This is a genomic window from Saccharopolyspora hirsuta (assembly GCF_008630535.1).
Classification (GTDB): domain Bacteria; phylum Actinomycetota; class Actinomycetes; order Mycobacteriales; family Pseudonocardiaceae; genus Saccharopolyspora; species Saccharopolyspora hirsuta.
In genome coordinates this window covers 283,089-324,107 of sequence record NZ_VWPH01000011.1, presented here as the reverse complement: position 1 = coordinate 324,107, position 41,019 = coordinate 283,089, and the positions used below count along the sequence as shown (strand labels likewise).

Here is a 41,019-nt window from a genome sequence, read left to right as displayed (position 1 = left end):
CACCAGTTCAAGCGTCTACGGATCCGCTGGGAACGCCGAGCCGACATCCACCTTGGCCTCATGCACCTGGCCTGCGTCCTCGTCTGCTACCGCAAGCTGCCGACTTCATTATGAAACCAGCTGTAAGGAGATCGCGGCGAGCTGCGCGTAGATCGGGTGCCCGGAATCGATGGCCCGCTGGTGCATCGCGCGGGCCTGCGCGTGGTCGCCGCGCTCGTCGAGCAGCCCACCCAGCAGGCAGGCGGCGTGCGCAGCGGCGTCGAAGTCGCCGTCGGCGAGGACGGTGCGCAGCTCCTCCTCCGCGGCGTCGAGGTCACCGTTGCCCCACAACCGCCGAGCAGTGGTGACCCGCTGTTCCCACAGTGACACGCCGCGCCTCCGATCAGGTGATCATCGATCGCGGCGAGGATATCGGTCCGCACCCCCCGGTACGGGCCGCTCCCCTGGATCGAAACACCGGGCGAACATCACCCGTCCAACGGGCAACCGAACCGCCACGCCACGCGTCCAACGGGGTCCCGCGGAACGAGATGTCCACAAAGGACGAAAGAGCGGGCCGCCCGCTCTCGCGGACGGCCCGCTCCCGTCGAAATTCCGCGGCGCGAACGCCGAGGTCAGCGTGCCAGCTTCTCCAGGCGCGCCATGCCCTCCTGGAACACGTTCAGGTCGGTGTTGCCGCTGATACCGGCGACACTGCCCTGGTCGGTGTACTGCCAGAAGTGCCAGTTGCTGAAGCCGTTGGGCACGGACGGGCTGTCCACGCCGTACGAAGCCAGCCACAGCGGGTGGCCGTCGAAGCTGTTGGTGCTGCCCATGCACTCCCGCCAGAAGGACGGGTTGGCGTAGATGATCGGTTCCTTGCCGGTGCGCTCCTTGACGCGGTCGTTGAACGCCTGGGTCCACTGGTGCATCTGGTCGACCGACATCCCGTAGCAGCCGCCCGAGTTCGGGTCGACCTCCAGGTCCAGCACCGGCGGCAGGGTCTTGCCGTCGGACTGGTAGTCGGCGACGTCCAGGAACCGGTCGGCCTGCGCCTCGCCGGACGAGGAGCTCGGCCGCGCGAAGTGGTAGGCACCGGCGATCAGCCCGGCGCCCTTGGCGCCGTGGTACTGCTCGCCGTACCGGGGGTTGGTGAAGCTGGTGCCGTCGGTGGCCAGCACGAAGGTGAACTTCTTGCCGTCGGCGGCGACCTGGCCCCAGTCGATGTCGCCGTTGTGGTTGGACACGTCGATGCCCTCGACCGGCGGGCCGAGCGGGGCCTCCGGCTCGGGGGCCGGCGCGGCCTGCGGCTCCGCCTGCTGCGGGGGCGGCTGCTGCTGCAGCGTGGCGTGCTGCTCCAGAGCCGCCTGCTGCTGCGGGGCGGGCTGGATCGGGGCGGCCATCGCGGCGTCCTCGATCTCGGGCTGGGTCGGCCCAGCGGCGGCGGCGCCGATCGCCAGGCCCACCACGCCGACGGCGGCGACCGCGGCACCGGCCTGCATCGAACGGGTCCGCGAAGCCCGCACGACGGGCTCGGGGAGCTTCTCCTGAACCGCGGCCACGTGCGGCGCAACCCTCTCCCGGAAGCGCCGCACCACCGGTGCGTCCTGGACCCGCCGCAGCAGCGGCGCCAGCCACTGCATCACGCGCTCGACCAGCGGCGCGAGCCACGCGCGGACGCGGTCCGCGGCGACGCGGAGCGCCTGGTCAGCACGCTGGGCCGGGGACGCCTGCTTCGGGGCGGAAGCGTTGTCGTGGTTTTCGGGGGATCTCGGTTGGTCGGGGGTTTCGGGGTTCACGAGACCCCACACTCCAGCACGGAGCGTGTACCTGCATCGCGGTTTGTACGTGCCCGAGTACCTAGATTAACCCCTTCGAGCTACCGCGCCCGCTCAATCCGTCACGGTTAGTGACTACAGCGGGTCGTGCCACCGAACCCTAGCGGCTCACGTCACAACCCGGCCCGGCCACCCCGGACACGCCGAGCACCCGCTCGACCGCGCTCCGCAACCCCGCGCCGGGGCATTCGCAGTTTCAATTGAAACTGCGGCGGGGGCACCGTGCGATCCGCAGTTTCAGTTGAAACTGCGTGCAGGTGACCTGCCGCTGATCGACGTCCCGACACGCCGACGCGAGTCGCGACGTAGCCTGCGGGCGCGGTCCGGCAGAATGTCCGGTCGGATCTGGCGAAGATCGCAGAGAAGGCGGAATCAACATCGTGACGACTGTTCATCAGAAGATCGCCGAGGAGCTCGGCGTCCGCGAGAGCCAGGTGCAGTCCGCCGTCGAGCTGCTCGACGGCGGGTCGACTGTGCCGTTCATCGCCCGCTACCGGAAGGAAGCGACCGGCGCCCTCGACGACGCCCAGCTGCGCACGCTCGAAGAGCGGCTGCGCTACCTGCGCGAACTCGAAGAGCGGCGTGCCACGGTGTTGGACTCCATCCGCTCCCAGGGCAAGCTGACCGACGAGCTGGAAGCGCAGATCAACGCGGCCGACTCCAAGGCCCGGCTGGAGGACATCTACCTCCCCTACAAGCCCAAGCGCCGCACCAAGGCCCAGATCGCGATCGAGGCGGGCCTGGAGCCGCTGGCCGACCAGCTGCTCAGCGACCCCACCCACGACCCGCAGCAGACCGCGGCCGGTTTCGTCGACGCGGAGAAGGGCGTCGCCGACGTGCAGGCCGCGCTGGACGGCGCGCGGTCGATCCTGGTGGAGCGGTTCTCCGAGGACGCCGACCTGATCGGCGAGCTGCGCGAGCAGGTCTGGACCCGCGGCCGGATGGTCTCCAAGGTCCGCGAGGGCAAGGAGGAGGACGGTGCGAAGTTCGCCGACTACTTCGAGTTCTCCGAGGCCTTCACCGACCTGCCCTCGCACCGCATCCTGGCGCTGTTCCGCGGTGAGAACGAGGAGGTGCTGGAGCTGTCCCTGGAGCCCGACAACGGCTCCGAGCAGGTCGGCCCGACCGACTACGAGCTGCGCATCGCCCAGCAGTTCGGCATCGCCGACCAGGGCCGCCCGGCGGACAAGTGGTTGTCGGACGTGGTCCGCTGGGCGTGGCGGACCCGCATCCTGACCCGCCTGAGCGTGGACCTGCGGCTGCGGATGCGGCAGAACGCCGAGGACGAGGCGGTCCGGGTGTTCGCGGCCAACCTGCGCGACCTGCTGCTGGCCGCGCCCGCGGGCTCGCGCGCCACGATGGGCCTGGACCCGGGCTACCGGACCGGTGTGAAGGTCGCGGTGGTGGACGGCACCGGCAAGGTGGTGGCCACCGACACGATCTACCCGCACCAGCCGCAGCGGCAGTGGGACCAGGCGCTGGCCAAGCTCGCGGCGCTGGCCAAGGAGCACAGCGTCGACCTGATCGCGATCGGCAACGGCACGGCCTCCCGCGAGACCGACAAGCTGGCCGGTGAGCTGATCAGCCAGAACCCGGACCTGAAGCTGACCAAGATCTCGGTGTCCGAGGCGGGCGCGTCGGTCTACTCGGCCTCGGCCTACGCCTCCCGCGAGCTGCCGGACCTGGACGTCTCGCTGCGCGGCGCGGTGTCGATCGCCCGCCGCCTGCAGGACCCGCTGGCGGAGCTGGTGAAGATCGACCCGAAGTCGATCGGCGTGGGCCAGTACCAGCACGACGTGTCGGAGACGAAGCTGTCCCGCTCGCTGGACGCGGTGGTCGAGGACTGCGTGAACGCGGTCGGCGTGGACGTCAACACGGCCTCGGCCCCGCTGCTGACCCGCGTGTCGGGCATCAGCGAGACGCTGGCGGCCAACATCGTCCAGCACCGCGACACCAACGGCCCGTTCCGCACCCGCCAGAAGCTCAAGGACGTCGCGCGCCTGGGCCCGAAGGCGTTCGAGCAGTGCGCGGGCTTCCTGCGCATCCCGGACGGCGACGACCCGCTGGACTCCTCGGCGGTGCACCCGGAGGCCTACCCGGTGGTGCAGCGCATCATCGGCAGCACCGGCACCGGGATCCGCGAGCTGATCGGCAACACGCGGGTGCTGAAGTCGTTGCAGCCCAAGGACTTCGTGGACGACAACTTCGGCCTGCCGACGGTCACCGACATCCTCGCCGAGCTGGACAAGCCGGGCCGCGACCCCCGCCCGGAGTTCAAGACGGCGTCCTTCGCCGAAGGCGTGGAGAAGATCGCGGACCTCAAGCCGGGCATGACCCTGGAGGGCGTGGTCACCAACGTGGCGGCCTTCGGCGCCTTCGTGGACGTGGGAGTCCACCAGGACGGCCTGGTCCACGTCTCGGCGATGTCGAAGAACTTCGTCAACGACCCCCACGACGTGGTCAAGTCGGGAGACATCGTCCGAGTCAAGGTCCTCGACGTGGACATCCCCCGCAAGCGGATCTCCCTGACGTTGCGCCTCGACGACGAACCAGGAGCGGACGGCAAGCCGAACCGGGACTCGGGCCGAGGCAACGGCCGCCCCCAGAACAACCGCAACGGCAACGGCCGAGGCAACGGAGGCCGCAACGGAGGCAAGGGCCGAGGAGGCCAGCGCCACCGCGACAACGCCCCGTCCGGCTCAATGGCCGACGCCCTCCGCCGAGCGGGCTTCGGCAACTGACCTGACACCGAAGGGCGCCTTGACCACCACACGGTCAAGGCGCCCTTCTGCTTCATCCGCACCTAACGGCAACCCCTGTCACGACACAGGTCGCCCTCCTGCAACGGCCCGAAGTGGTCCCGTACCTCCCCGAGCACGTGCCCCATGCCCGGAACTCGCCCGGCGACTCAACACGCGGAGCCTCGGCGCCCACACGCCTCACAAACGCCCCAGGTGATGGAGAAACCGGGCCCAAACCGATCATCCGCTCGGGACGAAACGCCGGACGAGCGAACCCCTTCCGCCGTGAAAGATCAGTCCGGCTGAATTCGATCCCAGTCGTTGAGGATCTTCGCAACCCTGGGGGCCAGCTCGGGCCACCTGTCCGCAGCCGCTCCCAGCTCTGCTTCCAGGTCCTCGCGGGTGTTGAAGAGGAACACCTCGGACAGACTCAATGCCGCATCAGCGCGGCGCAGATCGCTACCCCGAATCCACTCGCGGCAGACCTGGAGCAAGTCGCTGCCGTTGTCATCGGTCAGGTAGATCAGCTGGTCGAGCACGTCACCGAGCGCCGATCCGGGCAGACCTGGGTGCAATCGGTCCACCAAGCCGTTCATGATGATCCGCATCGATTCGACAGACATGCAGCCCTAGAGCTTCCGGTAGATGTGCGTCCGGTGGTTTTCGGTGGTCCGCAGGGGCTCCCCATTGCTCAGCCGCTGCGTGCCGAACTGGTGCTCGGGGATCATGGGGATGCCTTCCTTCGGGGTTTCCCGGACGAGCCCGAAGGATTCCGGGTCATCCGGCGGCTTGATCCACTTGTTCTTGGGGCTCCCCGTGACGTAGAGCTTCCCGTCGGTGTCCAGCACCCTCGCCGTTTCCGCGGACACCGGCTGGTATCCGAACGGGTTAACAGCGTGGACTTCCTTAAAACTACCATCCCGGAACGGGAGTTGGTCTGCCGAGGCGACGACGTCGACGCCCGTGTCCGGCTCCTTGTTGAGGTTGACCGCGCCATCCATCGGGTTCTGTCCCGAACCCAGGTTCAGCTTGTACGGCGCGAGGCCCAGCGGGTCCACGAACTCCGTCGGATTCGAGACGTAGCGGTGCGGATCCGGTCCTGCCACCAGCCCCAGCGGGTCCACGCTCGCGTAGTAGCCGGAGCTGGGGTCGTAGTGACGGTGGAAGTTGTAGTTGAGCCCTGTTTCCTGGTCGTAGTACTGCCCCGGGAACCGCAACGGGGTATAGCCACCGGCACTGCTCTGAGCTGTGGGCTTACCCCACAGGGTGGTGCGCTGGAACCAGGCGATGCCACCGCGATCGTTGATCAGTTCGGTGGGGGTGCCGACGAGATCCGTGATGATGGAGTAGAACTGCTCGTCGATCCACTGCTGGGGCGCGTTGCGCAGCGGTGCCCGTTCGGTTTGCGTCAGCGGGCGGAAGGTGCCGGGTTCGTATTCCCATACGGTGACTCGGGTCGTGCTGGGGCCGGAAACGTCGGCGAAGCCGTCCGTGTGCGCTTGCTCGGCGAGAACCGTGCCGTCCCAGGTGAATTCGACCTGCTCCAAGACCTGTGAGCCGTCAGGTGACAGGCGCTGTTTCGCGACGCGCCGCCCCAGAGCGTCGTAGCGGTAGCGCCAGCGGGAGCCGTCCGGCGTGAGGACTTCAACCAGGCGGTCGTCGTCGTCCCAGTAGTAGCGCCAGGTGTCGGGCTTGCGCGAAAGCCGCTTCCGCTGCCGCAGCACGACGCGCCCTTGGGCGTCGTGCTCGTACCTGACGTTGCCCGCGCGGCGAATCAGGGTGCCCTGGTACTCCCGGTCACCGAGCTCGTCGGCATCCGCCGAGCCGGGCAACACCGGCCAGGTGGCACGGCTCGGGTTTCCAGCTTCGTCATAGGCATAACGCTCGTCCCAACCTGATCCGGTGATCGCGGTGACCCGCCCCGCGAGGTCCAGTTCGAACGTGCGCGGTCCGGTGAGCTGGTCGTCGATCCCGGCCAGGTAGCCGTCCGCTCGGTACGTGTACGAGCGCTCTTGCATCCGCCGACCGGATGCACCGATGACGGATTGCGAGAGCAACCGGTGGTTCACGTCCCACGCCTGCGTCAGGACGGTGTCGACACCGATCTGACGCTGGACCTCCCTACCCGCGGCGTCGTACCCGAAGGTCAGCGTCTGACCAGCCGTGTGCAGCGCAACGAGATTGCTGTTCGGGTCGTACTCCCACGTGCTCTCGGCCCCGGACGGCGTGCGTCGGCGGACCCGACGACCTAGCTGGTCGTAAACCGAGTGGACGGTCCGCCCGTTGACGGACTCGGAGATCACGCGACCGGCCGCGTCCCGCCGGTAGGAGACCCGGGTGTCGCCATCAGTCGCCTCGACGAGACGCCCCAGCGGGTCGTAGGCGAATGTCGAGACCGAGGTCCGACCGCGACGCTCGATCACGTTGCCGAGCAGATCTCGGACGAACCGAGCGGATTCGCCAGCGCCGTTGATGCGCTCCACCAGCTGTCCGGCCGGATCGTAGCTATACGTGACCACTCGATCGTTGAAGTCGATCTCGCGCACCAGGTTCCCGGCGGCGTCGTACTCATAACGCCACACCAGGCCTTGTTCGTTGGTGACGCTGACCAAGCGGAGCTCAGAGTCGTAGCCGAACTGCAGGCGCGTCCCGTCCGGCCGGACGACCGCTGACGGCAGGTCGAAGTGGGTTACTTCAGTACCGGTGACCTGCCCCAGCGCGTCGATTCGCGCTCGAAGGTTGCTTTCCCCGTCGTAGATCCAGCGTTCTGTCGAACCATCGGGCAGCGTTCGGTGAGCTGGCTTGCCGTCCACGGTCCAGCCGAACCGCGTCGTCCCGCCGAGTGGATCGGCAACGGCGGCGAGACGGCCAAACCCATCGCGCTCATAACGAGTTTCATGACCGAGCGGGTTCGTGATCGCAACCGTCAGACCTGCTTCATCGGTCTCGAACTGCTGCACGTTGCCCAGCGCGTCCGTGATGCTCGTCAGATGGCCGCGCTCGTCGTAGGCGTAGCTGGTGACCGCTCCGACCGGATCGACCACCCGCACCAGGTTTCCGCGCTCGTCGTACTCACGCCGTGACACCGTGCCGTCCGGCGCGATGACCGTGATCGGGAGCCGGAGGTCGTTGTACTCGAAGCGAGCCTGACTCCCGTCCGGTCGGGTGACCGCGGTCAGGTTGCCGTCATCGTCGTACTCGTAACGGGTCGTGCGTCCGATCGGGTCGGTCCGGGAGAGCAGGCGGTCGTAATCGTCCCACTCGGACCGGGTCTCGCCACCGAGCGGATCGACCTCGCGAATCGTCTGACCTGCTTCGTTCAGGTGGTAAGCGGTGCGGGCTCCCTGCGAATTGGTCCAGTAGGTGATCCGGTTCTCGCGGTCGTACTCAACGGTGCCGCTGAGGAAGCGGCCGGAACCTTCCACAGCCACGACCCGACCTTCTGCGTCGTAGGTGTAGCGGTACCACTTGTCGTTTCGGTCGGTCCAGCTCGTGATGCGGCCTGCTCGGTCGTACGTGAAGCGCATCGGCAGGCCCGAGGCGTTGATCACCTCGGTGAGCCGCTCGTCCTCGTAGACGTAGCGCATCAGCAGGACATCGTCACCGTTGTCCGCTCCGCAGAGGTACAGCGCAGTGACCAGCCCGTCCTCGGACTCCACGCGGATGCGGTAGCCGCCGGAGTGCCGCACTTCGACGGGAGTTCCAGCGGCGTCGTAGTCGAAATCGATGCGGTGACCGTTGCGGTCCACGACCGCGATCAACGGCAGGACGTCCTTGCCCCGCGCGAACAACAGCTTCCGGCCAGTACCGAACTCAGCGAGGGTGAAACCGCCGTCTTCGTCGCGGGTGAGTTCGTGGAAAGAGCCAGCGAACCGCGAGGTGGCACCGACGGCTGGCGTCGGGGCGAGCAGCAGCTTGCCGTCCTCCGCAGCGAACGACACGCCTGCGCTGCTGAGCTCCAGCCGTTGATCCAGCGTGGACGTCCAGGACGCCCCGAAGCGCATGCCCACCCGATACGAGGACAGGTGCGTCCGCCGAATCACCAGGGGCAGGACCGACTGCAACTGCACATCGGTTTGCGGCAGGATCATCTCGCCAGTGGCGATGTCAATGGGATCGCCCTCGGTGTTCCGCTTCTCCCCGTCCGTCGTCGGGTTCTGCGGGTCGTCGGACTTGTCCTGCAGCGGGGTGTCCTGGTCGCCGGGCTTTGACGGGTCCTGCGGCGGTGGGTCGGACTTCGGTGGCGGCGTGGTCCCTGCTGGTGTTGTGGGGTTTTGGCCGTTTCCGCCGGCTCTGCCGCTTTGGGCTGCTTGGTGGGTTGCGTCTTGGGCCTTGGAGACGCTGGTGCTCGCGTCTATGCCGCCTACCGTTTGCGGGGGCTTGTTCTTCTGGGGGGTTCCCCCTTCTCCGCCTCCGTCGCCTCCTCTGGGCTTTCGCGGTGCCACGGATTCCCCCTCATCCGTTCATGAGCTTGCTCAGGTTCGTCAGGCTGTCGATCAGGCTCGTGACGTAGGTGAAGATGCGGCCGACCCACTTGACCACCGCCGACACGATCTGGGCCGCGATCACCGGGATCGTGACCACGAAGATCGCTTCGACCGCCCAGACGATCACGCGCGCTACCAGGTCCGCGATCAGGTCGCGGACGATCTCGCGGGTCATCTCGACCAGGCCGCCCGCGCCTTCGGTGGCCGAGGCCATCGCCGCCGAGATCGCGGCCAGGCCGCCGATGGCCTCCACGTTGTTGGCCATCATCGACTGGTAGGCGTCCGCCGCCGCGCCCTGCCAGTCGGGCAGGTCGGACTCGAGGCTCGACTTGAGGTCTTGGGCCATGGAGCCGAGCTCTTCGGCCATGTTGTTCCAGGTCGCCGCGTGGGACCTGACCACGTCCGGCATGCCGGTCAGCTCGTCGAGGATCTGCCGCAGCGGTTCGAAGTACTCCATGGCCCAGCCGATGCCGTTGGACAGCAGGGCGCTGAACGGGTCGAGCACGGCGGAGGCGACTTCGAGGCCCAGACCCATCCCGGCCAGCGCGCCGGAGACCCAGTCCTCGTTCTGGATCGAGGTGACCAGGCCCTCCACGCCGTCGGCCAGCCCGGAGCCGGTCCACGGCTTGCGGGTCGACTCGACCGGTGCGACCAGCGAATTGTCGCTCATGGCATCTCACCGCCGGACGACTGGATCAGGTCCGCGTGCTGCTCGTCGAGGCTCTGGTAGTCGTCCGCGGTGGCGCGCAACGACTCCGCGGCCATCGAGAGGTTCTCCGACACGAAGTCGATCAGCTCGTCCTGGCGGGTGTGCCGACCTTCGAGGACCCCGGCGATCCAGCCGCAGAGCAGCCCGTAGGCCTGGTCGTCCTGCTGGATCTGCGAGCTGGCCGACTTCACCGCGTCGAAGCGGGCCTGGATCTCCTCGATCCGGCCCGCGTGGGCGCGGATCTGCTCGGCGCTGACGTTGAAGCCGTCGCCCATGGTCACCACTTCTCCATGAACGACTTGTTCTCGTTGTCGTCCTCGACGTCGGCTTCGGGGGCGGCGGTGCTCTCCTCGGCGGGACTGGTGCGCAGGTGGTTGCCGACGGACTCGGAGATCGCCCGCGCCGCGGCGGACTCGGTGCCCACCGTGTCGGCGATGATCTCCTGGGAGCGGTCGGCCAGCTGGTTCTTCGCCTCGGCGAGGGTCGCCATGATCGTCCGGGAGACCTCGTCCGGGGCGGTGCGCTCCATCCGGTTGGTGAGCTTGATGTCGACCAGCGCGCCCGTCGAGTCGATGGTGAGCTCGACCAGGCCCTTCGGGTCGGTCGCGGTGACCCGGACCTCCTGCAGCCGTTCGCTCATCGTCTTGGTGTCGGCGGCGAGCTTTTCGATCTGGTCCTTCCACGCGGCCAGCCGCTCGCGGGCACCGTCGGGATCGAGGATGTTCCCGTCCATGTCCTCCCCCAGGTTCACGTTGGGACACGACTCGTCGCAGCCGCGAGAGTAGCCAGGCCCTGTTCACCCGTGGGAGAGAAATCGATCAAATGGCCCAATCAGCCGCAGGCCTTACCTCCATCGCACCACCGCGATCAGATCCAGCAGCACCAACGGTTTCCGCTGCTCAGGGGTCGTGAGCGCGAAACGGTGCTAGAACACTGTTACGCACTCACGACCCCAGCGCGGTCAGCTCTCGAAGCGGCCCGCCTTGACAGCGGTGACGAATAACCGCCACTGGTGAGCGGTCGTCGTGAAGTACCCGGCCGCCCGGTCCTTCGAGTCCCGCACCGCCGCACCGGAGGCGGTGGGCGCGATCTCGACGCACGCCGTCTCCTGTTGAGATCGCGAAGACTTTCGCCAGCCTGTCGGCTCAGTTGAGAACATCAGTCGAGCTCACTCTCGATCGCTTCTGCTCGTCGGACGATGAGCTCCCTCGACTCCTCGGGACTCATCGCACTTCGCCGAAGGCTATCCGCTGCATCGCAGTAGTCCCTAACATCCTTCACGTTCCGCAGGAAGGCAGACGTACGGTAGTGCTCCAAGTGCACGATCGGCTGCTGATCATCGAACTCGAACAAGATGAACGGTCCCGCGTGCGCTGGGTGCCAGGTCGTCGCACCAGCGGGAAGAACCTGAATCGTCACATTGCTCCGCTTGGATACCTTCGCCAGGTAACGAAGCTGGTCAGCCATCACCCGCGCACCGCCGATGCGTTCCCACAGCGCAGCTTCAGCAACGAGAGAAACCAGGTGTGGCCCATCCTCTCTGTCGAGGATCTCGCGTCGGCTAAGCCGGAACGCTATTCGAGTCTCCACCCGATCAGCGGGAAGACTGTCCATGACGGCACGCATGTATTCGCGCGTCTGCAACAGCCCGGAGAACACGAGGATTCCGACCTCCGTGATTTGCCTGGCCGTGCGCTCGAACTCCATCAGCGCGGCGAGCTCTTCGCGGATTCCAGGAACGCCGGACGTGAGCCAGTTCGGGTCACGGACGGTTCGCGCCATCTTGACGATGCGATCCTTCTCCGCACCAGTCACGCCCAGCGCCGTGAGAACGCTGGCAGTGTCCTCAGGAGACGGTGGCTTCACGCCGGACTCGTACCGCCAGACCGTCGTGTGGCCAACTCCGAGACGGCGTCCCAACTCGCGAACACCCAACCCCGCTGCTTCCCGTAGTTGTCGCAGTTCAGCGCCCAGAACACGAGCGCGGGGATTCGTCTTGGCGGTTCGAGCCATGAACCGATCCTAACGAGCAAAGATCCAGGTAAGAACCCTCGTCCAGGTGATTGCCAAGGCGGTTCAACATCGGGAGAGTGGTTCCAGGAACCACTAGCAAGTTCTCGGAACCATTTTCAGATTGACTGGGGTCGCCGATGTATCCGTTTCACTGGGTGCCTGCTGCTGGGCAGCGGCATGCGAGCTTGGCCGAGAAGCCCGTCGGGTGCGCTTATCCGACCGGGACGCAGGTGGAAACGCTGTGCCAGCAGGAGGTTTCCGCGGACAACAGCGAGGTGGCGTGGCTCTGGGGGACCTGCGCCGAGTGCAATCGGGAGGCTCGGCGGCTCGCCGGTGTCGAGCCGTGAGCGCGAGAGCCGACCGATCCGTGCTCGACCGACGAGGAGGAACCACCTGATGTCCCCGTTCTGGACCGCCACCGCCTGCCTGCTGTCCCTGCTCATCGGCATGACGCTCATGTACGTCCACCACCGGCGCCTCCCCCAGCACGCGGGCGCGGGCGAGGGCGCGACGAACGTCTGGCAGCTCATCGAGCACGTCGAGGCCGAATCCCGGCGCGACCAACCCACCGGCAGGCACCGCCTCCGCGAACCGGACACCCCGGAACCACCGCAGTGGCCGCTGACCCCGCCCGAAGCTCCGCCGCTGGAGCTCCAGCACCGCGTCCTGGAATCCCTGCGGCGCCTCTGAAACCCGGCTCGATGCGCTCCCCCGACCTCCGAGCATCGAGCCGCGCGGCCGGGCGGGTTCGCCCCCTCCCCGACACCGTCCGGCCGCACCCCCGATAGCGACGGGCGTCCTCCGCGGAGGGCGCCCGTCGCTTCACCTCGTGGTGCCGGAGGTCGTGTTGAGCGGCACCGGGTTTCCGGTGAGCCATTCCGCCCAGTCCGCCGTTTCGCGGAGCGAGCCCGTGCCCACCCGTTCCGCCGCGGCCAGGTTCGGCGGGCGGAGGCCCATCCGGCGCAGGTCCGCCCACTGGGCCGCGTTGAGGACCAGCACGCGCAGACCCGGCAGGTCCGCGATCGGCGCGACGTCCTCGACCTCGACCTCCGACAGGTCCAGCCTGGTCAGCACCGGCAGGGTGCGCAGCACTGCGACGTCGAGCCGCTCGGCCGCTCCGGTGAGCTTCAGGTCCCAGATCGTCGGCTGGTCCGCCAGGGTGTGGAGGTCGATCCGCTCCGCTTCGATCGACACTGACTCCAGGGCGGGCAGACCGCTCAGCGCCGGTACGACGAGCTTCGCGCGGTTGATCCGGAGCTCGCGCAGGTTGCGCAGCGGGGTCAGCGCGGCCAGGTCCAGGTCCACCGCGTCGTTGATGGAGATCAGCTGGGCGTCGCCGTCGAGTTCCGCGATCTCGGCCGGGTCGCGGTTGCCGAAGTCGTGGTGGACCCGCTCGTCGAAGCCCGCGCCGCCGAGACCGGTGCAGGTCTGCAGGTAGTCCGATTCCGGGTCCTCGTCCTCGTAGTCGCCTTCGCGCAGGGCTTCCACGACGCCGGTCAGCACCTCGGTGACGGATTCCGCGTAGTAGTCCGGCGGGCCGTGGACGTCGCGGCCGTACTCGAAGATCTGGCCGGGCCTGCCGCGCTCGGCCGGGTCGAGGTCGACCGCGAGGTTGTTCATCGCGAAGTCCGTGGCGAAGGTGATCCACCAGTCGTTGCGCGACAGGCGCTTGATGGTGTCCGGCGGTTCCGATTCGAAGACCACGGCGTCGTCGAACGGCCCGTCGTTCCAGCCCAGCGAACCCGGCTGGTGGTACTCCACGACGTGGTCCAGCGGGTACGGCGAGTACCGGCCGAGCAATCCGGTCTCGGCCGCGTCGTCCCGGGTCATCCGGTACAGCGCGCGCAGGTCCTCCGGGAGTCGGGCGCCCAGTTCGGCTTCGGCCGCGGCGATCTCCCGCTCGGAGTAGCCGGGGCGCAACGCCGGTGGCCGCCCCTTGATCTCCTGGTACCGCGCGACGAACTCCTGGAACAGCGCGGAGATCTCGGCCAGCACCGCCGGATCGGTCGGCTCACCGGTGTGCCGCGCCGCGGCCGGGAGCGCCATGCCGGGCAGCGGATGTCCGGGGAGCCGGAACTCGTCGTCGAGCACCACGCGGGACTCCGACTCCAGGGCCGAGCTGAAGGCCAGCTCGAAGCGGCCGGACTCGTGGACCACCAGCTCCACGACCAGCGGGCGCCCCGCGGACGGTACCGGGAGCAGGTCCAGGAGCGCCGACTTCGCGTCGAAGAAGTCCGGTTCGAGGTCGACCTCGACGCCGACCGGGTGCGTGATCCGAACGGCGTCCACCTCGACGCGCATCCACACGATCGCAGGTCCGGTGCGCCCGCCCCCGGCGCGCACCCCCAGCGCCAGCCGCCGCGCTGCCGCCTGAAGTCCCGTCGTCATGGCGGAATTCTCCACGCCCCGGCCCACCGCACCGACCCCACCCCGGCGGCGCGCGAAAGACTCCCGGTGGAGACGCAAGGAGCATCCGCGCCACCAGTCGGAAAGTCGTTGCAGGGCAAGGTTTTCCGGATGCTGCCTAAGCTGATCGCGGACCTGGCCGAGGGCGAAGCCGAGCAGGTTGAGGCCCTTCCACCGCTCCGGGTTCGCAGTGGACCGCACCCGAATTCTGCGGCCCGGGAGCCGAGTGGTCTCCAACACAGCGGGTGATCGCCCGGCGCGCCGGCGACGGCGCTCACCTCGGGTCCGCGAGGACTTGGGTGCCAGGCAGGACGCGGTATGCACGCCACGCCGCGCCCTGTCTGGCACACCCCCAGCACTCCGATTCCACGATCGTGGAATCTCGACAGACGGTAATCTTAGATGCGAGAATCCGTCAATCGGCGAAACGGTCCAAGCCGCGTGATTTCGGAGAGTGTGATGAACGACCCTGGTGCTGCCCTGGCCGAACGGCTGGCGTGGCTGCGGGAGTCCTTCCCCAACCCCGAGACCGGGAAGCCGTACGAGGTCAAGGCGATCGCCGCGGCCACCGGGATCTCGCTCTCGCAGCTCTACAAGATCCTCTCCGGCGAGTCGCCGAACCCCGGCTGGCAGCACCTGAAGGCGCTGGCCGGTTTCTTCGGCGTACCGCTGGACACCTTCGACGACGGCGAGCACGGCGACAAGATCCGGACCCAGCTGGCCGCGCTGGTGGAGCTGCGCAGCCTCAAGGAAGGCGGTGTGGAGTCGGTGAGCCTGCGCGGGCTGACCCCGGCCCAGGCCGACCGCATCCGCGGCGTGGTCGAGGACCTGCGCCGCTCCAACACCACCTCCGATCACGATGAAGCATGAGCCTGATCACGAGTCGTTCCGCTGCGCGCGCCTGGTCCTGGTCATGAGCGAGGATCGCCGGGTGACCCCGTCCCAGCAGCGCGACCTCGCGGCCCGGTGCCAGGAGCTGGCCGCCGCCCTGCCCCTGCCCTCGCCGTGGGACCTGGAGACCTTCATCGCCGAGCTGTCCGAGCTCCGCGGGCGGCCGATCGAGCTGCGCCGGGTGTCCGCGGTGGAGTCCGACAGCCCGTGCGGGGCGCTGATCTCGCTGGCCGACCGGGACGTGATCGGCTACCTGCCGAGCACCCCGCTGCACGAGGAGCACATCATCCTGCACGAGGTCGGGCACCTGGTGTGCGGGCACTCCGACACCAAGCTCGCCGACTCCCCGCTGGTGGCGGCGCTGGTGCCGGACCTGCCGCGGGACCTGGTGCAGAGCGTGCTCGGCCGCTCCGCCTTCGACGCCACCACCGAGCAGGAGGCCGAGCTGGTGGCCAGCCTCTACCTGTACCGCGCGGGGCGCGCCCCGGCGCCGCTGCGCCGCGTGCGCAAGCTCGACGCCAAGTCCGGCCGCACGCTGCGCGAGATCCAGGCGACGTTCGACAGCGCCCGCCGCGGTCCCGAGAAGCGCCGATGACCAGCATCGTCCTGCAGGGCGCTGGCCTCATCGCGGTGCTGGCGGCGGTCGCCAAGCTCGTCCAGTCGCGGCGCTCGACGACGCCGAGCGTGCGCTACCTGTGCGGCGCGATCGGGTCGGTCGGCCTGTCCGCCGCCCTGGTCGCCACCGATTCGCTGACCTGGGTCGCGACCTGGGAGCCGGTGCCGAACTCCGGTCGGCTCGCGGCGAACCTGCTGGCCATCCTGGCGGCGGTGTGCGTCCACGGGCTGCTGGCGCACCTGCTCCACGAGGACGCGAAGGCGCACCGCGTGATGCGGCTCCAGTTCCTGGTGGCCGCGCTCGCGGCGGTGGTCATGGCGGTGCTGCTGATGTCCGCGGGCATCCCGTTCGACCCCGACTTCCTGGCCGCGTTCGCCGACCGCCCCGCCGTGGCGGCCTACCTCGTCGTGTTCTCGCTCTACATCGGGTGGGCCACGCTGGCGTTCGGCTGGTTCCTGCGCCGCTACATCTCCCAGACCAGCCGCCGCTGGCTGCGCGCCGGGCTCCGCACCATCCAGGCCGGTTGCGTGGCGTCGGGGTTCTGGGCGGCGAGCAAGATCGCGGCCGCCGTCGTGTCGGTGGCCGGGCACCAGCCCGGGGTCCTGGACCCGATCGGCGGTGCGTGCGCGGCGGCGTGCGTGGCGCTGGTGGCGCTCGGGGCCACCATGCCGGTGTGGGGGCCGCGGGTGGTGCTGCCGTTCGCCTGGTTGCGCGCCAAGCGCCAGCTCCGGCAGCTGCGTCCACTGTGGAGCCGACTGGCCGAGGAGCTCCCGCAGATCACCCTGCCCACCGGGATGGTCGCGCCGAACGCGCAGTTCGCGCTGTACCGCCGGGTGGTGGAGATCCGCGACGCCCAGCTGGTCCTCCGCCCCTACGTGCACCCCTCGGTCAGCGCCTGGGCCCACCGGGCCGCGGCGGAAGCGGGCCTCGACGAACGAGCGGCCCACCAGACCGCGGAGGCGGCCTGCCTGGTCACGGCCCTGGACGCGCACGCCGCGGGCCACCGCCACCAACCGGAACCGGACGAATCCAGCGCCCCGTACCGAGGAGTCGCCTCGGACACCACCACCGAAGCCCGCTGGCTGATCGAGGTCGGCCGAGCGGCCGAGCGCTCCCCCATCGTCGCGCAGGTCCGCGACCGAGCCCGAGCCGACGGTGTCTGATCTGGTCGTGAGTGCGTAACAGTGTTCCAGCCCTGATTCGCACTCACGACCAGATGAGGGCCATGAACAGTCCGCCGCCGACGACCGCGCCCACGATCGCGCCGATGGTGACCTGGGCCGTCGTGTGGTCGCCGAGCCGGACGCGGGACCAGGAGATCGCCGCGACCACCAGCAGCAGGACCCAGCACACCGGGTGGAAGAGCACGGCGAGGATCACCACCGCGCCCGCGGCCACCGCCGAGTGCATCGAGACCTTCCACCAGACCGTGATGCCGCCGGTGACGAACAGCGACACGATCATGGCGATGTCCAGGGCGATCAGCAGCCACGGCGCCCCCAGCAGCATCAGCAGCCCCAGCCCGACCAGGCTCATCGCGATCAGCGCGACGAACGGCACGAAGCGGCCCGCGCGGTCGCGCACGTGATGGCTGTCCCAGCGCCCGGTGCGCGCGCCCCACACGATGACGCCCATCGGCAGGATGCTGCTGGTCGCCGAGACCAGCAGCCCCCAGCCCAGCGCCGGGCCGATGCTCGCGGTCGCCCGCCAAGCCACCGCGAGCGGGAGCAGCACCACGATCACCCACGGCGCGAAGACCTCGGTGAGCGCGCGCGCCACGCGGTCCGCGGCCGTGCGGGAGGTGCTGGTCTCGGGTGCTGCGTTGGTCATGGGGTCCTCTGGAGCTTGAGCCGGGTCGAAAAGGAGTGTCACACACCGGCTCCACGGCCCGTGCGCGCGAGTGCCCGAGCACCGCAGCGGCGGTTCTCAGGGAGCACGCCGACGACTGGCCCGCGCTGCCGATCAGCAGCTCCCACCGGCTCGACGACCTGGCGAGCACCGCGGCCTCGGCGTACCAGGGACTTGTGGACGGGCGATCCGGGCGCCGCAGCGCACCCGGAGGGTACCCCGGTGCTGGGAGGTGCCCTCCGCCCGGGGTCAGGAGGCGTGCGCCAGGTCGGCGAACTGGTTGGCCGGGCGCGGCAGGCCGTAGTGCTCCCGCAGCGTTCGGCCCGCGTAGGTGGTGCGGAAGAGGTTGCGGGAACGCAGGATCGGCACCACGTGGTCCACGAAGGACTCCAGACCGCTCGGCAGCACCGGGGGCATCACGTTGAAGCCGTCCGCCGCGCCGCTGGTGAACCAGTGCTCGATGGTGTCGGCGATCTGCTCCGGGGTGCCGGTGAACGTGCGGTGGCCGCGTCCGCCGCCCAGGCGGTGGATGATCTCGCGGACCGTCAGGTTCTCCCGCAGGGCCAGGTCGGCCACCAGCGTGTAGCGGCTCTTGGCCGCCTCGATGCGGTCCTCGCCGGGCAGCTCCGCCGGGTCGAGCCGACGGTCCAGATCCGCCTCGGTCAGCTCGACGCCCAGCAGGGTGGACAGCCGGTGCAGGGCGTAGCTGTGCACGATGTGGTCGCTGAGCTCGGCTTCCAGCTTCCGGGCCTCGGCCTCGGTGGCGCCGATTACCGGCACGATGCCCGGCAGGATCTTGATCGACTCCGGTGCGCGGCCGTGCTGCTGCGCGCGTTCCTTGAGGTCGGCGTAGAACGCCTTGCCCTCGTCGAGGGTCTGCTGCGCGGTGAACACCGCCTCGGCGAACTGCCCGGCCAGCGCCTTGCCGTCCTCCGACGACCCCGCCTGCACCAGCAGCGGGTGGCCCTGCGGCGGGCGGGGCACGTTCAGCGGACCGCGGACGCTGAAGTGCTCGCCGCGGTGGTCGATGGCGTGCACCTTCCGCTCGTCCGCCCAGACCCCGGACTTGTCGTGCACCTCGGCGTCGTCCTCCCAGCTGTCCCAGAGCTTCTGGGCCACCGACACGAACTCCGCCGCGCGGCGGTAGCGGGCGCGGTGCGACGGCAGCTCGTCCAGGTTGAAGTTCCGCGCCGCCTCCACCACCGCGTTGGTGACGATGTTCCAGCCCGCCCGGCCGCCGCTGACGTGGTCCAGGGAGGCGAACCGGCGGGCCAGGTTGTAGGGCTCGTCGTAGGTGGTGGAGGCGGTCGCGATCAGGCCGATCCGGTCGGTGGCCGCCGCGAGCGCGGTCAGCAGAACGGTCGGCTCCAGCGCGACCGCCGGGCGCTGGCCGACGTCGGCGCGCAGCGCCGGGGTGTCGGCCAGGAACACCGAGTCGAAGGTGCCGCGCTCGGCGATGCGCGCCAGGTTCACGTAGTGCGCGATGCTGGTCGCCGCGGCCGGGTCGCTGCCCGGCAGCCGCCACGCCGCCTCGTGGTGGCCGACGTTCATCAGGAACGCGTTGAGGTGCAGTGTCCGTTCAGCCATGGTTGTCCTCCGTCACCCCGAGCGCCGCGAGCAGGGCGTCCCGGTGGTCGATGAACCCCGGATCGCGGTGCGAACGCGGGGCGGGCAGGTCGATCTCCCGGTTGACGGCGATGGTGCCGCGATCGAGCACCAGCACCCGGTCGGCGAGCGTGATCGCCTCGTCGACGTCGTGGGTCACCAGCAGCACCGCGGGCCGGTGCCGGGCGCACAGCTCGCGCAGCAGCCGGTGCATCCGGATCCGGGTCAGCGCGTCGAGCGCGCCGAACGGTTCGTCGGCGAGCAGGAGTTCGGGTTCGCGCACCAGCGAGCGGGCGAGCGCCGCGCGTTGCTGCTCACCGCCGGAGAGCGCGTTCGGCCAGGAGCGTTCGCGCCCGGCGAGCCCGACCTCCGCGAGCATCGCGCGCCCCCGCTCGGCCGCACCGGACAGGCCGAGCGTGACGTTGTCGAGCACCCGCGCCCACGGCAGCAGCCGCGAATCCTGGAAGACGACGGCGCGGTTGTCCGGCACGCTCGCCTCCCCGCTGCCGCTGACGTCGTGGTCGAGATCGGCGAGCGCGCGCAGCAACGTGCTCTTGCCCGAGCCGCTGCGCCCCAGCAGCGCGACGAACTCGCCCGCCGCGATGTCGAGGTCGATGCCGTCGAGCACCACCCGGTCGCCGAAACCGCGCACCAGACCGCGCACCCGCACGGCTCGTCCACTCCGGACCTTCAGCTGTCCAACGTCCGCCGCCACGACAGCACCCGCCCTTCCGCGAATCGCACGACGCTGTCCGACAGCAGCCCGAACAAGGCGTAGATGACCAGGCCGACCACGATGACATCGGTCTGCGCGTAGTTGCGGGCCTGCGTCATCAGCGAGCCGATCCCGCTGGTCGCGTTGATCTGCTCCACCACCACCAGCGCCAGCCACGAGATGGTCACCGCCATCCGCAGCCCGGTGAAGAACCCCGGCAGCGAACCGGGAATCGCGATCCGCCGCACGAACTGCCGACGGCTCAGCCGCACGGTCTCGGCCAGCTCCACGAACCGGTGGTCGACGCCGCGCAGCGCGGCGTGCGTGTTGAGGTAGACCGGCACCAGCACGGCCAGCGTCACCACCGTGATCTTCATGCCCTCGCCGATGCCGAACCAGATGATCGCCAGCGGGATCAGCGCCAGCGTCGGGATCGCCCGCTTGATCTGCACCGGACCGTCGATGAGGGCCTCGCCGACGCGGCTCAGCCCGGCCACCAGCGCCAGCGCCAGCCCGATCGCGACGCCCAGCACCAGCGACACCGAAGCCCGCCCCAGCGAGGTGAGCAGGTGTTCCTGCAGCCGCCCGTCGGCGAGCAGTTCCCCGGCCGTGGCCAGCACCTGCGCGGGCGGCGTCAGCGTGTGCGGATCGAGCAGACCGGTGCTGGCGGACAGCTGCCAGGCCAGCAGCAGCACGACCGGGCCGACCAACCGGAGGAACGGGATCTTGCGGCCCGGGCCGAGCCGCCGCTGACCGGGCGCTCCCGGCGATTTCGCACGAGCGCGGCGCTCCGCGAGCGAGCCGGTGGGCGATTCCGCGCGCAATCCCCACCGCTGCGACACCTGCTCAGCCACCGCTGCCCTCCCGGATGCCGCCGCTGCGCCGGACCGACTCGTCGAGCACCGCGTCGAAGCGCAGGTCGAAGTGGTCGTGGGCGTTCAACGGCTTCGGCAGGCCACCGGCCGCGGCGAGCAGGTCGATGGTGTGCTGCTGCGTGCTGATGAGCGACGCCAGCCGGGGGAACTCGACGGTGCCCTCGGAAGCCACGATCCGCTCGCCGTCGGCGCGGGTCACGCCCTGGCTCCGGACGTAGTAGGCGTCGATCCACTCGGCGGGATGCGTCGCCGCCCACTGGCGAGCCGCCGCGAAGTGCTCGACGAACGCCCTGATCGCCGCGGCCTTCGCGGGATCCTCCAGCGCCGCGCGCCGGGTGTAGAGGTAGCTGACGCCCGTGGAGGTCCCGTCGGTCTCCGCGACCGGGATGGTGGTGCCGCGGCCCCCGGTCTGGGCGAGGAAGCGGGTCAGCCGGGGCTCGTTGAGCGGCGCGACATCCACCGCGCCCGTGCGCACCGCGTCGTTGAACTCGGCCAGCTGCAAGCGGACCAGCTGCACGTCCTCCGTGCGCAGACCGGCCTTCTCCAGCGCCCGCAGCACCGCCGTCTGCTGCGCGGTGCCCTCGGCGTAGGCGATCTTCTTGCCGCGCAGCTCCGGCAGGGTGCGCACCTGCACGCCGGGGGCCACCGCGAAACGGGTCGAGTTCGGGTCGATGCGGAACGCCGCGACGATCGGCACGTCCTCGCCGGAGGCCTGCGCGTGGATCGGCGGGGTGTCGCCGACGATGGCGACATCGGTGGCTTCGGCGCGGAACGACTCCAGCACCTCGGGGCCGCCGACGAAGTTGGCGAACTCGACCCGGGCCGGGATCTTGTCGAGCTCACCGGAGGCGCGGAACAAGGTCTGCACCCGTTCCTGCTGGTCGGCGACGACGAGTTCGGTGCCGGGCGGCACCTCGGTGGGCAGCGGGGCGTCCGCGGGCAGCTCAGCGGACGCCCCGCCAGCGGCGCAACCGGTGAACGCCAGCAGTGCGGCGAACCCGGCGACGAACCGGATCAGGGGGGCCGGGCGAATCCGCCCGGCGCGGGTCGACGAGGACATGCGTCACCTACTTCTCGGTGCTTCTCCGGCGCAGGGGAACGACCCCGCCGAACGCGGGGTGCGGGAATGGGGATGCCGTGCGGGAACGGCAGCGGATCGACGCGGTCGTCAGATCAACGACACGAGCAACACGTGACGCGCATCAGATCGATGGCGCGCCGTTCGACGAACGTGTTGGGCGAGAGCACGCGCCGAGAATAGGACGGAACGGCCTTCGCGGAAACGACTTCCCAGCCGATGAGAACGCAGACGAACGTCCACATCGGACACCGTTGCGCGGTTGTGAAGACCCCGTGAGCACCGGATTGCGGTCCGGCACCTCGCCGCGCACGAGGCGTGTTCGGCGGCGGAGGTCCACCGGGGACCGGCTGCGCCCCCGACACGCGGCGCAGCCGCTCCCGGGCAGCACCGGTTGCGCCCCGGCGGTGTCAGGCCCGCTTGGCCTGCCCCTCGGACTTGGCGAGCATCTCGATCAGGCGGTCGCCGAGCACCTCCGGGATGACCCGCGCCGCCGAGCGGGCCGCCGCCGCGTTGAGGGCCGACATCACCAGCGGGCGGAGGCGCTGGAGGACGTCGCTGTAGTACGGGACCTCTTCCTCGGTCGGGACCGGGCGGGTCAGGACGTGCTTGCGGACCATCTCCACCAGGTGACCCGCGACGTGGTCGATGTCCTGCTGGAGCTGCTCGGCCAGGTCCAGCACCTCGCCGAGCGGGACGCCGAGGCTCACCAGCTCGGCACCGGCGTCGAGCAGCTGCGGGCTCGGGGAGATGAACCCGCGCCCGCGCCGCTCCAGCAGGCCGAGCTCCATGGCGCGCTTGACGTTGCCGGGGCTGAACTGCTTGCCGAACATCCGGCGCAGCTCGGTGGCGGTGACCGCGCGGGGGGCTTCCTCCGCCCAGGACTCGCCGACGACCTCCTCCAGGCCGAGCACGTCGCCGAGGCTGCGGCCCGACTCCCAGGCCGAGATCATCTCCTTGATCTGGGCGAACGCGTAGCCGCGCTCCAGCATGTTGATGATCAGCCGCAGCCGGACCAGGTGCGCGTCGGAGTAGATCGCCGTCCGCCCCTGCCGCCGCGGTGGCGGCAGCAGCTCCCGGTCCTGGTAGACGCGCACGTTGCGCACCGTCGTCCCGGCTGCCCGAGCAAGATCGTCGATCCGGTATTCCGCCACCCGACGAAGTCTAGTTCCCGTGTTCGAACCGCGCCGAAGCCCGTGGCGCGCCGATCACCCGTGGTCGCCGTCGACGTAGAACCAGGCCCCGCCCTCCTTGACGAAGCGGCTGTGCTCGGTCAACGTCCCCTTCTCCCCCGGCAGCCGGTAGTGCGCCCGGAACCGCACGGAGCCCTCGGAGTCGAACGGCCCGCCACCGCTGCGCTCCAGGACCTCCAGGTGCACCCAGCGCTGCTCGGGATCGAGCTCCAGCTCCCCCGGCCGGGTCGACGGGTGCCAGGAGGCCAGCAGGTACGCGACATCGCCGACCGCGAACGCGCTGAACCTCGACCGCATCAACTGCTCGGCCGTGCTCGCGCGCCCCGCACCGGCGTGCAGGCGACCGCAGCACTCGGCGAACGGCTCACCGAGCCCGCAGGGACATCGTTCGACAGTGCTCACCGCACCAGCTTCTCACCGGCGCCCCGCCACCCCGCCCCGACCTAGGTCGTGAGTGCGTAACAGTGTTCGAACACTGTTACGCACTCACGACCACCTCATCCCGGGCATCGCGGGCAGGAGCGAGGTGAGCCCTGCCAGCCTTCACGGCGCAACACGGTGACGACCTCCCGCGCCACACCGCACGGATCGGTGCGGACGTCGTGCCAGCCGTAGGTCAGCCGCGCCCGCTCCGCCAGCTCGGCAGCGTTGTCGCGGCGCCGATCCCGAAAGGCGATGCGACGCGTCTCGTGAAACTCCCGCCCGTCCAGGCGCACGGTCAGACGCACACCCGAATCGTCGTAGACCACGTCCTCCCAGAGGACGATCTCGTCCACCACGAACGGAGCCTGCCGCCTGGCCGTCGGCAAACCGTGCGCCTGCTCCACGTTCCGCAAATACTCCGCCTCCAGAACGGAAAGCGCACCACCGGTCAGCAGCTGCAGTGCGTCCTTCAACGCTTTGCGGTAGCGATACGGGGGTCTGAACTCGAGCTGCGCCTGCACTCGCCAGACCGGGAGCCGGTTGGCCCCGACCAGTTGCACCAAGCGATCGCGCGCTGCGGCGGCCGTCGGCTCGGAGACCGCCACGTCGATCACCGTGTCCTCGCGGTTCGTCCGCGGCGGTTCCGACTGAGCCACGATGTGGTGGAACGCGCGAGAGCGGTGCACGTGGACGATCGGCAGCTGGGAGACAGCGGACTTCTTGTACGGCACGGTGATGTGCACCGGCTCGCCTTCTGCGATCGGCAGCATCCCCCACTCCTCGGCAGCGGTGCGGTGGCTCAGCACCGCCCACGGACCGCCGTAGCACAATGCCGCGCTGATCAACGACGATCTCGGCAGCGGGCCGGTGAAGACCGCGTACACGTCCGGTACCACTAGCTGCCATCGCCGTGCTTCGATCTGCGCGTTCGCGAAGTCGTGGGACAGGCCGAACTCGCGAAGCTGCGCATTGGAGATCGCTCCGTGTTGAGCGTCGAGAGTCTTCCGCCAACGCTCCAGCTCGGCCGAGGGCAACGACACATGACGGGACCACTTCGAATTCGTCGACATGCAGTCGAAGATCGGCAGCCAATACCGCCACCCCGAGTCCACGGCCGAAATCTGTGGATCAACCCGTCACTTGTGGAGAACTGACAACCATCCAACGGGCCTCTAGCACGCCTACGCAGTCACGATCCGCACATGTTTGTCGTGAGTGCGTAACAGTGTTCGAACACTGTTACGCACTCACGACTGGTGTCAGCCCTCGCAGCAGTGGGAGGTGGTGTTGGGGTTGGGTGGGACGTCGAGGGTGGGGTTGCGGTCGAAGAAGCCCACCGGTTTCAGGGTGAAGCCGCAGTAGTCCACCGGCATGATCGGCCAGTCCTCGGTGCGGGGGAAGTGGGTCAGGCCGAAGGTGTGCCACAGCACGATGTCCTCGCCGTCGATGCTGCGGTCCGCCGCGGTGAACGCCGGGATGCCCGCACCGCCGTGGCTCTGGTTCACCCACTCGCCCGCCGGGTAGCGCTCGTCCTCGGCGTGCTGGGTGACCCACAGGTGCTTGGTCGCGAACGCGGCGCGCTTGGCGATCGAGGACTCCGGGTCGGCCAGCAGGACCGGGTAGCCCTGCGGGTGCAGGGCGTAGCCGACCGGCTGCCCGAGCCGGTTGGTGCGCTCGGTGTTGACCACGTGCCACACGCGGCCCGCGGCCGGGTCCGCTTCGCGCCCTCCCTCGCTCTCCCGCGACAGCCGGGTGACGCGGCGGGTGAAGGCGTTGCCGTGCGGGTTGTCCGCGCTGATCGGCACCCGCTGGGCCTCCACCTCGTCCACCGCGTTGCGGGTGCCGTCCACCATCATGTCCAGCCGCGCGCCGAACAGGTGCTGGTGGTACGGGCCGCCGAGGCCGGGCGCGAGCTCGCTCGCCCAGCGCGAGCCCTCCTCCGGGTAGGCCGAGGTGAACACGATGCCGGTCGCCTTGGTCTCCAGCTGGATGGTGCCGTCCAGGTAGAGGTACCAGTAGAAGCCGTAGTCGTAGTTGCCGACGGAGACGAAGAAGGACACCACCAGCCGCCGCTGCCGCCGGGTCTCGGCGGTTCCGGTGAACACGTCGGTGTGCTTCCACAGCACCCCGAAGTCCTCCTCGTGCATGCACACCGCGTTGCGCAGGGTGCGCGGCGTGCCGTCCTCCTGCGCCACCACCGCGTCGAAGTAGCGGATCTCGCCGAGGCAGTCGCAGCCCAGCACCAGCTCGTTGGCGAGCTTGCCCAGCGAGTACTCGCCGGAGTCGAAGTAGTTCTGCCAGAACCGGACCGGCGACGGGTCGCCGTAGTTGACCACCATCTCGCCGATCGACGCCCGGTAGACCACCGGCCGCTCGCGGTCGCCGTCGCGGAACGACAGCTGGTGCAGCACCAGGCCTTCGCGCGGGTCGAAGCCGATGCGGAACCGCCAGTTCTCCCACCGCACCTCGTGCCCGTCGACCTGGAAGCTCGGCCCCTCGGGCTGGGTGATCTCGATCGGGCGCAGGGTGTCGCGCAGCGGGCCGGTCACCTGCTCGTCGGTGTAGTCGCCGCTCTCGGCCGGGACCGGGAACTTCCGGTCGTCGACCACCTCCAGCACGCGCTGCTCGATCACGTCGACGTAGGCCACCAGCCCGTCGATCGGGTGCGCCCAGGGCAGCTCGTCCGGGCTGTCCTGGGCGAACGCCAGCGCCCGCAGCATGCGGCGGCCGCTCTCCTCGGCGACGCCGAACCACCCCGCCGACAGCGGGCAGACCCGGACCTTGGAGATGTCGTCGAAGCCGCGGTCGCGGATGGCGCGCTGCCAGGTCTCGTCGGCGCGCACGATGCGCTCGACCAGCTCGTACTCGTCCAGCATCACCGGCGGCTGGCCCTGCTCGACAGGGTTCACCGCGGCCTTGTCCACCACTTCGCCGCTGGTCAGCGAGACCACGGTGGTGGTCAGCTCCCCGGTCTTGACGTCCAGCAGCACCGAGCGCGCCCGGCGCTCCACCGGGTCGCCGTCGCGGTGCGCGAGCACGGTGGCCTTGTCCGGTTCCGCCAGCTGCACCAGGGGGAAACGGGTCGACTCGCGCAGCAGGCCCGCCTGCTGCAGGACGTCGCGGTTGCGCAGGATCTCCGCCGCGCTCAGCGGTTCCAGCGGGTGCATCGTCATCGCGCCCAACCTCTCGAACGTTCGGTCTGAACAGCTCAACCCAGGCCCACCCAGACTCCCTTGGTCTCGGTGAACTCGTCCAGTGCGTGGCTGCCCATCTCCCTCCCCCAGCCGCTGGCGCCGAACCCGCCCCACGGCGCGGCGGGGTCCAGCAGCGGGAGCATGTTGACGAACACGTTGCCCGCCCGGATCGCCGCCGCGGTGCGGTGCGCGGTGGCCAGGTCCTTGGTCCACACGCACGCGGCCAGGCCGTACTCGGTGTCGTTGGCCCGCGCGGGCAGTTCCTCGGGGTCGTCGTAGGGCAGCACCGACAGCACCGGTCCGAAGATCTCCTCCCGCGCGATCGTCATCGCATCGGTGACACCGGAGAACACGGTCGGGTGGAAGAAGTGGCCCGGTCCGTCGCCGCGGCTGCCGCCGGTGACCAGCTGCGCGCCCTCGGCCAGACCGGTCTCGACGTATCCGGCGACGTGGTCGAGGTGCTCGGCCGAGACCAGCGGGCCGAGCTCGGTGTCCGGGTCGAGCCCGGCGCCCAGCCGCAGGCCCTCGGCCGCCTCGGCGATCTTGGTGGCGAACTCGTCGACGCGCTTGCTGTCCACGTAGAAGCGGGTGTAGGCGGCGCAGACCTGTCCGGAGTTGAGCAGCGCGCCCTGCAGGTTGCCCGCCACGGCGGCGTCGATGTCGGCGTCGCGGGCGATGATGCTGGGCGCCTTGCCGCCCAGTTCGAGGCTGACCCGCTTGAGGTTGCCCGCCGCGGCCACCACGATCTTCTTGCCGACCTCGGTGGACCCGGTGAACGACACCTTGTCCACCGCCGGGTGCTCGGCCAGCGCCCGGCCCGCGTCCGGACCGCCGGTCAGGCAGTTCACCACCCCGGCGGGCACCCCGGCCTCCGCGCACAACCGCGCGAGCTCCACAGTGGACAGCGGGGTCTGCTCCGCGGGCTTGAGGATCGCGGTGTTCCCGCACGCCAGCGCGGGGGCGAGCTTCCAGGCGGCGATCATCAGCGGGAAGTTCCACGGCGTGATCAGGGCGCACACCCCGACCGGTTCGCGACGGGTGTAGTGCAGCGCGTTGGGCACCGACACCGGGGAGGTGGCCCCCTCCAGCTTGGTGCACCAACCGGCGTAGTAGCGGAACACCTCGGCGGCCATCGACACGCTGACGCCGCGCGCCACGCCGATCGGCTGGCCCTGGTCGCGGGTCTCCAACCGGGCGAGCTCGTCGGCGGAGCCCTCGATGAGGTCGGCGATCCGCCACAGCAGCCGCGCCCGCTCGGCGGGCGGCATCTCCCGCCAGCCGGGGTCGGCGAAGGCCTCGCGCGCGCTGGCGACCGCGCGGTCGACGTCGGCCGCACCGGCGTCGGCGCAGCGGCCCAGCAGTTCGCCGGTGGCCGGGTCGTGGGTGAGCAGCTCGGCCCCGTCGGCGGCGGGCACCCAGCTTCCGCCGATGAGCAGTTGTCGGCGCACGTTCTCCTCCTGGTGGCTGGCGACGCCGACCACTCTGCTGGCCCTCCGGCCCGCGCTTCTTGCCCGCGCGCGAACTCCTCTTGTCCGCCCGCGCACGGTCTCGTGAGTGCTTTGCGGGGTTATGGCCCCAGAAAACACTCACGAGCCCTGAGCAGCGGAAACGGAGCCCCTGACGGTGCCTCGCGGGAGGTTCAGCCGCCGAGGTGCTCCGAGCGGTACTCGCGCGGGGAGACGCCGAAGGTCGCCTTGAACAGCTTGGAGAAGTGCGCGGCGTTGGGCAGGCCCCAGCGGCCCGCGATGGCGCTGACCGGCAGCTCCACCAGCTCCGGGTCCGCCAGGTCGCGGCGGCAGCGCTCCAGGCGGCGGGCCCGGATCCAGCCGCTGACCGGAACCCCGTCGGCGGAGAACAGCTTGTGCAGGTAGCGCACGGAGATGTGGTTCTCCGCCGCGATCGCCTCCGGCCCCAGCTCGGGATCGGCGAGGTGCTCCTCGATGAACGACCGCAGCCGCCCCAGCAGGTCGCCGCGCGCCGCGGCGGGCTCGGCGCTGTCCTCCACCGCCGCGGCCAGCACGTCCAGCACCGCGTCGCAGATCAGCAGGCCGGAGCGCGACCCGGCTGCGTCCTCGCGCACGCACAGCTCCTGCACCAGCGAGCGCACCAGCCGCCCGGTGCCGCGGCGGCCGTCGAACCGCCGGGCGCGCAGTCCGGCGAGGTCGTTCGGGCGCAGCCGCAGCAGCTCGCGGGGGAACATCAGCACGATCGAGCGGAACGACTCGTCGAAGTTCAGCGTGTAGGGGCGGCTGGTGTCGTAGAGCGTGAAATCTCCCGGCGCGAGCAGGGTTTCGCGGCCGTCCTGGCAGACCACCGCGTTGCCGCGCACCTGCAGGCTGACCTTGAGCTGGCCCGAGTCGCCGCCGCGGATCAGCTTCGGGGTGCGCGAAACCCGGTGCGGCGAGGCGGAGATCTCCGACAGGTGCATCGCGCCGACGTGGTGGGACCGGATCCGGGCGCGGAACCGGGCCTGCCGCGGACCGCTGGCCTGCAGCGGCACGAACGCGCCCGAGATGACCTGCTGCCAGGCGTCGAAGTGGTTCGCCTGCACCGCCGCATCGGCGCTGAGCACAGCCGACATCGAGACCTCCACTGGTCGATGCCGAGCACGGTACAAAGCCAGCCGGGAAAACACCACGGTTACCGCCCAGTCGCAACCCGGCCGGAACTCACCGCTCGTCGAAGCGGCGCCGGTGCCTCGACCGCCCACTTCCCCCAGCTCGACCGCCGATGCCAGCAGCGACCGGCCGATCTCGGTGAGCCCGTGGCCCACCCGCGTCGGCACGGTCGCGTGCACGTGGCGACTGACCAGGCCGTCCCGCTCCAGCGCGCACCGTCACGGTGAGCATCCGCTGGGGGATGCCGGGCGCGGCGCGCTGCAGCTCGCCGAACCGGCGGCGACCGCCGCCCAGCTGCCCGAGGGCCGACAGCTCCACTTGCCGCCCACCAGCGCCACGATCTGCAGCACCTCCCGGAAGACCACGTCCTCGTCCTGCGCGCTGCTGGACAGTTACCCCCGTGCGTGCCGCGCACCGAAATGTGCCGTCTTGCAACGACTTCGGCGGGAACCCGACGATGGTCCGGGCACGAACAGTAACCGCTGGAGGATCAGGTGCACCGAACGTCGGTGGTGGCCGGGCTCGGCGTGGGGGCGCGCGCTTTCGGCAGGCGCGGGTAACGGGTCGGGTTGATCTCCCGCGATGCCGAGCGCCTGGCGGGCTCGGTCCGCGAGCTGGCCGGGCTCGGCGTGACCGCCGCCGACCGCGCGGCGCTGGCGAACGAGCTGGCCGACCGCGCGGAGGAGGCCATCCGCGACGTCGCCTTCGAAGCCCTCGTCCGGAACCGGCGGGCCGTGGTCGGTGGCCCGGTCGCCGGGGGATGTGCGACCGGGCCGCCTCACGGGACGGGCAGCCGGGGGTGACGGCACCCGTCGCTCGCGCGGTTCCGCGGCCTGCGCCTGAGCGCCGCGGAATCACGCGGGCACCAGCGGAAGTCCGCTGGATCGCACCACCGCTCGCGATGGCCGGGACGTGATGCAGGCCATGCTGCCCGGGCGCATCGGCGATGTCGCGCTTTTGCAGCTATCGGCACTTCTGTCACTTGTGTAACCGGCCCGGCGGCCGCGTTTTCCGCCCCGGACCGGGCACGGGTTAACGTTCCCGCACCCGGTCGAGGCGGAGGTGAACATCGTGCTGCGGGTGCAGGCGTCGCTGTCCCGGCAGCTGCTCAGCTGGCAGCTGCTGATCATCTTCGCGCTGCTCGCCTCGGTCGCGGTGTTCTCCGTGGCGCAGACCGACATCGCGTTCCGGGCCACCGAAGGCCGCCGCATGCTCTCGGTCGCCGAGGACCTGGCCGCCACCGACGGCGTGCGGGTCAGCCTGCAGAACACCTTCCGGCGCGACGCGCTGCCGATCTTCGCCGAGAGCGCCCGCAGCCTCTCCGGCGCGGACGACGTGATCATCGCCGACAGCCGCGGCACCGTGCTCACCTCGCCCGACCCCGCCCAGCGCGGGAAACCGCTGCCGCTGGGCGAGAGCACGGTGCTGCAGGGCCGCTCGTGGGTCGGCGTGGTCCACACCGACGGCGTGGAATCGCTGGTGGCGCACGTGCCGGTGATCTCCAACGACGCGCGCATCATCGGCGTGGTCGCGGCCGGGCGCAACACCCCCGACGTGCTCCAGGGTCTGCGCCAGGCGCCCGAGAACCCGCTGGTGCTGCTCGCCTTCGCCACGTTCCTCGGGGTGGCCGGGTCGGTGCTGCTGGCGCGGCGGGTCAAGCGGCAGACGCTGGGGCTGGAGCCGCGCGAGATCACGCGGCTGGTCGAGCACCGCGAGGCGCTGCTGCACGGCGTGCGGGAGGGCGTGCTCGGCGTCGACGAGCAGAACCGGATCACGCTGGTCAACGACCAGGCGCGGCAGCTGCTGTCGCTACCCGACGACTGCGTGGGCCGCGACATCGACTCGCTGGACCTCAACGACCGCGCCCGCGACGTGCTCACCGGCCGCACCGACGGGGTGGACCAGATCGTGCTGCGGCGCGGCAAGGTCGTGGTGCTCAACCGGATGCCGATCTCCTCGGTCGGCGCGGTGGTCACCATGCGCGACCGCACCGAACTCGTCGACCTGCAGCGGGAGCTCGCCGTGCACCGCGACACCACCGACACGCTGCGCGCCCAGGCCCACGAGTTCAGCAACCGGCTGCACACCATCTCCGGGCTCATCGAGCTCGGCGAGTACGACGAGGTGCAGCGCTACGTCATGCGCATCAGCCACCGCCACGAGCAGTGGCACGCCGAGGTCACCGCGCGCATCCACGACCCGGCGACCGCGGCGCTGCTGATCGCCAAGGCCAGCCTGGCCGCCGAGCGCGGCGTCGGGCTGCGGCTGCACGAGGGCAGCTACCTGCCCGAGATCGACGAAGGCCTGTCCGCCGACCTGGTCACGGTGCTGGGCAACCTCGTCGACAACGCCCTGGACGCGCTGGAGGGGTCGGCCGGTGCCGACCGCTGGATCGAGATCGACCTGCGCAGCACCGACGAGGTCGTGGTGGTGGTGCGCGATTCCGGGCCCGGGGTGGCCGCCGAGATCGTCGAGGAGGTCTTCCGGCACGGCTTCACCACCAAGGCCGCGCGCGGCGGTGATCGCGGGTTGGGGCTGGCCTTGACCAGGCAGATCTGTCATCGTCGCGGCGGCTCGGTGCAGGTGCACAACGCACACGGCGCGGTGTTCACCGCGCGGCTGCCGCTGGGAGGACCGCAGGCATGATCAAGGTGTTGGTGGTGGACGACGACTTCATGGTCGCCAAGGTCCACAGCGGGTACGTGGCGCGAGTGCCCGGGTTCGAGGTCGTCGCGGCCGCGCACACCGGCGCCGAGGCGATCCACGCGGTGGACGAGCTGCGCCCGGACCTGGTCCTGCTCGACATCTACCTGCCCGACCTCGACGGGCTGTCGGTGCTGCGGCAGCTGCGCGCGCACCTGACGGCCGACCCCGACGTCATCGTGATCACCGCGGCCCGCGACCTGGACACGGTGCGCGGCGCGATCCGCGGCGGCGCGCTGCACTACCTGATCAAGCCGTTCAGCTTCGAGGCGCTGCGCGACCAGCTGGAGGAGTTCCGGGCGCTGCACACCAAGCTCAGCGAACTGCCCGGCGACGCCCCCGCCGAGCAGCAGGACGTCGACCGCCTCTTCGGCGCCCGCACCCGCCGCGCGACCCCGCCGAAGGGGCTGACCAACGAGACGGCGGACATCGTCGAGCGGATCCTGCGCGAGGCGACGGCGGCGGGCGGTGACCTGTCGGCGACCGAGTGCGCCGAGGCCAGCGAGCTCTCCCGGGTCAGCGCCCGCAAGTACCTGGAGCACTTCACCGACACCGGCCGCGCCGAGGTCCGCCTCCGCTACGGCGGCACCGGCCGCCCGGAACGCCGCTACCGCTGGTCGGGCTGACCCCGAAGACGCGATTTCATTGAGGTTTTTCCAGCCTCGTTCTGAGTGGCGGTGCCGGTAGCGGAACCTCAGCGCCCGCCTGGCTGTGGGTGCCCTGACCGATACACGGCGTCAGGGCCGCCCTCGCCAGGCGAACGCTGAGAACCCGCAGCGGTGCAAGCTGACAGCGTGGGCTATGCGCCTGGCGGCGCATGCGACACCTGCCGACCGGTGCCGGACGCCCTTCGCAGCTGCGGTCCACGGACAGGATGAACAAGTTCAATGGAAATCGGAGGTCCGATTTCCATTGAAATCGCGTTCACCAGAACCCGAGTTCCACGTCCCGGATCCCGTTCCGGGGTCCGCCCGGCACCTGGTGGTTGCAGTTTCAATTGAAACTGTGATCCCCCGTGGGTGCCGGGCGCAGTTTCAATTGAAACTGTGGTCCGCCCTGGGGCCGGGTGCAATTTCAGTTGAAACCGCGGTCAGGCCGTGGGGAGTCGCAGGCCGTTGTAGCCCGCGCGGGCGTCGGCGAAGCGCTTGCCGACCTCGTCCCAGTTGACCACGTTCCACAGGTGCTTGACGTAGTCCGCCTTCACGTTGCGGTACTGCAGGTAGTAGGCGTGCTCCCAGATGTCGAACACCAGCAGCGGCGTGGTGGCGATCGACAGGTTCGAGTGGTGGTCCCGCAGCTGCTGGGTGATCAACCGCTTCCCCACCGGGTCCCAGGCCAGCACGCCCCAGCCGTTGCCCTGGATCGTGGTGGACACCGCCTCCATCTGCGCCCGGAACGCATCGAAGGACCCGAAGTCCTCGTCGATCGCCGCGGCCAGCTCACCGGTCGGCTTGTCCCCGCCGTTCGGCGACAGGATCTTCCACCACACCAGGTGCAGCGAGTGCCCCGCCAGGTTGAACGCCAACGTGGTCTCCAGCCCCACGATCGACGAGAAATCACCCTTGTCCCGCGCCTCGGCGATCTTCTCGACCGTGTCGTTGGCGCCCTTGACGTAGGCCGCGTGGTGCTTGCTGTGGTGCAACTCGTTGATCTCACCGGCGATCGCCGGTTCCAACGCCGCGTAGTCGTAGTCCAACTCCGGCAACACGTACTGCGCCATCGATCTCTTCCCTTCCACCGAATTTCGCGGTTCGCAGGAAGTCTCGAACTTCCAGCGCACTCAAGGTCAATGACGCAGCGTGAGTGTCCTCGATCACTTTTCACCCTGGTCGGGGCCCGGTCCGCCCACTACTCTGCGCACCAGCACGGTCACCCGGAGGAACAATGCCCGAACGCTCCCAGATCCCGCACGACCTGGACCTGGACCGCCCCAGCGGGGCGCGGGTGCACGACTACTTCCTCGGCGGCGGCAGCAACTTCTCCTCGGACCGCGAGCTGGCCCGCCGGGTGCTCGCGGTGGCCCCGGACATCCGGCTGGACGCGCTGGCCAACCGCGCCTGCCTGCACCGCGTGGTGCGCGCCTGCCTGGAGCTGGGCGTGCGGCAGTTCCTGGACGTCGGCTGCGGCATCCCGACCTTCGGCACCACGCACCAGACCGCGCAGCAGCTGGCCCCGGACGCGCGGGTGGTCTACGTCGACAGCGAACCGCTCGCCGTCACGCAGGGCGAGCTGCTGCTGGAGGGCAACCCCGGCGCCGCCATCGTGCAGGCCGACCTGCGCGACGTCGACGCCGTGCTCACCGCGGACCGCACCCGCCAGTTGCTGGACCCGGCCGAGCCGGTGGCGGTGCTGATGTTCTCCGTCCTGCACTTCATCCCCGAACTCCCGGCGGCGATGATCGGCCGCTACCTGGACGCCTTCGCACCGGGATCCCTGCTCGGGCTGACCCACCTCACCGCCGACCACGCGCCGCAGACCGTGCGCGCGGTCTGCGCCCTGCTGGACGACAGCCAGCACCCCGGCATCGCGCGCAGCCGCGCCGAGCTGACCGACCTGCTGGCGGGCCTGGACCTGCTGGACCCCGGGGTGGTGCCGACCGCGGACTGGCGGCCGGAGCCCGGCGACTCGGACCTGCGCACCGAGGCGCCGCTGAGCTACGCGGCGGTGGCGCGAAAACCGTGACCAACCCGACACGGACCCGCCGGGGCGCTCCGTTGGGCGATCTGCCCAGCGCAGAACGCGATGATCCTTCGGTATTCAGACAAACAGCCCTGGTACGGTGACCCGCGTGCCCGAGATGACGTCCACTGCCACCAATCGGAGCTCGGGCCGGAGCAAGCGCAAGATCAGCTGGGACGTGGTGCGCACCGCCTGCGTCGTGCTGGTGATGCTCTACCACTCCACCTTCCTGAGCACCTACCTGCACCCGGAGATGACGCCGCGCTCGGTCGTCTTCCCGTTCCAGGTCGGAGCCAGCCTGCTGCTGGTGATCTCGGCGTACTTCGCGTGCGTGACCATCGGCCGCGGCACGCTGCTGCGCTACTGGTGGGGGCGGATGGCCCGGCTCGTCCCGCCGTTCCTCGGCGCCGTCGTGGTGGTCTTCCTGGTGATGCGCTGGGCCGCCGTGGAGGGCTGGTTCTACCCCACGTTCAGCGATCTGGTGTCCAACCTGCTGATGCTGTGGAACTGGAAGCCCGCCGACTACTGGTTCATCGACGGCTCGCACTGGACGGTCCCGCTGCAGCTGATGGGCTTCACCGCCGCCGCGCTGCTGTTCGCCACCAGGTGGGGGCACGGGCGGCGGATCATCGTCGTGCTGTGGCTGGCGGTGCTGCTGCCGATCGTGCAGTGGCCGCTGCGGGTGAGCGACCCGTCGGAGCTCTACCGGACCGTCGTCGACGGCATCGGCGTGCACCGCTGGCACCTGTTCGTGGTCGGGGTGGCGATCTGGTTGTGGTCGACGCGCCGGATCGGGCTGCCGCACTTCACCGGGCTGCTGATCGCCTGCATGGCCGGGCAGGCGCTGCACAACTACGCCGAGACCCCGGAGGGCCTGGTGGCCGACTGGGGCTCCACCATCGCGGTGTGCCTGGGCATGGTCGTGGTGGCGCTGACCGCCTGCGGCCCGGACTGGAACCGGGTGATCCCGAACTGGCTGGCCGGGCGGATTAGCTGGTTCGCGGGCATCTCCTACGGCGTGTTCCTGGTGCACCAGACGATCGGCTACATCGTGATGCGCAAGCTGGACGACCTCGGGGTGGACCCGCTGCTGCAGACGGCGGCGATGCTGATCACCGGCACGGTCCTCGGCTGGGCCCTGACCCGCGTGGTGGAGCGCCCGTCGCACAAGTTCCTGATGAACGCCTACGACGCCCTCACCGCGCGCCGCACCGCGCGCTCCAACGCGGGCTGACACGAGGAAGGGCGCCCTTCAGCGCATCAGAACGGGTGGCGTTCGAGGGTCTCGGCGTCCAGGACCGCGGAGCGCGTCGCGGGTGCTTCGACCTCGGCCCAGCGGCGCACGGTCGCTTCGGCTTCGGCCCGCTGGTCCGCGGGCAGGCCCTCGATCTTGGCGCCGTGGTTGGCACCGGGCACCAGGTAGCTGTACGAGTCGCGGGTGCCGGGGCCGAGCTCGAAGGGTTCGGCGCTCCAGGGGTCGCGCTCGCCGTTGACGAACATCAGCTCCGACCCCCGGCTGCGCACCCACGAGTCGACCTGGCGCATCACCCCGGGTTCGAAGCGCATCGGGATGTCGCGCGAGACCAGGTTGCGGGGCTGGCTGAGCTCGCGGTGGTGCAGCAGGTCGGCCAGCGGCTCGTCGGAGACGTGCGGCCAGCCCAGCTGGGTGCCCGCCTGGTAGTAGTACGGCGCGTACGGCTCGATGCCCTGGTCGGTGTAGAAGCGGAACTCCACGGTCTGGTCGAAGAACGCGTAGATCTCGTCGGTGCTGGCCGTGGTGGCGGGCACCTGGGCGCACTCGTCCTGGCCGCGGTACTGCCAGAACGCGAAGGGCGCGTCGAGCACCACCATCTCCAGGCCGCGGTCGACGTCGCCGATGATCCGGTCGAAGGTCAGCCCCTCGGCGTCGGCGTAGGCCTGGAACTTCGCCAGCAGCTCGTCGCGCCGGACCAGCGCTTCCCACTGCACCGCGGTCAGCGCCGCGCGGCAGGCCGGGTCGGTGCCGACCTCGGCCAGGAACTCGTCGTAGTCGTCCCGGTCGTTGTCGACGTCGTTGGGCGCCACGTAGGCGACCGTGCCGTCCACGTCGTCGGGGTAGAACCGCCGGTGGTAGACCGCCGTCATGCCGCCCTTGCTGGCCCCGGTGGTGATCCACTGCTGGTCGTAGACGGCGCGCAGCGCGGTGATCACCCGGTGCTGGTCGGTGGCGGCCTGCCAGATGTCGAGATCGTTCCAGTCCGCCGGGTCCGGCCGCGACGGGGTGAAGAAGCGGTGCTCCAGGCTCACCTGGTTGCCGTCGACCAGCCGGGTCGGCTCGGTGCGGGTGGTCTTCTCCGGCAAGTTGTAGCCGGAGGTGTAGAGCACGGTCGGCCGGGTCAGGTCGCGGTGCAGCAGGGTCAGGCGCTGCTGGAACTGCCCGGCCTCCGGGTGCCGGTGGTCGGCGGGCTGGGTGAAGGTCAGGTCGAACAGCCGGAACCCCGGTTCGGTGGGCCGCTCCCCCACCACCGTCAGGCCGGGCACCGCCGCCAGCCGGTCGCGCACGTCGTCCGCCGGTGGTGCCGCGCCCACCGGTGCGCCGACCAGCAGCACGCCGCACACCGCGGCGATGGTGACCAGAGCGCGCCAGAACATTTCCGCCTCCCGCTGCGCCGAATTCCAGTCGAACCTAGTGATCGCGCGCGGCGCCGGGAAGATCTCGGCGTGTTCTCGCCGTCCGGCACCGCTGGTGGGATCTTCGCGGTTCGTGATCGATTCCGCCCGCCGAGCAGCGGCTGCTGCGGGAGGGGCGGACCGCCCGCCCCGCCGGGCGAGCGGTCCGCGCGGTCAGGCTCGGCTCGCCGCCGCCTCTTCGGGCACCGGCTCCTCGTGGCGCTGCTCCGGGACGTCGACGTCGTCGACCGGCACGTGTCCGTTGTGGACGACCTCGGCGACGTAGCCGTCCGATCCCTCGCTGGCCGCGCCCGCTTCGGTGGCGGCCAGGAACGGCTCCGCGGTGGCCAGCACCTGTTGCGCGGCGCGGACCCGCTGCGCGAGGTCCTGGCGCATGCGCAGCATCGTCTCGGAGTACTCGTCGGCCCGCCGGATCCGCCGCTCCGCCTCCGCGGTGGCCTCCCGGACCCGCCGCTGCGCGGCCTCCCGGCTGGCCTGCTCGCGCTCGGCCATGATGCGCATCGCCTCTTCGCGGCGCGCCGCCATGGACACCTCGAAGTCGTGCTCGACCTGGGTGCGCCGCTCCTCGGCCTCGGTGTCCAGCCGCCGCCGGCAGTCCTCGGCCTCCCGCTTCATGGCCTGGACCTCCTCGCGGGTGCGGGCGAGCATCTCGCTGCGCTGCTGCTCGGACTGCCGCCGCCACTCGTCGGCCTCGGCGACCAGCTTCTCGTACCGCTCGCGCAGCTCGGCCGCGGCCTGCTCGCTGCGCGCCCACTCGTGCTCGGCCGCGGCCTGCGCGGCGGCGACCACCTCGTTGGCCTCGTCGTGCGCGAGCCGGACCATCCTGCGTAAGCGGTCGGTCAGCGCAGCGGCGTCGATCGGAGTGCGGGCCTGGTCGTCGAGCTGCTGCTTGAGCACCTCGACCTCGGCGCGCGCCTGCTCCAGCTGCGCGGTCAGCTCTGCCACCTGGCTGAGCGCCGAGTCGCGGTCCTCGGCGAGCATCCGGAGCTCGGTCTCGGTCTGCTGAATGTAGAACTTCACCTGCGATCGCCGGAACCCGTACCAAACTGTGTCGAAATCCGACTTCAGCGGCACCAATTCGCGGTCTTCGTTGTGCCCCACGGTCTCACCCCACCTGAAGTTGATCAATCGTGCTGGGAGCGAGCCACGCCCCGACGCGGCAAGTTCCGTTGTACACCGGAAAAACGCCTGGCGATGTGCTCCACCGGACTGAAAACCGGCAGACCGGACGCTGCGGCGCGGACGGTGCCACGGATCGCTGGCACCCATTCTTCCCGGCCCGGGCGGCTAGATCAACAGCGCCGGATTCGGTGCAATGCAACGGACATCCGATGTTGACCGACCGGACACCCGGGGAGAAATGCCTGCTGGAATCAGCTTTCCGCGGGCCCGGACAGCACCCGGCGGAATATCATCTCGATTTCGTCTCGGCTCGGCACCGATTCCCGGACGATGCCCTGCATCAGCAGACCGCAGATCACCGCGGTCAGCGCCCGGCCGGTGGCCTCGTCGGTGTGCGCGGAGAACAGCTCGGCCATCGCGCTGTCCCACTCCTGGCTCACGTGGCGCAGCGCGGGCTTGTGCAGCGCGGCCACGTAGAGCTCGTGCTCGACCGCGGTCTGCGACCGGGCCGGGCCCAGGTAGTGCAGCACCAGGTCGGTCAGCGCGTCGGCCAGGTCGTCGTTGTCGGCCAGCCCCTCGGCCCACCGCCGCAGGTGCGCCACGTCGTCGGCGGCGGCCTGCCGCAGGGCGCTGGCCAGCAGGTCGTCGAGCGAGGCGAAGTAGTAGGTGGTCGACCCCAGCGGAACCCCGGCCTCGGCGGCCACCGCCCGGTGGGTGAGCTTGTCCACACCGCGCTCGGCGACGACGGCGATCGCCGCGCGGGCGATGCGCTCGGGGCGGGCCGGGTCCTTGCGGCGCGCGGCGGGGGCGGGCTGCGTGGTCGACATTCGCTTCGGCGTCCCTCCAGTGTCGCCGGCCACTTCTCGACGGCGGGCCGGATGACCTTGCCCAGCCTGCCATGCCGAAGGTCCGGCGCGATGCGGTCCAGGTCACCGGATTCGCGTTCCCCCTGTTCGGAGCGCATATTTTCAACGGAGAACGACATCGATCAACCCCGGTGATGTACAGATGTACACCAACGGTGTTAGGGTCTTCCGCGGCACTGAGAGCAATCGCACCAGGCCGAGGAATCGACCTGCTGCTGGAATTGAACGAAGACCGCGCACGGCCGCCACCGAATGCACCGCCAGGAGGTGAAATCGCAGTACGGCGCGCCGACGGCACCATTCGGCGAATTTCGCCCAGAAGCGACGAGACGATTCGCGTGGCGAAGTGCCCGCTCTCGCGGCATTGTGTGACCACACCGGCACCAGAAGTGCGCGGTCGTGCGGTTCCAGCACGAAAAGCACAACCGACATCACGGGGATACGAGCATGTCGCAAGCTGAGAATTCAGCACCCACGCTGTTCATCGACGGCGAATGGGTGTCGGCCGCGGACGGTCGCACCCGCGAGATCCGCTGCCCCGCCGACGGGGCGCTGGTGGCCACCGTGGCCGAGGGCGGCCGGGCCGACGCCGAGCGGGCCGTCGCCGCCGCCCGCCGCGCCTTCGACGAGGGCTCCTGGGCGACGAGCTCGCCGTGGGAGCGCGGTGACCTGCTGCTGCGGGTCAGCGACATCCTGGTGCGCGACAAGGCCGAGTTCGCCCGCGCCGAATCGCTGGACACCGGCAAGCGGCTGGTGGAGAGCGAGTTCGACATGGACGACATCGCCGCCTGCTTCCGCTACTTCGGCAAGATCGCCGGCACCGACGCGGGCCACCTGGTCGACACCGGGTCGCGGGACTCCATCAGCCGCGTCCAGTACGAGCCGGTCGGCGTGTGCGGCATGATCACGCCCTGGAACTACCCGCTGCTGCAGGTGGCCTGGAAGGTCGCCCCGGCCATCGCGGCGGGCGACACCTTCGTGCTCAAGCCCAGCGAGCTGACCCCGAGCACCGCGATCCTGCTGATGCGCGCGCTGACCGAGGCCGGGCTGCCCGCCGGGGTCGGCAACCTGGTGCTGGGCACCGGCGCCGAGGTCGGCTCGGTGCTGTCCGAGCACCCCGACGTGGACCTGGTCTCCTTCACCGGCGGTCTGCACACCGGCCGCAAGGTCTCCGCGGCGGCCGCCGCGACGGTCAAGAAGGTCGCGCTGGAGCTGGGCGGAAAGAACCCCAACGTGGTGTTCGCCGACGCCGACTTCGAGACCGCCGTGGACTTCGCGCTGACCGCGGTGTTCCTGCACTCCGGCCAGGTGTGCTCGGCCGGTGCCCGGCTGATCGTGCAGGACGAGCTGCACGACGCGCTGGTGGACGAGATCGTCCGCCGCGCCGAGCTGATCCGCCTGGGCGGGCCGTTCGACTCCGACGCCGAGACCGGTCCGCTGATCTCGGCCGAGCACCTGCAGAAGGTCGACGACTACGTGGCCAAGTCGGTCGCCGAGGGCGCGGTCCTGCGCACCGGTGGCCGCCGCCCCGAGGGCGAGCGCTACGCCAACGGCCACTACTACCTGCCGACCGTCCTCGACGAGGTGCGGCAGGGCTCGTACGCGGTGACCGAGGAGTCCTTCGGCCCGGTGCTGACCGTGGAGCGGTTCACCGACGAGGACGACGCGGTGCGCATCGCCAACGACACCCACTACGGCCTGGCCGGCGGGGTGTTCACCGGTGACCCGGCCAAGGCGCAGCGGGTGGCCA

At 70.1% G+C, this 41,019-nt stretch carries 39 protein-coding genes and 1 pseudogene (1 of these 40 cut by a window edge); 13 read left to right on the top strand and 27 right to left on the bottom strand.

Annotated features, from left to right (window positions below; translation table 11 throughout):
* Positions 1–114: pseudogene (locus F1721_RS24330) on the top strand (IS5/IS1182 family transposase); the annotation flags it as partial.
* On the opposite strand, the gene F1721_RS24325 reads toward F1721_RS24330, so the two are convergent.
* A complete protein-coding gene (locus F1721_RS24325; protein WP_150069070.1) occupies positions 109–369 on the bottom strand; it encodes a hypothetical protein in 261 nt (86 codons plus the stop codon). The pseudogene F1721_RS24330 and the gene F1721_RS24325 overlap by 6 nt on opposite strands.
* 245 nt (positions 370–614) lie before the next feature.
* Positions 615–1,778: a GH25 family lysozyme gene (locus F1721_RS24320; protein WP_150069069.1), complete on the bottom strand. Its 1,164-nt coding sequence runs from the start codon at positions 1,776–1,778 to the stop codon at positions 615–617.
* Positions 1,779–2,194: 416 nt separating this feature from the next.
* On the opposite strand from F1721_RS24320, the gene F1721_RS24315 reads away from it, so the two are divergent.
* Positions 2,195–4,558 (top strand): Tex family protein, encoded by a 2,364-nt coding sequence (locus tag F1721_RS24315; protein ID WP_150069068.1) that lies wholly within the window; start codon positions 2,195–2,197, stop codon positions 4,556–4,558.
* Positions 4,559–4,851: 293 nt separating this feature from the next.
* Here F1721_RS24315 and F1721_RS24310 read toward each other — a convergent pair whose 3' ends face one another.
* The 7 genes from F1721_RS24310 to F1721_RS24280 all read right to left on the bottom strand — a co-directional run bounded on the left by F1721_RS24310 (position 4,852) and on the right by F1721_RS24280 (position 11,767).
* Positions 4,852–5,181, bottom strand: coding sequence for a hypothetical protein (locus F1721_RS24310; RefSeq protein ID WP_150069067.1), 330 nt, complete (start codon positions 5,179–5,181; stop codon positions 4,852–4,854).
* 6 nt (positions 5,182–5,187) lie between these two features.
* A complete protein-coding gene (locus F1721_RS24305) occupies positions 5,188–9,003 on the bottom strand; it encodes a DUF6531 domain-containing protein (RefSeq protein ID WP_150069066.1) in 3,816 nt (1,271 codons plus the stop codon).
* 10 nt (positions 9,004–9,013) lie between these two features.
* A complete protein-coding gene (locus F1721_RS24300) occupies positions 9,014–9,715 on the bottom strand; it encodes a WXG100 family type VII secretion target (RefSeq protein ID WP_150069065.1) in 702 nt (233 codons plus the stop codon).
* Positions 9,712–10,029, bottom strand: coding sequence for a type VII secretion target (locus tag F1721_RS24295; RefSeq protein ID WP_150069106.1), 318 nt, complete (start codon positions 10,027–10,029; stop codon positions 9,712–9,714). The genes F1721_RS24300 and F1721_RS24295 overlap by 4 nt, the downstream gene beginning before the upstream one ends.
* A gap of 2 nt (positions 10,030–10,031) precedes the next feature.
* The gene (locus F1721_RS24290; RefSeq protein WP_246155273.1) at positions 10,032–10,505 is read right to left on the bottom strand and encodes a YbaB/EbfC family nucleoid-associated protein; all 474 of its coding nucleotides are present in this window, start codon (positions 10,503–10,505) and stop codon (positions 10,032–10,034) included.
* Positions 10,506–10,715: 210 nt separating this feature from the next.
* Complete coding sequence (locus F1721_RS24285) at positions 10,716–10,913, bottom strand: DUF397 domain-containing protein (protein ID WP_150069064.1); 198 nt, start codon at positions 10,911–10,913, stop codon at positions 10,716–10,718.
* Positions 10,913–11,767 carry a helix-turn-helix domain-containing protein gene (locus F1721_RS24280; RefSeq protein WP_150069063.1) on the bottom strand — a complete coding sequence of 285 codons (855 nt, stop codon included), beginning with the start codon at positions 11,765–11,767 and terminating at the stop codon, positions 10,913–10,915. The genes F1721_RS24285 and F1721_RS24280 overlap by 1 nt, the downstream gene beginning before the upstream one ends.
* A gap of 137 nt (positions 11,768–11,904) precedes the next feature.
* Here F1721_RS24280 and F1721_RS24275 point away from each other — a divergent pair, with 137 nt between their 5' ends.
* Together F1721_RS24275 and F1721_RS34835 are read left to right on the top strand one after the other, a co-directional pair.
* Positions 11,905–12,114: an HC3 family zinc finger protein gene (locus F1721_RS24275; RefSeq protein ID WP_150069062.1), complete on the top strand. Its 210-nt coding sequence runs from the start codon at positions 11,905–11,907 to the stop codon at positions 12,112–12,114.
* A 49-nt stretch (positions 12,115–12,163) separates the two neighbouring features.
* On the top strand, positions 12,164–12,457 hold the full coding sequence (locus tag F1721_RS34835; protein WP_211840595.1) for a hypothetical protein: 294 nt from the start codon (positions 12,164–12,166) through the stop codon (positions 12,455–12,457).
* Between the two features lie 132 nt (positions 12,458–12,589).
* Here the strand turns inward: F1721_RS34835 and F1721_RS24265 are convergent, their stop codons facing one another.
* Positions 12,590–14,155 carry an SMI1/KNR4 family protein gene (locus F1721_RS24265; RefSeq protein ID WP_150069061.1) on the bottom strand — a complete coding sequence of 522 codons (1,566 nt, stop codon included), beginning with the start codon at positions 14,153–14,155 and terminating at the stop codon, positions 12,590–12,592.
* 477 nt (positions 14,156–14,632) lie between these two features.
* Between F1721_RS24265 and F1721_RS24260 the strand changes: the two genes are divergently transcribed.
* From F1721_RS24260 to F1721_RS24250, 3 genes are read left to right on the top strand one after another with little or no spacing between them, the layout of a single operon-like run.
* Positions 14,633–15,043, top strand: a complete 411-nt coding sequence (locus F1721_RS24260) for a helix-turn-helix domain-containing protein (RefSeq protein ID WP_170301587.1) — start codon at positions 14,633–14,635, stop codon at positions 15,041–15,043.
* A 43-nt stretch (positions 15,044–15,086) separates the two neighbouring features.
* Positions 15,087–15,659: a M48 family metalloprotease gene (locus tag F1721_RS24255; RefSeq protein ID WP_150069059.1), complete on the top strand. Its 573-nt coding sequence runs from the start codon at positions 15,087–15,089 to the stop codon at positions 15,657–15,659.
* Positions 15,656–16,843 carry an MAB_1171c family putative transporter gene (locus tag F1721_RS24250; protein ID WP_150069058.1) on the top strand — a complete coding sequence of 396 codons (1,188 nt, stop codon included), beginning with the start codon at positions 15,656–15,658 and terminating at the stop codon, positions 16,841–16,843. The genes F1721_RS24255 and F1721_RS24250 overlap by 4 nt, the downstream gene beginning before the upstream one ends.
* 43 nt (positions 16,844–16,886) lie before the next feature.
* Here F1721_RS24250 and F1721_RS24245 read toward each other — a convergent pair whose 3' ends face one another.
* The 13 genes from F1721_RS24245 to F1721_RS35160 form a co-directional block, all read right to left on the bottom strand.
* Complete coding sequence (locus tag F1721_RS24245; protein ID WP_150069057.1) at positions 16,887–17,510, bottom strand: phosphatase PAP2 family protein; 624 nt, start codon at positions 17,508–17,510, stop codon at positions 16,887–16,889.
* A gap of 267 nt (positions 17,511–17,777) precedes the next feature.
* On the bottom strand, positions 17,778–19,115 hold the full coding sequence (locus tag F1721_RS24240) for an LLM class flavin-dependent oxidoreductase (RefSeq protein ID WP_150069056.1): 1,338 nt from the start codon (positions 19,113–19,115) through the stop codon (positions 17,778–17,780).
* Positions 19,108–19,848, bottom strand: a complete 741-nt coding sequence (locus F1721_RS24235; RefSeq protein ID WP_246155272.1) for an ABC transporter ATP-binding protein — start codon at positions 19,846–19,848, stop codon at positions 19,108–19,110. The genes F1721_RS24240 and F1721_RS24235 overlap by 8 nt, the downstream gene beginning before the upstream one ends.
* The gene (locus F1721_RS24230; RefSeq protein WP_150069055.1) at positions 19,824–20,702 is read right to left on the bottom strand and encodes an ABC transporter permease; all 879 of its coding nucleotides are present in this window, start codon (positions 20,700–20,702) and stop codon (positions 19,824–19,826) included. The genes F1721_RS24235 and F1721_RS24230 overlap by 25 nt, the downstream gene beginning before the upstream one ends.
* Complete coding sequence (locus F1721_RS24225; protein ID WP_150069054.1) at positions 20,695–21,783, bottom strand: ABC transporter substrate-binding protein; 1,089 nt, start codon at positions 21,781–21,783, stop codon at positions 20,695–20,697. The genes F1721_RS24230 and F1721_RS24225 overlap by 8 nt, the downstream gene beginning before the upstream one ends.
* Before the next feature lie 428 nt (positions 21,784–22,211).
* Positions 22,212–22,955, bottom strand: a complete 744-nt coding sequence (locus F1721_RS24220) for a MerR family transcriptional regulator (protein ID WP_150069053.1) — start codon at positions 22,953–22,955, stop codon at positions 22,212–22,214.
* 54 nt (positions 22,956–23,009) lie between these two features.
* Positions 23,010–23,396, bottom strand: a complete 387-nt coding sequence (locus F1721_RS24215) for a YchJ family protein (protein WP_150069052.1) — start codon at positions 23,394–23,396, stop codon at positions 23,010–23,012.
* A 95-nt stretch (positions 23,397–23,491) separates the two neighbouring features.
* On the bottom strand, positions 23,492–24,487 hold the full coding sequence (locus tag F1721_RS24210; protein ID WP_150069051.1) for a hypothetical protein: 996 nt from the start codon (positions 24,485–24,487) through the stop codon (positions 23,492–23,494).
* 189 nt (positions 24,488–24,676) lie between these two features.
* Positions 24,677–26,590: a primary-amine oxidase gene (locus F1721_RS24205; RefSeq protein ID WP_150069050.1), complete on the bottom strand. Its 1,914-nt coding sequence runs from the start codon at positions 26,588–26,590 to the stop codon at positions 24,677–24,679.
* Between the two features lie 35 nt (positions 26,591–26,625).
* Positions 26,626–28,059, bottom strand: coding sequence for an aldehyde dehydrogenase family protein (locus F1721_RS24200; protein ID WP_211840594.1), 1,434 nt, complete (start codon positions 28,057–28,059; stop codon positions 26,626–26,628).
* Positions 28,060–28,250: 191 nt separating this feature from the next.
* The gene (locus tag F1721_RS35165) at positions 28,251–29,192 is read right to left on the bottom strand and encodes an AraC-like ligand-binding domain-containing protein (protein WP_150069048.1); all 942 of its coding nucleotides are present in this window, start codon (positions 29,190–29,192) and stop codon (positions 28,251–28,253) included.
* Between the two features lie 88 nt (positions 29,193–29,280).
* Positions 29,281–29,493 carry a hypothetical protein gene (locus F1721_RS35670; RefSeq protein ID WP_281288813.1) on the bottom strand — a complete coding sequence of 71 codons (213 nt, stop codon included), beginning with the start codon at positions 29,491–29,493 and terminating at the stop codon, positions 29,281–29,283.
* Positions 29,448–29,594, bottom strand: coding sequence for a hypothetical protein (locus tag F1721_RS35160; protein WP_246155271.1), 147 nt, complete (start codon positions 29,592–29,594; stop codon positions 29,448–29,450). The genes F1721_RS35670 and F1721_RS35160 overlap by 46 nt, the downstream gene beginning before the upstream one ends.
* Before the next feature lie 204 nt (positions 29,595–29,798).
* On the opposite strand from F1721_RS35160, the gene F1721_RS34525 reads away from it, so the two are divergent.
* The 3 genes from F1721_RS34525 (at position 29,799) to F1721_RS24180 (ending at position 32,558) form a co-directional block, all read left to right on the top strand.
* Positions 29,799–30,032, top strand: a complete 234-nt coding sequence (locus F1721_RS34525) for a hypothetical protein (protein ID WP_170301586.1) — start codon at positions 29,799–29,801, stop codon at positions 30,030–30,032.
* A gap of 268 nt (positions 30,033–30,300) precedes the next feature.
* Entirely contained in the window at positions 30,301–31,875 is a 1,575-nt protein-coding gene (locus F1721_RS24185) for a sensor histidine kinase (RefSeq protein ID WP_246155279.1), read from the top strand.
* Positions 31,872–32,558, top strand: coding sequence for a response regulator (locus tag F1721_RS24180; RefSeq protein ID WP_150069047.1), 687 nt, complete (start codon positions 31,872–31,874; stop codon positions 32,556–32,558). The genes F1721_RS24185 and F1721_RS24180 overlap by 4 nt, the downstream gene beginning before the upstream one ends.
* Positions 32,559–33,022: 464 nt before the next feature.
* Here the strand turns inward: F1721_RS24180 and F1721_RS24175 are convergent, their stop codons facing one another.
* Complete coding sequence (locus tag F1721_RS24175) at positions 33,023–33,652, bottom strand: superoxide dismutase (protein ID WP_150069046.1); 630 nt, start codon at positions 33,650–33,652, stop codon at positions 33,023–33,025.
* A 164-nt stretch (positions 33,653–33,816) separates the two neighbouring features.
* Here F1721_RS24175 and F1721_RS24170 point away from each other — a divergent pair, with 164 nt between their 5' ends.
* Together F1721_RS24170 and F1721_RS24165 are read left to right on the top strand one after the other, a co-directional pair.
* The gene (locus F1721_RS24170; protein WP_150069045.1) at positions 33,817–34,614 is read left to right on the top strand and encodes an SAM-dependent methyltransferase; all 798 of its coding nucleotides are present in this window, start codon (positions 33,817–33,819) and stop codon (positions 34,612–34,614) included.
* A 115-nt stretch (positions 34,615–34,729) separates the two neighbouring features.
* Complete coding sequence (locus F1721_RS24165; protein WP_211840600.1) at positions 34,730–35,845, top strand: acyltransferase family protein; 1,116 nt, start codon at positions 34,730–34,732, stop codon at positions 35,843–35,845.
* A 26-nt stretch (positions 35,846–35,871) separates the two neighbouring features.
* Here the strand turns inward: F1721_RS24165 and F1721_RS24160 are convergent, their stop codons facing one another.
* The 3 genes from F1721_RS24160 to F1721_RS24150 form a co-directional block, all read right to left on the bottom strand.
* Positions 35,872–37,242 carry a S28 family serine protease gene (locus F1721_RS24160; protein WP_150069043.1) on the bottom strand — a complete coding sequence of 457 codons (1,371 nt, stop codon included), beginning with the start codon at positions 37,240–37,242 and terminating at the stop codon, positions 35,872–35,874.
* A gap of 192 nt (positions 37,243–37,434) precedes the next feature.
* Positions 37,435–38,301 carry a coiled-coil domain-containing protein gene (locus tag F1721_RS24155; protein ID WP_246155270.1) on the bottom strand — a complete coding sequence of 289 codons (867 nt, stop codon included), beginning with the start codon at positions 38,299–38,301 and terminating at the stop codon, positions 37,435–37,437.
* A gap of 353 nt (positions 38,302–38,654) precedes the next feature.
* Positions 38,655–39,230: a TetR/AcrR family transcriptional regulator gene (locus F1721_RS24150; protein WP_150069042.1), complete on the bottom strand. Its 576-nt coding sequence runs from the start codon at positions 39,228–39,230 to the stop codon at positions 38,655–38,657.
* 486 nt (positions 39,231–39,716) lie between these two features.
* Between F1721_RS24150 and F1721_RS24145 the strand changes: the two genes are divergently transcribed.
* A protein-coding gene (locus F1721_RS24145) for an aldehyde dehydrogenase family protein (protein ID WP_150069041.1) crosses the window boundary here: on the top strand, positions 39,717–41,019 show its 5' portion. It continues 191 nt past the right edge of the window; the window shows 1,303 of its 1,494 coding nt (coding positions 1–1,303); it begins with the start codon at positions 39,717–39,719; the stop codon falls past the right edge of the window.

Bases quoted from the DNA above. Each gene is read 5' to 3' on its own strand.
- F1721_RS24310 (WP_150069067.1), bottom strand. From the start codon at position 5,181: ATGTCTGTCGAATCGATGCGGATCATCATGAACGGCTTGGTGGACCGA.
- F1721_RS24300 (WP_150069065.1), bottom strand. From the start codon at position 9,715: ATGAGCGACAATTCGCTGGTCGCACCGGTCGAGTCGACCCGCAAGCCG.
- F1721_RS24295 (WP_150069106.1), bottom strand. From the start codon at position 10,029: ATGGGCGACGGCTTCAACGTCAGCGCCGAGCAGATCCGCGCCCACGCG.
- F1721_RS24285 (WP_150069064.1), bottom strand. From the start codon at position 10,913: ATGTTCTCAACTGAGCCGACAGGCTGGCGAAAGTCTTCGCGATCTCAA.
- F1721_RS24280 (WP_150069063.1), bottom strand. From the start codon at position 11,767: ATGGCTCGAACCGCCAAGACGAATCCCCGCGCTCGTGTTCTGGGCGCT.
- F1721_RS24275 (WP_150069062.1), top strand. From the start codon at position 11,905: ATGTATCCGTTTCACTGGGTGCCTGCTGCTGGGCAGCGGCATGCGAGC.
- F1721_RS34835 (WP_211840595.1), top strand. From the start codon at position 12,164: ATGTCCCCGTTCTGGACCGCCACCGCCTGCCTGCTGTCCCTGCTCATC.
- F1721_RS24265 (WP_150069061.1), bottom strand. From the start codon at position 14,155: ATGACGACGGGACTTCAGGCGGCAGCGCGGCGGCTGGCGCTGGGGGTG.
- F1721_RS24260 (WP_170301587.1), top strand. From the start codon at position 14,633: ATGAACGACCCTGGTGCTGCCCTGGCCGAACGGCTGGCGTGGCTGCGG.
- F1721_RS24255 (WP_150069059.1), top strand. From the start codon at position 15,087: ATGAGCGAGGATCGCCGGGTGACCCCGTCCCAGCAGCGCGACCTCGCG.
- F1721_RS24250 (WP_150069058.1), top strand. From the start codon at position 15,656: ATGACCAGCATCGTCCTGCAGGGCGCTGGCCTCATCGCGGTGCTGGCG.
- F1721_RS24245 (WP_150069057.1), bottom strand. From the start codon at position 17,510: ATGACCAACGCAGCACCCGAGACCAGCACCTCCCGCACGGCCGCGGAC.
- F1721_RS24240 (WP_150069056.1), bottom strand. From the start codon at position 19,115: ATGGCTGAACGGACACTGCACCTCAACGCGTTCCTGATGAACGTCGGC.
- F1721_RS24225 (WP_150069054.1), bottom strand. From the start codon at position 21,783: ATGTCCTCGTCGACCCGCGCCGGGCGGATTCGCCCGGCCCCCCTGATC.
- F1721_RS24210 (WP_150069051.1), bottom strand. From the start codon at position 24,487: ATGTCGACGAATTCGAAGTGGTCCCGTCATGTGTCGTTGCCCTCGGCC.
- F1721_RS24205 (WP_150069050.1), bottom strand. From the start codon at position 26,590: ATGACGATGCACCCGCTGGAACCGCTGAGCGCGGCGGAGATCCTGCGC.
- F1721_RS35165 (WP_150069048.1), bottom strand. From the start codon at position 29,192: ATGTCGGCTGTGCTCAGCGCCGATGCGGCGGTGCAGGCGAACCACTTC.
- F1721_RS24180 (WP_150069047.1), top strand. From the start codon at position 31,872: ATGATCAAGGTGTTGGTGGTGGACGACGACTTCATGGTCGCCAAGGTC.
- F1721_RS24175 (WP_150069046.1), bottom strand. From the start codon at position 33,652: ATGGCGCAGTACGTGTTGCCGGAGTTGGACTACGACTACGCGGCGTTG.
- F1721_RS24170 (WP_150069045.1), top strand. From the start codon at position 33,817: ATGCCCGAACGCTCCCAGATCCCGCACGACCTGGACCTGGACCGCCCC.
- F1721_RS24165 (WP_211840600.1), top strand. From the start codon at position 34,730: ATGACGTCCACTGCCACCAATCGGAGCTCGGGCCGGAGCAAGCGCAAG.
- F1721_RS24160 (WP_150069043.1), bottom strand. From the start codon at position 37,242: ATGTTCTGGCGCGCTCTGGTCACCATCGCCGCGGTGTGCGGCGTGCTG.
- F1721_RS24150 (WP_150069042.1), bottom strand. From the start codon at position 39,230: ATGTCGACCACGCAGCCCGCCCCCGCCGCGCGCCGCAAGGACCCGGCC.